Origin of the sequence: Paenibacillus sp. Dod16, assembly GCF_049893405.1 — a bacterium.
GTDB lineage: Bacteria > Bacillota > Bacilli > Paenibacillales > Paenibacillaceae > Paenibacillus_AQ.
In genome coordinates this window covers 1-57,671 of sequence record NZ_JBNDYG010000001.1, presented here as the reverse complement: position 1 = coordinate 57,671, position 57,671 = coordinate 1, and the positions used below count along the sequence as shown (strand labels likewise).

The 57,671-nt window shown below is 52.6% G+C and carries 50 protein-coding genes and 1 riboswitch (1 of these 51 running past the window's edge); of the genes, 16 read left to right on the top strand and 34 right to left on the bottom strand.

The features are described 5' to 3' along the window. The 11 genes from ACPV3A_RS00250 to ACPV3A_RS00200 all read right to left on the bottom strand — a co-directional run. A protein-coding gene (locus ACPV3A_RS00250; protein WP_426197842.1) for a DUF2332 domain-containing protein crosses the window boundary here: on the bottom strand, positions 1 to 938 show its 5' portion. 88 nt of this gene lie to the left of the window's left edge; 938 of the gene's 1,026 nt are visible here — the first part of the coding sequence; its start codon is at positions 936 to 938; its stop codon lies beyond the left edge, outside the window. 184 nt (positions 939 to 1,122) lie between these two features. Then, entirely contained in the window at positions 1,123 to 2,919 is a 1,797-nt protein-coding gene (gene cydC, locus ACPV3A_RS00245; protein ID WP_426197841.1) for a thiol reductant ABC exporter subunit CydC, read from the bottom strand. Next, the gene (locus tag ACPV3A_RS00240; RefSeq protein WP_426197840.1) at positions 2,916 to 4,796 is read right to left on the bottom strand and encodes an ABC transporter ATP-binding protein/permease; all 1,881 of its coding nucleotides are present in this window, start codon (positions 4,794 to 4,796) and stop codon (positions 2,916 to 2,918) included. The genes cydC and ACPV3A_RS00240 overlap by 4 nt, the downstream gene beginning before the upstream one ends. Beyond that, positions 4,796 to 5,812 (bottom strand): cytochrome d ubiquinol oxidase subunit II, encoded by a 1,017-nt coding sequence (gene cydB / locus ACPV3A_RS00235; protein WP_426197839.1) that lies wholly within the window; start codon positions 5,810 to 5,812, stop codon positions 4,796 to 4,798. The genes ACPV3A_RS00240 and cydB overlap by 1 nt, the downstream gene beginning before the upstream one ends. After that, positions 5,799 to 7,202, bottom strand: a complete 1,404-nt coding sequence (locus tag ACPV3A_RS00230; RefSeq protein ID WP_071218780.1) for a cytochrome ubiquinol oxidase subunit I — start codon at positions 7,200 to 7,202, stop codon at positions 5,799 to 5,801. The genes cydB and ACPV3A_RS00230 overlap by 14 nt, the downstream gene beginning before the upstream one ends. A gap of 287 nt (positions 7,203 to 7,489) precedes the next feature. Continuing rightward, on the bottom strand, positions 7,490 to 9,292 hold the full coding sequence (ade, locus tag ACPV3A_RS00225) for an adenine deaminase (RefSeq protein WP_426197838.1): 1,803 nt from the start codon (positions 9,290 to 9,292) through the stop codon (positions 7,490 to 7,492). Between the two features lie 259 nt (positions 9,293 to 9,551). After that, a riboswitch (purine riboswitch) is annotated at positions 9,552 to 9,653 on the bottom strand. Positions 9,654 to 9,759: 106 nt separating this feature from the next. Then, the gene (locus tag ACPV3A_RS00220) at positions 9,760 to 10,338 is read right to left on the bottom strand and encodes an NAD(P)H-dependent oxidoreductase (RefSeq protein WP_426197837.1); all 579 of its coding nucleotides are present in this window, start codon (positions 10,336 to 10,338) and stop codon (positions 9,760 to 9,762) included. Between the two features lie 59 nt (positions 10,339 to 10,397). Continuing rightward, positions 10,398 to 10,988, bottom strand: a complete 591-nt coding sequence (locus ACPV3A_RS00215) for a TetR/AcrR family transcriptional regulator (RefSeq protein WP_426197966.1) — start codon at positions 10,986 to 10,988, stop codon at positions 10,398 to 10,400. Between the two features lie 159 nt (positions 10,989 to 11,147). Then, positions 11,148 to 12,392 carry an MFS transporter gene (locus ACPV3A_RS00210; protein ID WP_426197836.1) on the bottom strand — a complete coding sequence of 415 codons (1,245 nt, stop codon included), beginning with the start codon at positions 12,390 to 12,392 and terminating at the stop codon, positions 11,148 to 11,150. 124 nt (positions 12,393 to 12,516) lie between these two features. Next, the gene (locus ACPV3A_RS00205) at positions 12,517 to 14,289 is read right to left on the bottom strand and encodes a sensor histidine kinase (protein WP_426197835.1); all 1,773 of its coding nucleotides are present in this window, start codon (positions 14,287 to 14,289) and stop codon (positions 12,517 to 12,519) included. Further along, a complete protein-coding gene (locus ACPV3A_RS00200) occupies positions 14,286 to 15,005 on the bottom strand; it encodes a response regulator transcription factor (RefSeq protein ID WP_194540020.1) in 720 nt (239 codons plus the stop codon). The genes ACPV3A_RS00205 and ACPV3A_RS00200 overlap by 4 nt, the downstream gene beginning before the upstream one ends. A 141-nt stretch (positions 15,006 to 15,146) precedes the next feature. Here ACPV3A_RS00200 and ACPV3A_RS00195 point away from each other — a divergent pair, with 141 nt between their 5' ends. Further along, the gene (locus tag ACPV3A_RS00195; protein ID WP_426197834.1) at positions 15,147 to 16,376 is read left to right on the top strand and encodes a DUF418 domain-containing protein; all 1,230 of its coding nucleotides are present in this window, start codon (positions 15,147 to 15,149) and stop codon (positions 16,374 to 16,376) included. A 189-nt stretch (positions 16,377 to 16,565) separates the two neighbouring features. Next, positions 16,566 to 16,871, top strand: a complete 306-nt coding sequence (locus tag ACPV3A_RS00190) for an antibiotic biosynthesis monooxygenase (RefSeq protein WP_009590367.1) — start codon at positions 16,566 to 16,568, stop codon at positions 16,869 to 16,871. 132 nt (positions 16,872 to 17,003) lie between these two features. On the opposite strand, the gene ACPV3A_RS00185 is transcribed toward ACPV3A_RS00190, so the two are convergent. After that, positions 17,004 to 17,474 (bottom strand): hypothetical protein, encoded by a 471-nt coding sequence (locus ACPV3A_RS00185; protein WP_426197833.1) that lies wholly within the window; start codon positions 17,472 to 17,474, stop codon positions 17,004 to 17,006. A 134-nt stretch (positions 17,475 to 17,608) separates the two neighbouring features. Between ACPV3A_RS00185 and ACPV3A_RS00180 the strand changes: the two genes are divergently transcribed. Then, positions 17,609 to 17,740 carry a DUF4023 domain-containing protein gene (locus ACPV3A_RS00180; RefSeq protein WP_009590359.1) on the top strand — a complete coding sequence of 44 codons (132 nt, stop codon included), beginning with the start codon at positions 17,609 to 17,611 and terminating at the stop codon, positions 17,738 to 17,740. Between the two features lie 88 nt (positions 17,741 to 17,828). Here ACPV3A_RS00180 and ACPV3A_RS00175 read toward each other — a convergent pair whose 3' ends face one another. The 4 genes from ACPV3A_RS00175 to ACPV3A_RS00160 all read right to left on the bottom strand — a co-directional run bounded on the left by ACPV3A_RS00175 (position 17,829) and on the right by ACPV3A_RS00160 (position 20,422). Further along, positions 17,829 to 18,170 (bottom strand): DUF1801 domain-containing protein, encoded by a 342-nt coding sequence (locus ACPV3A_RS00175; protein WP_194540024.1) that lies wholly within the window; start codon positions 18,168 to 18,170, stop codon positions 17,829 to 17,831. Positions 18,171 to 18,212: 42 nt separating this feature from the next. Beyond that, entirely contained in the window at positions 18,213 to 18,611 is a 399-nt protein-coding gene (locus ACPV3A_RS00170) for a VOC family protein (protein WP_194540025.1), read from the bottom strand. A gap of 117 nt (positions 18,612 to 18,728) precedes the next feature. Continuing rightward, positions 18,729 to 19,991, bottom strand: coding sequence for an RNA polymerase sigma factor (locus tag ACPV3A_RS00165; RefSeq protein WP_426197832.1), 1,263 nt, complete (start codon positions 19,989 to 19,991; stop codon positions 18,729 to 18,731). Then, a complete protein-coding gene (locus tag ACPV3A_RS00160; protein WP_220687237.1) occupies positions 19,991 to 20,422 on the bottom strand; it encodes a YciI family protein in 432 nt (143 codons plus the stop codon). The genes ACPV3A_RS00165 and ACPV3A_RS00160 overlap by 1 nt, the downstream gene beginning before the upstream one ends. Positions 20,423 to 20,590: 168 nt before the next feature. Between ACPV3A_RS00160 and ACPV3A_RS00155 the strand changes: the two genes are divergently transcribed. Beyond that, positions 20,591 to 20,851, top strand: a complete 261-nt coding sequence (locus tag ACPV3A_RS00155) for a hypothetical protein (protein WP_426197831.1) — start codon at positions 20,591 to 20,593, stop codon at positions 20,849 to 20,851. 18 nt (positions 20,852 to 20,869) lie between these two features. Further along, positions 20,870 to 21,424: a DNA topology modulation protein FlaR gene (locus tag ACPV3A_RS00150; protein ID WP_426197830.1), complete on the top strand. Its 555-nt coding sequence runs from the start codon at positions 20,870 to 20,872 to the stop codon at positions 21,422 to 21,424. 17 nt (positions 21,425 to 21,441) lie between these two features. Here ACPV3A_RS00150 and cysK read toward each other — a convergent pair whose 3' ends face one another. Beyond that, entirely contained in the window at positions 21,442 to 22,329 is an 888-nt protein-coding gene (gene cysK, locus ACPV3A_RS00145; RefSeq protein WP_426197965.1) for a cysteine synthase A, read from the bottom strand. Positions 22,330 to 23,202: 873 nt separating this feature from the next. Here cysK and ACPV3A_RS00140 point away from each other — a divergent pair. The 5 genes from ACPV3A_RS00140 to ACPV3A_RS00120 all read left to right on the top strand — a co-directional run bounded on the left by ACPV3A_RS00140 (position 23,203) and on the right by ACPV3A_RS00120 (position 30,476). Then, on the top strand, positions 23,203 to 24,054 hold the full coding sequence (locus ACPV3A_RS00140) for a lipoate--protein ligase family protein (protein WP_426197964.1): 852 nt from the start codon (positions 23,203 to 23,205) through the stop codon (positions 24,052 to 24,054). 752 nt (positions 24,055 to 24,806) lie between these two features. Continuing rightward, complete coding sequence (locus tag ACPV3A_RS00135; RefSeq protein WP_426197963.1) at positions 24,807 to 26,432, top strand: PhoX family protein; 1,626 nt, start codon at positions 24,807 to 24,809, stop codon at positions 26,430 to 26,432. Between the two features lie 24 nt (positions 26,433 to 26,456). Beyond that, on the top strand, positions 26,457 to 26,678 hold the full coding sequence (gene tatA, locus ACPV3A_RS00130; protein ID WP_426197829.1) for a twin-arginine translocase TatA/TatE family subunit: 222 nt from the start codon (positions 26,457 to 26,459) through the stop codon (positions 26,676 to 26,678). After that, positions 26,635 to 27,408 (top strand): twin-arginine translocase subunit TatC, encoded by a 774-nt coding sequence (gene tatC, locus ACPV3A_RS00125; protein WP_194544978.1) that lies wholly within the window; start codon positions 26,635 to 26,637, stop codon positions 27,406 to 27,408. The genes tatA and tatC overlap by 44 nt, the downstream gene beginning before the upstream one ends. Before the next feature lie 767 nt (positions 27,409 to 28,175). After that, complete coding sequence (locus ACPV3A_RS00120; RefSeq protein ID WP_194540032.1) at positions 28,176 to 30,476, top strand: helix-turn-helix domain-containing protein; 2,301 nt, start codon at positions 28,176 to 28,178, stop codon at positions 30,474 to 30,476. A gap of 191 nt (positions 30,477 to 30,667) precedes the next feature. On the opposite strand, the gene ACPV3A_RS00115 is transcribed toward ACPV3A_RS00120, so the two are convergent. The 8 genes from ACPV3A_RS00115 to ACPV3A_RS00080 form a co-directional block, all read right to left on the bottom strand. Continuing rightward, positions 30,668 to 31,714, bottom strand: a complete 1,047-nt coding sequence (locus ACPV3A_RS00115) for a glycoside hydrolase family 18 protein (RefSeq protein WP_426197828.1) — start codon at positions 31,712 to 31,714, stop codon at positions 30,668 to 30,670. Between the two features lie 21 nt (positions 31,715 to 31,735). Continuing rightward, entirely contained in the window at positions 31,736 to 34,354 is a 2,619-nt protein-coding gene (locus tag ACPV3A_RS00110) for a transglutaminase domain-containing protein (RefSeq protein WP_426197826.1), read from the bottom strand. Between the two features lie 8 nt (positions 34,355 to 34,362). Continuing rightward, a complete protein-coding gene (locus ACPV3A_RS00105) occupies positions 34,363 to 35,385 on the bottom strand; it encodes a carbohydrate-binding family 9-like protein (protein ID WP_426197824.1) in 1,023 nt (340 codons plus the stop codon). Between the two features lie 64 nt (positions 35,386 to 35,449). Further along, entirely contained in the window at positions 35,450 to 36,736 is a 1,287-nt protein-coding gene (locus ACPV3A_RS00100) for an alpha-L-fucosidase (protein WP_426197822.1), read from the bottom strand. Between the two features lie 361 nt (positions 36,737 to 37,097). After that, positions 37,098 to 38,483 carry an alpha-L-fucosidase gene (locus tag ACPV3A_RS00095; protein ID WP_426197820.1) on the bottom strand — a complete coding sequence of 462 codons (1,386 nt, stop codon included), beginning with the start codon at positions 38,481 to 38,483 and terminating at the stop codon, positions 37,098 to 37,100. A 147-nt stretch (positions 38,484 to 38,630) separates the two neighbouring features. Further along, positions 38,631 to 40,241, bottom strand: a complete 1,611-nt coding sequence (locus tag ACPV3A_RS00090; RefSeq protein WP_071218757.1) for an extracellular solute-binding protein — start codon at positions 40,239 to 40,241, stop codon at positions 38,631 to 38,633. 43 nt (positions 40,242 to 40,284) lie between these two features. Further along, positions 40,285 to 41,193 carry a carbohydrate ABC transporter permease gene (locus tag ACPV3A_RS00085; protein ID WP_071218756.1) on the bottom strand — a complete coding sequence of 303 codons (909 nt, stop codon included), beginning with the start codon at positions 41,191 to 41,193 and terminating at the stop codon, positions 40,285 to 40,287. A gap of 15 nt (positions 41,194 to 41,208) precedes the next feature. Beyond that, on the bottom strand, positions 41,209 to 42,180 hold the full coding sequence (locus ACPV3A_RS00080) for an ABC transporter permease (RefSeq protein WP_113057797.1): 972 nt from the start codon (positions 42,178 to 42,180) through the stop codon (positions 41,209 to 41,211). A gap of 422 nt (positions 42,181 to 42,602) precedes the next feature. On the opposite strand from ACPV3A_RS00080, the gene ACPV3A_RS00075 reads away from it, so the two are divergent. Then, the gene (locus ACPV3A_RS00075; protein WP_220687230.1) at positions 42,603 to 43,637 is read left to right on the top strand and encodes a glycoside hydrolase family 18 protein; all 1,035 of its coding nucleotides are present in this window, start codon (positions 42,603 to 42,605) and stop codon (positions 43,635 to 43,637) included. A 460-nt stretch (positions 43,638 to 44,097) separates the two neighbouring features. Here the strand turns inward: ACPV3A_RS00075 and ACPV3A_RS00070 are convergent, their stop codons facing one another. Both ACPV3A_RS00070 and ACPV3A_RS00065 read right to left on the bottom strand, forming a co-directional pair. Continuing rightward, positions 44,098 to 44,316, bottom strand: coding sequence for a DUF378 domain-containing protein (locus tag ACPV3A_RS00070; protein WP_071218753.1), 219 nt, complete (start codon positions 44,314 to 44,316; stop codon positions 44,098 to 44,100). Positions 44,317 to 44,478: 162 nt separating this feature from the next. Beyond that, entirely contained in the window at positions 44,479 to 45,375 is an 897-nt protein-coding gene (locus ACPV3A_RS00065) for a LysR family transcriptional regulator (RefSeq protein ID WP_426197817.1), read from the bottom strand. Positions 45,376 to 45,534: 159 nt separating this feature from the next. Here ACPV3A_RS00065 and ACPV3A_RS00060 point away from each other — a divergent pair, with 159 nt between their 5' ends. Together ACPV3A_RS00060 and ACPV3A_RS00055 are read left to right on the top strand one after the other, a co-directional pair. After that, positions 45,535 to 46,578 (top strand): YeiH family protein, encoded by a 1,044-nt coding sequence (locus ACPV3A_RS00060; protein WP_194540041.1) that lies wholly within the window; start codon positions 45,535 to 45,537, stop codon positions 46,576 to 46,578. Between the two features lie 278 nt (positions 46,579 to 46,856). Beyond that, the gene (locus ACPV3A_RS00055) at positions 46,857 to 48,326 is read left to right on the top strand and encodes an alpha-amylase (protein ID WP_194540042.1); all 1,470 of its coding nucleotides are present in this window, start codon (positions 46,857 to 46,859) and stop codon (positions 48,324 to 48,326) included. A gap of 133 nt (positions 48,327 to 48,459) precedes the next feature. Here the strand turns inward: ACPV3A_RS00055 and ACPV3A_RS00050 are convergent, their stop codons facing one another. Further along, entirely contained in the window at positions 48,460 to 49,359 is a 900-nt protein-coding gene (locus ACPV3A_RS00050) for an ABC transporter permease subunit (RefSeq protein ID WP_194540043.1), read from the bottom strand. Positions 49,360 to 49,365: 6 nt separating this feature from the next. After that, a complete protein-coding gene (locus ACPV3A_RS00045) occupies positions 49,366 to 50,286 on the bottom strand; it encodes an ABC transporter permease subunit (RefSeq protein ID WP_426197816.1) in 921 nt (306 codons plus the stop codon). Between the two features lie 265 nt (positions 50,287 to 50,551). On the opposite strand from ACPV3A_RS00045, the gene ACPV3A_RS00040 reads away from it, so the two are divergent. Further along, positions 50,552 to 51,028, top strand: a complete 477-nt coding sequence (locus tag ACPV3A_RS00040; RefSeq protein WP_194540045.1) for a glutathione peroxidase — start codon at positions 50,552 to 50,554, stop codon at positions 51,026 to 51,028. Between the two features lie 160 nt (positions 51,029 to 51,188). On the opposite strand, the gene ACPV3A_RS00035 is transcribed toward ACPV3A_RS00040, so the two are convergent. After that, positions 51,189 to 53,162 carry a glycoside hydrolase family 127 protein gene (locus ACPV3A_RS00035; protein WP_426197814.1) on the bottom strand — a complete coding sequence of 658 codons (1,974 nt, stop codon included), beginning with the start codon at positions 53,160 to 53,162 and terminating at the stop codon, positions 51,189 to 51,191. A gap of 136 nt (positions 53,163 to 53,298) precedes the next feature. Between ACPV3A_RS00035 and ACPV3A_RS00030 the strand changes: the two genes are divergently transcribed. After that, positions 53,299 to 54,123, top strand: coding sequence for a helix-turn-helix domain-containing protein (locus ACPV3A_RS00030; RefSeq protein ID WP_426197812.1), 825 nt, complete (start codon positions 53,299 to 53,301; stop codon positions 54,121 to 54,123). A 167-nt stretch (positions 54,124 to 54,290) separates the two neighbouring features. Here ACPV3A_RS00030 and ACPV3A_RS00025 read toward each other — a convergent pair whose 3' ends face one another. The 4 genes from ACPV3A_RS00025 to ACPV3A_RS00010 form a co-directional block, all read right to left on the bottom strand. Further along, complete coding sequence (locus ACPV3A_RS00025; protein WP_426197811.1) at positions 54,291 to 54,692, bottom strand: VOC family protein; 402 nt, start codon at positions 54,690 to 54,692, stop codon at positions 54,291 to 54,293. 29 nt (positions 54,693 to 54,721) lie between these two features. Next, the gene (locus ACPV3A_RS00020; RefSeq protein ID WP_426197810.1) at positions 54,722 to 55,219 is read right to left on the bottom strand and encodes an SRPBCC family protein; all 498 of its coding nucleotides are present in this window, start codon (positions 55,217 to 55,219) and stop codon (positions 54,722 to 54,724) included. 144 nt (positions 55,220 to 55,363) lie between these two features. Next, the gene (locus ACPV3A_RS00015; RefSeq protein ID WP_426197809.1) at positions 55,364 to 55,657 is read right to left on the bottom strand and encodes an ArsR/SmtB family transcription factor; all 294 of its coding nucleotides are present in this window, start codon (positions 55,655 to 55,657) and stop codon (positions 55,364 to 55,366) included. Between the two features lie 160 nt (positions 55,658 to 55,817). Then, positions 55,818 to 56,558 (bottom strand): HAD family hydrolase, encoded by a 741-nt coding sequence (locus ACPV3A_RS00010; protein WP_220687221.1) that lies wholly within the window; start codon positions 56,556 to 56,558, stop codon positions 55,818 to 55,820. 203 nt (positions 56,559 to 56,761) lie between these two features. Here ACPV3A_RS00010 and ACPV3A_RS00005 point away from each other — a divergent pair, with 203 nt between their 5' ends. Beyond that, positions 56,762 to 57,646 (top strand): class I SAM-dependent methyltransferase, encoded by an 885-nt coding sequence (locus ACPV3A_RS00005; protein WP_339296735.1) that lies wholly within the window; start codon positions 56,762 to 56,764, stop codon positions 57,644 to 57,646. The last annotated feature ends 25 nt before the right edge of the window (positions 57,647 to 57,671 follow it).

Here is a 57,671-nt window from a genome sequence, read left to right as displayed (position 1 = left end):
TGAAGATCGCCATCCTGCATATTGTTGTAGACATGCACGATATCGCGAACCCTTCCGATTTCATTTAAGTGATGCAGCAGCTTTTGCTTGGATGCCTCCGGGATCTGATTAGCCACATGCGTATGAAATACGCAAATGACGGCCTCCTCAGGGATGCCCTTCACGATATCGGGAAGCAGTTCGGTGCCGTCCCCTTCCCGGAACTGTATCCCGGACTGCTGCTTCAATACCTCCGCCGCATGCTCCAGCATGGATACCCTGTCGTGATTACCCGGCCAGATTAAAGACCGCAGCCACAAAAAGTGCTCCGGGTTCCGCACGTCATTCACATGCAGATCGATCCCCATCCGATAGACCACCGGGGGAATGGAAGCTGGCAGGAACGGCATCCGACCTCCCCTGATCTCCGATGTAATATGAACCTTCGACCCCGCTAGGCCGTAACGAATCGCGTCTCCATAGGAGTAGCTGTACTGATCCCACAGCAGCTGCAATCCGGCACTGGTTCCAAGCTCCACCAAGGCAAGCGGCTTACGGACCTTATCATAGATCGAGCAGAACACCGGGTACAAATACGCACAGCGGCGGACTTCGTTCGTCTGTACCCATTTACTCTCCAGGATCCTGATAATGGCTGCCTGATGCTTCAGCACAAATGAACGAAAATAGGGAAAACAGGAGCTCATTTCCTTCGGATGCTCTACTAGACCCGGGTAATAAGCCCTCAGATCCGGCCCCTCACCCTGCAGCAGCAAATATTGGACGGCGCCAAACAGCATATTGGGGACAGGCTGGCCTGCAGGAACATACGCAGCGACTTGCAGCAGCTCTTCATCATCGGCTATATGGCCAGCCAAGTACTCATAGAACACACTGGATCCCGGACATTCCCGTTCAGCAAAATGACGAAACACGTTCACCAACTGTTTCGAATCCACCCTACACCACACCCCTAACGTTGTAATTAACCCTTTATCCTGCTTAAGACTAATGTTACATCTTTCCAGAAGGCGCGTGGATTCTGATCTTTTATCGGGCTTATAAGAAAAAAAGAAGGCAACAAAAAGAAGAACCGCCCTCCTGAAAAGGCCGGTTCTTCTGCTGGCAAATCGCTATCGCTGTCTATATCGCCGGACGATCCAAACGGTACAGGTTCCGATACCGCGGATATCGCTGCATCAGCTCATCATGGGTACCCCGCATGACGATTTGACCGTCTTCCATGAAGAGGATCTCATCCATGCGCTCCACGCCGACCAGATGATGCGTCACCCAGATCAAGGTCCGGTCCTGCAGGCTGGCGAATATGGTGGACAGCAGTTCCCGCTCGGTTTTGGGATCCAGCCCGACCGTAGGCTCATCCAGAATGACAACGGGTGTTTTCTGCAGCAGGATTCGGGCCAAAGCCACGCGCTGGCGCTCTCCTCCGGAGAAACGCTGTCCGGCTTCCTGCATTCGGGTGCGAAGACCTTCCGGAAGGGAAGCCACCAACGGTTCTAGCCGTGCCAAAGCAACCGCGTCCCGTATTTCCGCTTCCGTGGCATCCGGCTGTCCAAGCCGGATGTTGTTTGCTAGCGTCGTATCGAACAAATGCGGACTCTGGTTCAACACCGAAATAACGGAAGATATCTCATCGCCAAACCGCACGGAATCCACTCCGCCTAAAGTCAGGCTGCCCCCTGAGGGTGCCAGCACACCCTGAATCAGCTGCAGCAGGGTGGATTTGCCAGCACCTGAACGCCCTATAATGGCTACCTTGGCCCCAGGAGGAATATCCAGGGATACATCCGTTAACGTAGCCCCTTCCCCATTCATACCGGATCGTTCCAGCCCGGATTTGCCGCCTGCCGCCTGATCATAACGGAAGCTGACGCCATCCGCCTTCACATGGACACCGCTGCTTATGACAGATTCGATCTCTCCCTTATTGAGCTGTTGACCCCGATTCCGTTTCCCTTCAGATGTTTCGGCGCTTTCTATCGCCTGAAGCCTTGCGACCGATTGGCCGTACTGCGGAATCCGCTCCACGGCTTCGGATACCGGCAGGAATGCGTCCATTAACGGGAACACAACCAGAACGCAAGCCGCGATCAGCGTAACATCGATCGAGCCGTCCGCATACTGCCTTCCTGACCAATACACCATCGATACCACCGTCACGGCAACCACGCATTGGCCGATAAAAGCCCGAAGACGCGACCAGCGCTTGAGAGAGCGATCGGTCCGGTCGACCTCCGCTTCATCCGCCTCATATCCGGTCAGGAATTCCGTCTGCCGGCCGCTGACATACCATTCATGAATGCCCAGTACCGCGTCGGTCAGCTTCTGGTAGAGGTTGCTTCGTGCCTGCTTCATTTCCCGGTTCTTCCGCTTGGTGAGCAGCAGGGAAACGAGCGGCAGTACCAGAATCAGCACGGCTACATACAGCGCGAGTAGAAGAGCAAATGCCGGATCAAACAGGCCGACGGCCAGAATGACCCCGGCGTATAACACAAGCGCAACAATCGATGGAAAGACCGTACGAATATAGACGTCCTGCAAATACTCGATATCATCGGAGAGCACGCCCAGCAGATCCCCGGTGCGGTACCGGGAGGATAAACGGAGGGCTTGCGGTTCCAGAATGCGGTACAGCCGCAGGCGCATCTGGGACAGGATGCGGAGAATCGTGTCATGCCCCACCAGGCGCTCCACGTAATGGATGACCGCGCGTCCGATGCCGAAGGTCCGAACCGCTACGGTCGGCACGTATACCATCAGGATATTTTCCGGCCTTAGGGCAGACTTGGAGATCAAATACCCGGATGTGAACATCAGCATCCCGGCGAACAGGATCGTGAGCACGCCAAGCATCACAATCAGCAGAAAGCGCCAGAAGTTTGCCGTTACGTAAGGCCGAAACCACGATTCCTGCTTCATTGTACTCCCTCCATCTGCGATGTAATCAACCCATAATAGACGCCTTGCCGAGCAATAAGCTCCTCATGGGTTCCCGTTTCCGCCACCCGACCCTGATGCAGAACGATGATGTAATCCATATCCTGCATCCAGTGCAGTCTGTGCGTCGCGAGGAATACCCACTTATCCTGAAAAAGGGAAAGCATCGTCTCCTTCAGCTCGTATTCCGTCTCGATATCCAAATGGGCCGTCGGCTCATCCAGCAGCAGAACCCGCCGGTCGCCGAGCAGCGCTCTGGCCAAGGCCACGCGCTGTGCCTGACCGCCGCTTAAAGTGCGTCCGCCGCCGCCGATCATCTCTGCGAGTCCGCCAGGCAAGCTCTTCACCAGATCCGACAGACCCGCCGCTTCTACCGCTGCTTCGACTTGCGCTGTTGATGCCTTCGGTGCATAGAAGCGCACATTATCCGCCAAGGTAGCACCGAATAAGTACGGCTGCTGTGGCATATAGGTGACCTCAGTCCGCCATGCCTGCCGGTTTCTGTCCTCCAGCTTCATGCCATTTAGCTCCATCACGCCGGAAGTAGGCGCCATGAATCCACCCAATAGCTCGATGAGCGTGGATTTGCCGGCCCCACTCTCCCCGACGATGCCGATTTTGCATTGACCCGGTATCTGGAAGCTGACATCCTCCAAGGAAGCCGGCCCCAACTCCTCGTGCCTGAGGCCGATTCCGGACAGCTCCAGCACGCTGTGGTGATCCCATTGGAATGGCGGCTGCGGTCTGAGGCTGGAATTAGAGAAATTATTTTGAATTTTAAATGTTAAGCCCGTTGAGGTCCGTTCCATCGTTCCTACCGCCGGGGTTTCAAGCGCTCCAGTTGGCTCGAATGGACCTGCTCCATTGACCGAACCCCCCGCAGCAACAGAACCCGAGATTCCACCCAAATGCCCTTTCCGGGCCTCTCGAATCATGGATTGCATCGCTTCTCCAGCCTGCTTGCCGTCCAGCGTGGCATGAAAGTCCGCCCCGACCATGCGCACCGGCAGGAAATACTCCGGTGCCAGGATCAGGATGAGCAGCGCGGGCAGCAGCTCCAGGCTGCCATTAATGAGGCGCAAGCCCAGGTTTACCGCAACAGATGCCACGGACAGCATCGTAAAGAAATCCAGTGCGAAGGACGACAGAAACGCCACGCGCAGCGTCCGCATGGTAGCTGCACGATATCCCTCGCTGACCTGCTGTATGCTCTCGCTGTGCTTACGGCTCTGTCCCAGAAACTTCAGGGTAGTGAGCCCTCTAAGTGAATCTACAAAATGATTGGACAGCATTCGGTAGGAATCCAGCTGCCGCTCGGTCTGCTTTCTCGCGGCAAGCCCCACGAGGATGAGAAATACGATCAGGATCGGCATGGTCACCAGCAGAATAATGCCCGATATCCGGTCCGTCATGAACACGTACAGCCATACCAGCGCCGGGGTAATGCCCGCCCCCATCATGCGCGGTATGGTCAGCTCCGCATATTTGCGGAACTTGCCGATGCCCTCCAGCACAAGCGTAACCACATTGCCCGTTCCTTCCGACCGGACAAAGGACGGCCCATTCCGAAACAGCTCATCCAGCAGCTGCTTCCTCAGGCTCGTGCCCGTCTCCTCGGCAAAGCGCTGCGCGATTCCTTGCTGCACGGCCGAGATGCCGTGGCGTGCCAGAAAGGCAAGGAGGAACAAGGCAATGGTCTCCCCCTGCTCCTGCAGCGTTGATCCCGCAAACAGGGCGGATACGGCTTCCGCCAGCCACTTGGCTTGCAGGAGGATGGCCATGCTCTGTGCCAGGGTACATACGGCGACAAGGAAGAATACCGTCTTGGCGCCTTTGTATCCCAGCAGATCTTTTCCCATCAGTACTCCAAATGCTCCTTCTCATGTACCCGTTTGTGGAAAACGAAGTAACTCCAAATTTGATAGCCCAATACGAAAGGCAGCAGCGTGACCGCCACAATCGTCATAACCTTGAGAGAATACGGTCCGGAGGCCGCATTATAAATAGTCAGGTCAAATGCGGAATTGATGGAGCTGACCATCACGCGCGGGAACAAGCCCACGAACACGGACGTTACCAGCAGGGCGATAACCGCCCCGGTCATCCCGAAAGCCCAGCCGTCCCGTTTGATGTTCATGAAATATCCGCCCAGCAGGAATGCGAGCAAAGCCAGCACCAGCAGCACGGTTAACGCCACTCCACGCTTCTCGAAGATATCGGTCATGAAATATGTCATTACCCCGAATGCAACGAACAGGGCCGCTACGGGAAGCAGGAGTCTCCGGGCCATACGGCGCGCCCGTTCCTGAAGATCCCCCATCGTGCGCAGTGTTGTGAACATCAAGCCATGCAGCAGGCAGAGCATCACCATCGTCAGTCCGCCAACCACAGTATAGCCATTCACAACATCAAACAATCCGGCATGCAGCTGCATCTCCTCGTTAATGGGGAGCCCCTGAATCAGGCAGGCAAAAACAACGCCGAACAGGAATGGCGGAAGCACGCTGCCGGTGAAGATCGCACCGTCCCACACCCGTTTCCAGCGAACATCACCCACCTTGCCGCGGAATTCAAAGGCCACCCCGCGTCCGATCAAGGCCAGCAGAAGAAAGACAAGTGGAATGTAGAAGCCGCTGAACAGCGTCGCATACCAGTTCGGGAAGGCGGCGAACATGGCGCCGCCCGCCGTCAGCAGCCAGACCTCGTTGGCGTCCCAGAACGGGCCGATCGAGTTGATCAGCACCCGGCGCTGGGTATCATTTTTGGCCAGCAGCTGCGTGGACATCCCGACCCCGAAGTCGAAGCCCTCCAAGAAGAAGAACCCTATAAACAAGACGGCAACGAGCACAAACCACAGTTCGTTAAGAGACAGCATTGTAGCCCTCCTTATTAAACGGATCGCTTGCGTGGTGGTCCTCTTCCTCCGCCGCATACGGTCCTTTCTTAATGACTTTGATAAATAGATACGCCATAACGGCTGCCAGCACCGCATAAATGGCAGTAAACATGATCAGCGAGAACAGGATCGAGCCTGCGCTGACGTTCGGTGAAACACTGTTCTCCGTGGTGATCAGTCCGAATACCGTCCAAGGCTGGCGTCCGATCTCCGTCATGATCCATCCCGACGTATTGGCGATGAACGGCAGCGAAATGCCCAGCAGCATCAATCTGAGGAACCATTTGCCGGCCTTCTCGACCTTTTTGCGCAGCATCAGCCACGCTCCGTACAATCCCAGCAGAATCATGACGCTGCCAGCGGCCACCATAATCCGGAAGCTCCAGAATGTTGTGCGCACGGGAGGGATATAATCTCCGGGACCATATTGCTGTTCGTACTGCGCCTGCAGCTCCTTCATCCCGATGACTTCACCGGAAAACTTGCTGTAGGACAAAAAGCTGAGCAAATACGGGATTTTAAACTCCATCGTGTTCTCCTGCTTATCCGGATCGATGGCCGCAATGACCGTCCAAGGCGCAGGATCATCGCTCGTTTCCCACAGGCTCTCCGCAGCGGCCATCTTCATCGGCTGCGTATCCACCAGATACTGCGCCTGCTGGTGACCGAATACCGCAACCAGAATGGAGGTGATGAGGCCAATCACGATGGCGATGTGAAATGATTTCTTAAAGAAATCCAAATCCTGCTTCTTCATCAGCTTGTAGGCACTCACACCTGCAACGAGGAACGCCCCGGTTGCCAGTGCCCCGAAGATCGTGTGCGGGAACTCCACCAACAGCTGACCGTTCGTAATCAGTGCAAAGAAATCATTCATCTCCGCCCGCCCATTATTCATCTCGAATCCGACGGGACGCTGCATGAACGAATTCGCTGCCAGAATCCAGAATGCGGACATCAGGGTCCCAAACGATACCAGCCAGATACTGAGCAGATGGACCTTCTTTGATAAACGGTCCCAACCGAATATCCACAGTCCGATAAACGTCGACTCTAGGAAAAACGCCAGCAATGCTTCAATGGCAAGCGGTGCGCCAAATACGTCCCCGACAAACCTTGAGTAATCCGACCAGTTCATGCCGAACTGGAATTCCTGCAGAATCCCTGTCACAACCCCGACCGCAAAGTTAATCAGGAACAGCTTTCCCCAGAACTTCGCCATTTTCTTGTAGACTTCCTGGCCTTTAACAACATACATCGTCTCCATGATGGCAATCAGAAACGCCAACCCGATGGACAACGGTACGAAAATAAAGTGAAAAATGGTTGTCGATGCGAATTGAATTCGCGCCAGCATAACCGGATCCATATCAGATACCCCTTCCTTTAGCTCACGTGATCACTTCAAATTTGATTCTTTTTGTATTGTCGCAGACCACGCCCTAAAGGATTGTGATAAACATCACAATATCAGGACTGAAACTGGAGCAAAAAGTTATAAATTTGTGACGAAAATCACTAAGTGAATTGCGATTTTGTGCACATCGAGGAAAATGGAAAGGACTCGCTGCCTCTGCTCGCGATTTAAAAGCCTGTATTTACAATATAAAAAGCAAGCTGACATGAAGGCCAGCCTGCTTCGGTGTATCTGCGCCCTTATTGAACCGCGCCAATCTCGGTCTCGATGAGCTTGAATTCCGTTACGTCCGCGATCCCGCGGTTGGTTATGCGGATTTCCGGAATCACCGGCAGCGCAATGAGCGAGAAGGTCATGAACGGGGCATGAATGTAGCATCCGAGCTCCTTCCAAGCTTCCTCCAAGGCAGCGACCTCCTCCGCTACGATCTCAACCGGACGGTCCGCCAGCAAACCGGCAATCGGCATCGCCACCTTCGCCAGCACCTTGCCGTCCCGTACTACGATCATGCCGCCACCGCACGCCGCCAGCTCATTCGCCGCGAGTGCCATATCTTCGGCATTCGTGCCCATCACCAGCAGATTGTGGCTGTCATGCGCTACCGTGGATGCAACTGCGCCGGACTTCAGTCCGAAGCCGCTCGCAAAACCGAGTGAGATTTGCCCCGTCGTGCCGTGGCGCTCAATGCATGCCAGCTGAACCACGTCCTGATCCAGGTCTGGCTGGATGACGCCCTGCTCCACGGAGAGCACCGCTGTCATTTTAGCGGTACGGGCGCTGTTCTCGATGACGCGCACCACGTTCACTTCCGTGCGAGTTGCATCGAATTTGTTGCGCAGCAGAAAGTCATCCGCAGTAAGCGAACGCTGCAGTTTGACCGAGTTAAAGGCTTTTTCCGGGTATTGATATACAGGGAACGCCTTCACGAGTCGGCCGTTCTCTGCAACCACTTCGCCATCCGTGATCACAACGGAAGGGACCATGCTCAACAGATCATCAATCAGCAATATATCCGCCGTTTTGCCAGGTGAAATGCTGCCAAGCTCCATGTCCATCCCGAAATAACGAGCCACGTTGATCGTTCCCAGCTGGATCGCCGTAACCGGGTCCACGCCCTCTTCCATAGCGCGGCGGACCACATGGTTCATATGTCCGAGTCTCAACAGCGTCTGCGGATACACATCATCCGTAACCAGAGAAATATTGTCTGTGCGCACCTTATCTTCCGTTATGACCTTAACAACTTCCTTCACATCCTGCCAAGCCGAACCCTCGCGGATCATCAGGTGCATGCCGAGGCGAACCTTCTCCAAAGCCTGCTCCCGGGTTACCGTCTCATGGTCGGAGCTTACGCCGGTTGCCATATATGCCTGCAGCATCCGGTCGTCCTCTGCCGGAAAATGCCCGGTCACCGTCTTGCCTGCACGCAGCGTGGCTTCGATCTCCCCGCTCATGGTCGGATCGCCATACACGACGCCCGGGAAATTCATCACTTCGCCAAGCCCGGCAACACCGGGCCATGTCAGCCCTTCCTCAATGTCGGCTACGCCCAGCTGCGCCCCGGCATCCTCCAGATCGAAGGTTGACGGCACACACGAAGGTATGGTGGTGAACACCTTCATCGGCAGCTGCTGCCCTTCTTCGTGCATCCAGCGCACGCCCTCCATGCCGAATACGTTGGCAATCTCATGGGGATCCATATATACCCCTGTCGTTCCGCTAACGATAGCCGCCTTGGCAAACTCGGTCACGGTGAGCATCGTGCTCTCCACATGCATATGGCCGTCGAGCAGGCCCGGCGAGATATATCGGCCATTCGCTTCGATGACCCGAGTCCCCTCCCCGATCGTGTGATCCGCGTTGCCGATATAAGCAATGCGCCCGGAGGCCATGGCCACGTCCACTCGCTCCTGAAGCTCGCCTGTAAACACATTTACCAGCGTACCGCTCTTGATGACCAGATCGGCTGGCTCCTGTCCTAAGGCAACCTTCCCCAGCTGCCGGCTGACCTCGTATCGTTTCTGTCTCTGGATTGAACTCATGATGATTGCACGCTCCCCTTTTTTAAAATGAACGGTAAGAATACAAAATCGATCCGCTGTATAACACGCCAAACACCCCGGGCAGCGTATCTGCCCGGGGTGCCTGTACTTATATCCATAGAGGAAGAGAAGTCCCGTGCATCAGCAATTGGTATGCTATCTAGTCTGCACATCACCTCATCCGTTAAAACCTGCCGGATTCCAATCCAGATGATTTTCCAGCCCGGCTTCCATAATTGCGGAGCTTTAGCTGGGGTGGTGGGATTCTCAACCTTCATGTAGTCAAGTCATTTACGGTAACCTGGTAGAAACGCCTGGGCCCTATTCCCCGGCATATACATCAAGATTTGATTTTGAAAAAACGTACCTTTCCATTCTTTTCGTTTCATTTGTTGTATGAATTATAATCCTCCTGCCCGAGAAGTCAAGCCATTGGAAGGAACTGTACATCACACAATCTGCCAGCTTTAGGCCAATTTCCGTCCCATTCTGTGTACACGCTCAAGCCATTGCTTTCTTGCCACTTCAGGCATTTTGCGAAGCTGCGTAATGTTCGTGGCACGCACACTGCCTACGCCGCAAAACTTCAGAATGGAATGTTTCATCATTTGATGCCCCGGCTGGCCGAGATAGAAACGGTAGTAGACGTACGGCGAATCCATCGTGACGATCAGACGGGCCGTTTTCCCTTTGAGCAGCTGCTCCGGCAAGGGCGAGTTCTTGCGGTATTTAAAGGCAAAGCCCGGCAGAAACACCCGGTCGATGAACCCTTTGAGCAGCGCCGGCATGCCTCCCCACCAATTCGGGTACACAAATACCAGGTGATCCGCCCAAGAGATCAGTTCCTGCGCTTTTTGCAGATCCGGCTCCAGCGGTTGTTTACCCTTATAGCCGCCGGAGAGATTCAGGTCAAACTCCAGCTCCGCAAGCACCAGCTCCCGCACCTCCGCCCCGGATTCGGCCGCCCCCCTCGCATAGACCTCGGCCAGCTGGCTGCCATAGCAGTTCGCAATGGGATTGCCTTGAATAATTAAAACCTTTTTCATATGTTTCTTCCCCCTCATTATTTGGTTAACAAACACTAACCTAATGGTAAAAGAAAAGGTCACGCCGGACCTTTCCCCAAACCTGTTAATGCCAATAAATGCGCCGTCACTTCAGATGCCAGCGGCGACAAAGGTTCCTCCAGCTCCCCTTGCATCGTTGCGATCGCCAGCTGGTTGAATGCACCGATGATCAACACGGCGGTTAACCGCGTATTCTGCGGCGGAATATCCCGCTGCAAGACCGCTTGCTCAAGCAGATCATGCAAGGCGTCCAGCGGCTGGCGTCCTCTGCTCTTGAGCACCTCCGTAAACAGCTCGTGATGCTGGGACAAGAGCAGCAAGCCGTATTTATCCTCGTCATACGAAGCCAGCACCCGGGTGACGAGCGCCGACAGCCGCTCTGTAAACAAGCCGGGGCGGGACGCATAATCATCCACCAGATGCGTATAGCTGCTGCAGTATTCCTCGAACGCTTCCGCAGCCACGGCATCCTTATTCGTAAAATGCTTATAGATCGCCGCATCCGTTACACCCGCCGCCGCGCCGATCTCCTTCACCGATACGCCGTCCACGCCCTTCTCGGCGAAGAGCTTCATGGCAGCCTGCAAAATATCCTTCTTCTTGCTATCGAAATGTGGTTTCTTTTTCATGCTCATATCATAAGTGAACACTAACCAAATTGCAATAATCAACACAAAAAAGAGGCTCCTCCTTGCCCGGAGTGCCTCTCCATTCATATTTCTTCGCTTCCCGCCGCTTAAAACGCACGCTCAACCTTTTTTAACCATGAGCTCAATCTCATGCCTATGCTAAACTCCGGCTTCGACAGGCGCCGCCTTTACCTTTTTGCCGTACAGCAGCATAAGCGGGATGCTGATCACAAATGCCCCGGCAACTAGCAGGAAGGGAATTCTCGGATCAATGCCATACGCCCAGCCGCCAATGATGCCGGATGGCGAAATGACAATAAGGATGAGCACCTGGAGCAGCGCAAATATTTTGGCGCGGTTCTCATCGTCTATGGCGTTGGCCACCGCAGTCTCCAAGTATGGGTACGTCATCATGGTGCCGATTGCGGCAATGACGGTGCTCAAGCTCAGCACCAGAAGATCCCCTTGCGGCGCAAACACCAGTATGACATTGGACAATACCGATATAACAAACCCCCATACCATCGTCCGGTGCACATGCTGCTCCCCGATCCGGGGCATGATCCACCGCATGAATATCAGCATAATAACGGAGGAGAATGCCGGAAAGACCGAGATCAGGCCGCTGCCCAAATGCAAATATTCCACCATGAAAATGGAGACATAGGTCGTCTTCACCGTCATCTGAAAATTAAATAATATATACACGCCGAAGATCATCAGCAGCAGCGGATTTCCGAGCATGCTCTTCATCACTGAAGCATAGTCGGACATCCCTTCCCGCAGGCTCATTGCCTTCGTTTCTTTCATCTTGCGGTAACCGATATCCGTCTCCCTTGTCGCATAGTGGCGCCCGATGAACTGGATCGTCATCAGGATACAAGCCAGCACGAACATGATGCGCACCCCGGGCACAAGCGTAAAATGATACACCAGCAGCCCGCCGATCGGTGCAAACAAGCCGCCGACGACGCTAATCAGCTGCAGCAGCGTAAAGACATAGGTCCGCTCCTTCGGCGCGGTGTCCTCCACCAGCAGACAGTAAAAGGCGGTATGCGGCACCTTCTGAAAGCCGTTGATGACCGCCGCGATCACAAAAAACCAGAAGTTCTGCGAGACCGCCCAGAGCAGTGTAGCCACGGTCCAGCTTAGTACGTCGAAGTACAGCAAAGCCTTTTTTCTGCCTAAACGGTCCGTTAAATACCCGCTGAGAAACGAAGAAAGCACCTGCACAAGCAAACCGATGGAGGTAATCCAGCCGATTCCCGTCTCGGTTACCCCAAGTTGGTACATGTAGATCGAGGTGTACGTCGTGAACATGCTGTAAGGAATAAGAAACAGCGGCTCGTAGACGAGACAGCCCCGCGCATTGCCAGTCAATTGCCGAAACGAAGTAGAACCCATAATATCCTCCGGACCTGAAATGTAGTCGTTGCTTAGCCATTATAGCGCAACCGGGCCTGCAGCAGGATAGGAATGTTGAAGGATTTTTGAGGCGATTCGGGAAATGCCGATCCAATCAGCAAGGTTACTCCTTGCCGCGCTCAGCAGCCCCCTCACCTTCTTGTAAGGCAGCCTCAGGCAATAGCACGGTGATGGTGGTTCCTCGACCTACTTCAGACCACACATTTACCCGGCCCCGATGTGCTTCGACAATCGCCTTGGCGATGCTCATCCCGAGTCCCGAGCCGTCCATGCTCTCTTCGGTATTCGTTCCCCTGTAGTAACGCTCGAACAGATTGCAGCGGGTCTCTTCGTCCATCCCCACGCCTTGATCCGCAACCACGATCGCCGCACCGCCCGGACGTCTCTCCACCCGGACCTCAACGTTTACCCCATCCGGATTATGCTTCACGGCATTCGTGATCAGGTTATCCATCAACCGCTGCAGCCACTTGGCATTGCCGTCGACGAGCAGCGCCTCTTCGCCGCCGATATAGTTGAAATTCGCATCCAGCGTAGCATCATTGACGTATTTCAGCACGCAGCGGCGCACCAGCTCATTCAGGTCAAGCCGGGTCAGCTCCTGCGGGCGGATCTCGCTTCTCAGACGGAAGACGAGCGAGAAATCATTGATCAGCTCCAGCATGTAGTCCCCTTTTTCCCGAATCACCGTTCCCATCTCCCGCAGTTCCTCCTGACTCCAATCCTGCGGTGCATTCTCAAGCATATAGCCGTAACCCTGGATGGAGGACAACGGAGTACGCAAATCATGCGATATCCCGGACATCCATTCTTCCCGGTTACGATCGAGCCGCTCCCGTTCCCTCTCGGTCTCGGCAAGCTGCTCCGCCATCTTGTAAAACGAATGAATCACTTCCTTGTACAGCTTGAAGCGCGTGCGCAGCTTTCCGTTCTTACGGAATACCCGCTTCCGGTCCTTCGGCGTCAGCACTTCCTCGTAAGCTCCGCTCCCCATCCGCTCAAACCACCCGGTAAACAGCAGCAGCGGCCGGCTGTACCGATATCCATGCCATATGGCGACCCCTAGCGACAGCACAAGCACGCAGACCATCGTCCATAACGCCACGCGGATCAGCTCGTTCATCATCGGTCTTTTTTCCAGCGCCCCATCCTGCGGCGTATGATATACCCAGGTGTTGCCGCTGTCCGTATCGCGATAAACCGCGATATGCGTGGAATACGTGCCCGGCTGCTCCTGCATCGTAATGATCTCCAGCGGGTGGTAGCTTACCTTATTGTCTGAATCTGTTCCAATCGCTTGGACAACGCGGCCCTCCCGGTCAATGACATGCAAATAACCGCCTAGACCGGCTAATTCGCGTTCGAGCTTCGCTTCATCCTCCGGCCTCACCTTGCCGCCGTTCTGATATTGGGCATACCATTCCCGAAGACGGTCCGAACCCTCATCGATACGTCCGATCAGATACAGCAGCGGTTCTTCATAGGTCAGATCCATCTGCCAATCCATCGTGTACTCGCCGAGACGGCGCTCCTCCTTGATCTCGAGCAAGGTGCTTACCGAGTACTCCGACGGAACATCCGGAGCCGTATTGGTGGAAAGAATCACGTTTCCGTCCATATCCACCACTTGCAGCCACATATCCTTCTCTTGAAGCAGGAGCTTCCACTGTTCCTGCAGCAGGACCTCCCCATTCTCCGTCACCGTCTCGGTCACGATGCTGTTCAGGACACCTGTCGGAAAGTTCCGTTTGATCTCATCCTCGCTGATATGTTTGATCAGGAAGAATAAGAGCACGATCAGGAAGCAAAACATAAACGCCGAGAACGCAATCAATTGGTACGTAAAATGAAAGGCCAGCCTTCTGCGCAGTCTCATCGGGCTTTCTCCTTAACCAGCTTGTAGCCGAGCCCCCGGACCGTCAACAAATATTGCGGGTTGCTCGGATCCTCCTCGATGCGTTCACGGATGCGGCGGATATGTACCATGACGGTGTTGTCCTCGCCCATGCCGTCGATGCCCCACACGGCTTCGTACAGCTGAGACTTGGAGAATACGACCCCCGGATGCTTGCAAAAATAAAGCAGCAGCTGAAAGACCTGCGCCGGACAAGGCACAGGCTCTCCCAGCACCGTAAGCTCCCCGGCGGATTCATCGACCTTAAACCGGCCGAAATCCCATGCACGCTGGATCACCGGCTGCTCGGCCGACACGGTGGCCCCGATGCCGCCACGGCGCAGACGCGCCTTGATCCTTGCGGCAATCTCCAGCGGATTAAAGGGCTTGGTGACATAATCGTCCCCGCCCATCGCAAAACCGGTCAGCACATCCAGATCCGACGCTTTGGCCGTCAGAAACAGAATGTGCGGACTGCCATAGGAGCGGATCTGCGGACAGAGATCAAATCCCGTGCCGTCCGGCAGCATGACATCGAGCAGCACGATATCCGCTCCATGTGCAGCGATTTCGCTAAGCGCTTCCTTACAGCTGGAAGCCGTATATATGCGGTTAAAGCCTTCCTTGCGCAGCACCATCTGCAGCATTTTCACAATGGAAGGTTCGTCATCTACAATTAAAATTCGTGTTTGATCCATTTTATCCTCACCCGACATTTATGCTAGCACAACAACCTTAACAGGAGTTAAACAAATGCGGGAAGAGTTAAGAAAAAGTTAGGTTGCCGTTTCCGAGTTATTTCATTTCGAGCTTTATACTTGGTGTCAGAGGTGATTGACATGAATTCAAATAAACGTTCCACGGCCGTGGATGCGATTCGCGGCTTGAGCTTGCTCGGCATCCTGATGGCCAATATGCTTATTTTTCAATACGGCATGTTCGGCAAAGACGAGCTGCATTTCTTCCAGCCATCCACGCTGGATCTGATCAGCCATGACATGCTGAAAGTATTCGTAGAGGGCAGCTTCATGCCGATCTTCACGTTCCTGTTCGGTTACAGCATGATCAAGATGCGGGAAAGCCTGATCGGCAAAGGGCTCAAATACGGACGCAGCTTTTTCCGCAGGTCCGTGCTGCTGATCGTTCTCGGTTTGCTCCATTCGACCTTCATCTGGGAAGGCGATATTCTGCTGTTTTACGGAGCGATCGGACTCTTCCTGGTGCTGTTTGTGAAACGGAAGGCCAAAACAATCCTGATCTGGGGGATCCTCTTACTGGCGCTGATGTCCCTCCTCGGATATGGCTCCATGGAGCCTACGGCAGGTGAAGCCGAGCGTATGGAGAATTATGTGAAGCAGTCTATTGAGGTGTACGGCAATGGCACGTACCGAGAGATTCTGAACTTTCGTTCAACTGAGGAAATGCCCATCGACCTTCCGGATTGGTTGATGCTGCTGGTCATTCTGATTGCTCCGCTGATGAGCGCGCCAATGTTCCTGTTTGGTATGGTCGCCGCCAAACGCGGGCGCTTCCTTCATCCCTCCATGGAGATCAAGCTGTATCTAAGATGGTCTCTGCTCATACCGGTCGGGCTTGGACTAAAGACAGCAGGGGTTATGCTCGGATCCACCCACGGCTGGAGCGGCGTACTTACGATGCTTGGCGGACCTCTGCTCGCGCTGGGTTATATACATCTGTTCGCTTCCCTATATGCCTTCTCTTCTAAACAATCGGTCATCATCCGGGCGTTTGAAGCGGTTGGACGGATGTCGCTAACCAACTATCTAACGCAAAGCGTTGTGTGCGTACTGATATTCTACGGATTCGGATTGGGCCTGTTCGGCAAGCTCGGCGTTCTGCAAGGAGCGCTGCTAGCGATCCTCGTCTATGCCGTACTAGCAACGGCCAGCCTGCTCTGGTTGAAGCGGTTCCGCAGCGGACCCGTTGAACGGCTGCTGCGCATCGGCACCTATTGGTCATGGAGCGGCAGGGCGAAACCCAAAGTCATGACGCCGGCTGCAGCCGTACCTGCGGCAGAGTTTCCGGCAGAAGGTCCTCCGGTGACTTAATTAATTAAGCCGCAGCTTTGGCTTAAAGCCGGGGAGCCCCAGCTACGAGGCTCTTGTGGCTCTTGTGGCTCTTGTGGCTCCCTAGCTCCCAAGATGAAATCGGCCCTTCCGTTCAGGTATAATGGACATACAGGCAAGGGCTAGACATTTTTGGAATTTATCCGGTCATCATCGAAGGAGGAATCTTGCATGCTGGTTGTTACAAACTCGATTAAGGTTAAACCGGGCTTCGGACAAGAAATTGCGCAGCGATTCGCTGAAGCGAAGGGTGTCCAGGAGATTGAGGGATTCGTGCGGATGGAAGTATGGCACGAAGCCAAAGAAGGCGCAGAGGCAGAGGAACTGAAGGTCTCTACGGTATGGGAAGACGAGGAAGCGTTCAAACGCTGGACTTCCAGTGAATCGTTCAGGCAATCCCACGGTCAGGGCCGCAACGAGAATATTTTGGGCGCTTCCTTAAACAAATATGAGCTGTTGATCAGTCATAAGAAGTAATATGGAACGGGTTTTCACCCTAAATACCCCGCCCGGGCGTTTGCCTGTGGCAGGGTATTTTTTTGCCGTGGTATGATAATGCCTTCTCCCTTCATTCCGTTCACGATCCCTGTGAAACCAATAGGACATGCCTCAAGGCCCCTGATCGTTTATCGTGTATCCCGGCAGCAATTCAGGGTTGTGGGATCGACCCAGCTCGACCATGTACTTGTTCAGATCGTTCAACTCGGGACCCGCCAGCACATACGATTGTCCATCCACCTCGAACTCGTTCGCCACGCGGACCTCCTGCTCGCCCTGCACAACGTCCATAAAGAACAGAAATCCCGGTTTCTCGTTATCCGTGATCCGCTTGGCTTGAAGATTGTCCACTCGCTCCATAACCGGTTCTATGTCCTGCTTCTGATCCAGCACCATCCGTGTGCCATCCCCATAAACCACATGAATGGCCTTCACCTTCGCTGCATCCAGCTTCATCAGTTTCTTGACGGAGTACAAGCTCATGTCTGCAGACCCCGCATCCTCGTCAAATCCGCTGCAGCCGACCATGCCCAGAACAACGATAATTCCAACCATCATGATGAACGCGAGCTTACTGGACAACCCTTCATCCCCCCAAACGAAAATCTCACCATCTGTATCCATTCCAAAGTGACCAAATATGATCAGGGCGAAATGGTTATATTAAGCACGATCAGGCAAAGCCATACATTCTGAGCAAAAGGAGCTTACGTCATATGGAAAGCACGCACGATTTTGTGGAAAAAATGAACGAGAATGCGGAGAAGGCCCGTCGCAACAAGGAAAATCACGGCAAAGGAACGCCAAGCGATAAGCTGCCGACCAAGCAGCACGGCACCAAGAAGTAATGACGCATACCGCGATCCTCACAGGATCGCGGTATGATATCAGCAACGGTTCGAACACCGGTTATCCGTGCTTCCTATTACATATGATTTACAGTCCGTCGGATGCCTGCTTCAACAAGGATCCGAGCGCATCATAATCGACATGCTGCCCGGACGAAATTTTGATGGTCTTTCGCTCAGGCGGTCCTTCAAACGACGCTTCAGGCCAATCCAGGCCATCCGCATTGAAAATCGTAAAGCTTACGGCGCTCTTCGCGACGCTGATCACGGCTGCATATTTTCCGTTTTTCAGAAAATGGGGCTTTTTGTATTGAAGCCGTTCCGAAACGTCCGGGATCGTGCCGTGCACAAGCTCCCGAAGCCGCTCGCTGACCTCCACCTTCCAGGTATCACTAATGGCTGCAATGTAATCAGTAACTTCTTGATTCATATTATTGGCTCCCTCTGTATCGTAGTATGGTATTTTTTCAACTCAGCCCTGATGAACCATCTGCCAAGTCATGCCGAACCGGTCCACCACTTCACCGTAGTAGGCTCCCCAAGGCTGCAGAGCAAAAGGATACTTCTCAGTACCCCCATCGCTGAGATGGCGATAGGCAGCCCGGGCGTCTTCCTCGTTATCGAACGTGATGGCCAGACCCATGCTCGTGCTCTTGCCAGTTTCCTGAAACGCATCGGTGAGGATCAGCTTGTTGCCGCAGGCCAGCGTTAACGACATGTGCATCACCTTATCCTGATGGACTTCCGGTATGCCCGGCATGTCCTTGAAGGTAGTCAGCAAATCGATCTCTCCACCCAGCGCTTGCATGTAAAAATTCGCCTGACCTCTTGCATCCTCCGAAATAATAAAAGGTACCATTTGTGCTTGCATGTTCATCTTCCTCTCGGTTTTTTTGTTTTATATCTAAATGACGAACGAGGTTTTATGTAATCGACACATCTTCATATTTTTTTAAAAAGTTTTTTTAAAAAGTTTCTTTAGTTTGTCTTAGGACTCCGCTGACAGGCATTCTGCCGCACGGTCAAGCAGCAAAGCACGTTCCCTCAGGTTATCCGTTAGCGATGCGGCCAGCTTGAACTCCGCGCAGGCTTCGTCCAGGCGTCCCAGCTTGAAGAGCAGGTCTCCCCTTACGCTCGGGAGGAGATGGTATCCCTTCAAGGCCGGCTCGCCACGTAAAACATCCACGATCTCAAGCCCGATCTCCGGACCGAAAGCCATGGAGAGGGCCACGGCCCGGTTCAATTCCACGATGGGCGAAGGAGAAACCTGGGCCAAGGCCTCATATAACGCGGAGATGCGAATCCAATCGGTCTCTGCTGCAGTGGGCGCTCCGGCATGACAAGCGGAGATGGCAGCTTGTATGGCGTAAGGTCCCGTCATTCCGCCCAACCGCTCGATCCGTTCCAGAGCGGCAAAACCGCGCCGAATCAATAAATAATCCCACAACGCCCGATTCTGATCCATGAGAAGGACAGGCTCCCCCTCCGCATTGACCCGGGACTTGAACCTAGAGGATTGAAATTCCATTAACGCAACCAACCCATGCACCTCGGCCTCCGTCGGCGCGATCTCTGCCAGCACCCGCCCGATCCGAAGCGCTTCCTGGCACAGCAGCGGACGAATCCACTGGCTGCCCGAGGACGCTGCGTACCCCTCGTTAAACATGAGGTAGATGACCTCAAGAACCGATGACAACCGCGGTTTAAGCTCTGCTCCTTGAGGAATCTCGAATGCCACCCGGGTCGCCGACAGCGTCCGTTTGGCACGAACGATTCGCTGCGCGATCGTTGGTTCAGGCACAAGATAGGCGTGAGCAATCTCCGCTGTCGTTAATCCGCCGAGCAAACGCAGCGTCAGAGCTACGCGCGCCTCAGGGGAAAGAACCGGATGGCAGGTCATGAAGATCAGCCGCAGAAGATCATCGTTCACTTCCCCCGCCTCCGGTACCTCCATATCCGAATCCATCCGGGAATCTATTTCGCGTCCGAGCAGCTCATACTTCTGATCGCGCACCTTATTCCGGCGCAGCAGATCCAGCGCTTTGCGCTTCGCAGCGGTCATGAGCCATCCACCGGGATTATCCGGTATTCCGTTTATCGGCCAGTGTTCCAGCGCAGCGATTAGCGCATCCTGAGCAAGATCCTCGGCGATCCCGACGTCACGAACCATTCGAGTCAGGTAGGCAATGATTTTGGAGGATTCGATTCTCCAGATGGCATCGATCGTACGATGGGTATCTGCAGCTGACATTATGGATTCTGCCTTTGAATGTGTTCACGCATTTCGTATTGTTTAGCCTGCGCCTCCGGATCCTGCGTCAGCTCTGTCGGTTCAAAGACCTGGCGGAGCTCGATCTGGCCCCCACCGAAGCCGTGCGGATCCGGCATGCGTTTAGCCCATTCGATCGCCTCTTCCCTCGTCTTTACTTCGATCAAGGTATACCCCGCGATCAGTTCCTTCGCTTCCGTAAAGGGACCATCGGTAATTTTCGGCTTCCCCCCCGGCTCTGGATAAGATATCCGAATGGCGCCCGAGCTTGGATGGAGCCCGTCGGCAGCAAGGAGCACGCCCGCTCTGGCCAGCTCCATGTTGTACCTCATCATGGCATCCAATTGCTCTGCGCTTGGCAGCACGCCTGCCTCGGAATCCTCGGTTGCCTTAACAATCATCATAAATCTCATTCTTATTCCCTCCTGGTTATCAAGATTAAACTTAAAATTTTCGTTCTATGCTAAACCAACGAATAGAGAATCCCCTAATCGACAAAGGCGTCAACATTTTTAAAAAAATAATAGGTTACAACCCATTTCGTTACTGGGCCGTGTATTCCTGTTAAAAAATTCGGCTCCATGAAAAAAAAGACCAATCAAGGCAAAACGCTTGATTGGTCCATGGAGAAGGCGATGATCCTGATCCAAACCAGTTCCTATGGCAGACTGTTTATCCCATGGACTTGGCTCGCTCTCGATATGTTTTATTCTTCGCCCGATTGCCGCAGGCTTTCGATCGAGCACCATTTTCCCGTTCCCGGCCGCGAGCGGTATAATTTTATGAATATTATGACAGGAGATCGCCGCATCGGCACCGAATTGATTAGCTACCATTTTTAAGGAATGCGGTGATCTTTTATGGATACTAACATTCCGAACCGGATCCATATTATCGGCTCCGTCGGAAGCGGTAAAACGACACTCGCCAGGACCCTGTCCACCCTGTTCCACATTCCTTATTACGAGCTCGACAATGTGGTGTGGGAGCGAGCCGAGCCGAACGATATTCGGAGGAGTGAAGCAGACAGGGATGCGATGTTACTAAGTATCGTCAACAAGAAATGCTGGATCATCGAAGGCGCTCACCTCAAATGGGTCAGCCCCAGCTTCTGCCGTGCAGAGCTTATCGTATTCCTGAACCCCTCCTACTCAACAATAACCTACCGAATCATCACAAGGTTCATCAAGCAGCGACTGCGACTTGAACAGGCCCACTACACCCCCACCTGGGACATGTTCAAAAAAATGTTCGAATGGAGCGCAGCTTATCAGCGGGAAGGCAAATATCAGATTCAGGATACGCTCGAAGATTATCCCGGCAATGTCGTCGTCGTAAAAGATCTCAAACAGCTTGAACAACGGCTCGAACAGTGGAGGTCGCCCATAGAACAGCAAGAAAGGACCTCTGGTTAACCAAAGGTCCTTCTCACTTAGAAAATATCCATGCTCAAATACCGCTCTCCCGTATCCGGGGCAATGCAGACAACCCGCTTCCCTTCCCCCAGCCCCTTCGCTACGCGAAGAGCAGCGAATACCGATGCACCGGAGGACGGTCCTACCAGAATGCCTTCCCTGCGAGCCAAGTCCCGCACCGTTTGCAACGCATCCTCGTCGGCGATCTGGATGATCTCATCATATACGCCCGTATTCAGAATCTTCGGTACAAAGCCCGGGCTCGTGCCCACCAGCTTGTGCGGTCCAGGCTGTCCGCCGGAGAGCACGGGGGAGCCCTTCGGCTCGACTACCGCAATGTGCAGGTTCGGCAATGACTTCCTCAACTCTTCCCCGGTTCCGGTTACGGTACCACCCGTTCCCGCCGTCGCCACGAAGGCGTCAAGCCGACCTTCCATCTGCTCCAATATTTCCGGCGCCGTAGTCACCCGGTGAATGTCCGGGTTGGCCGCATTCTCGAACTGCTGCGGAATGAAGCTTCCGGGAATCTGCTCCTTGAGCTCCAGCGCCTTGGCAATCGAACCCGGCATGCGTTCGCTGCTCGGTGTCAGCACGACTTCCGCGCCGTACGCCTTCAATATATTGATCCGTTCCTTGGACATATTGTCCGGCATAATCAGGATAGCCCGGTAACCCTTGGCGGCCGCAATCATCGCCAGGCCAATGCCGGTATTCCCGCTTGTTGGCTCAATAATGGTACCGCCCGGCTGGAGGAGTCCTTGTTCCTCGGCGGTATGAATCAGGTTGTACGCCGCGCGGTCCTTCACGCTGCCGGAAGGATTGAATCTCTCAAGCTTTACATAGACATCGGCAGCGCTTGGAGGCACTAGGCGCTGAAGTTTCACCATGGGCGTCTGACCGATCATATCCACCACACTGTTATAAATCTTCACGATGTTGAAACTCTCCTTTATATATGAAGTGAAATCATTCTCCACCAAACCGAATTTCTATAAAGACAATAAGCTTACTCGGATTATAACAAAAACGTCATTCGACGTACATTCTCAGATGACAGACCGCTCTTAGAGGAAGTTTTTCTTGCGATATCAGGAAGTTACATGCTTCGAAGTTTATACTTTCTGGTATCTTAACAAAAACGTCGATCGACGTACATGCCCAGATGACAGACCGCGTTTAGAGGAAGTTTTTCTTGCGATATCAGGAAGCTACAAGCTTCGAAGTTTATGCTTTCTGATATCTTAACAAAAACGTCATTCGACGTACATTCTCAGACGACGGACCGCGTTTAGAGGAAGTTTTTCTTGCGATATCAGGAAGCTACAAGCTTGAAAGTTTATGCTTTCTGGTATCTTAACAAAAACGTCATTCGACGTACATTCCCGGATGACGGACCGCGTTTAGAGGAAGTTTTTCTTGCGATATCAGGAAGCTACAAGCTTGAAAGTTTATACTTTCTGGTATCTTAACAAAAACGTCATTCGACGTACATTCCTAGATGACAGACCGCGTTTAGAGGAAGTTTTTCTTGCGATATCAGGAAGCTACAAGCTTCGAAGTTATACTTTCTGGTATCTTAACAAAAACGTCGATCGACGTACATTCTCAGATGACAGACCGCGTTTAGTTGATGTATTTCGCGCGGGCCAGGCTCGCCGCTTCCGTATGAATTTATGGTATGCTATCCAAAGAAAATAACGATCGGGCTCCCTCTCGGAAGACAAATTTCTTCCATGGTCTTGTGCACGATCCGCATGTTAGAGGAGGCGCAAGAAAGCGTGAATATTCCGCTGTCACTACCTGAAGATCAACCCGTTCTGCTGCTCGACCGGACCCATGATTTAGCGCACCAGGACGTACTGTACCATTTTGCGCTGGACGAGCTCCTGTGCAGGCTGACCGGAGATGGCGGGCCTGCCATCTGTCATCTGTGGCGGCATCCGCGCGCCTTTGTGATGGGCGTGCGCGACAGCCGCCTCCCTTATGCGCCGCAAGGGGAAGCCATGCTTCACTCTCTCGGCTATGACACCGCCGTCCGCCATTCGGGCGGTGCTGCCGTACCCTTGGACGCTGGCGTGGTGAACCTGTCCCTCATCCTCCCCTTTTCCTCTGCGGGACCGGCACCTGACTTTCATCAGGACTTTGAAATCATGGTGGAGCTGATCCGGGAAGCCCTCCGCGGCACCGGACAGAACGTAGATACCGGCGAAATTGCCGGTGCCTTCTGTCCGGGAACGTTCGATTTAAGCATAGACGGCCTTAAATTCTGCGGTATTGCCCAGCGGCGGCAACGTAAAGCGTTCATTATCCAAGCTTTTATCATCGCCGAAGGGTCAGGCAGCGAGCGCGCCCGGCTGGTTCGTTCCTTCTATGATATTGCCGCTGCGGGAGCAGACCCCAAGCAGTATCCTCTGGTAGAAGCCAACAGCACCGCCAGTCTTGAAGAGCTTACGAGCATCGGCACCGGCCAGAACGCCGTGCACGCGTTTATAGCCGCGGTAAAAGAGGTCATTCGCAGCTGGCAGTCAGGCAAGGAGCTGACAGAGGCCGCTTCCAGGTTTACGATGCCAGGCTCTGAGGAGATTCGTAATATGGCTGAGCAAATGCGGCAGCGGTATAACCTTAATTAAACATAATAAAGAACCATATAGGCTGATTAATCAGTCTGTATGGTTCTTTATATTCTTTCATTTTGTAGTACTGACGGGAGCATGCAACAGTTCTTGCAGTGCTGTTCTTGCAGATATCCAAGAGACGAATAAACAAACTAATGGACACTAGATCCGTTATTTCAAAAAAACAGCAACTTTCCCCCGTACTTCCGGACTCAGAATCCGCTATCTACTATAAATACCACGAATAACAGCCATATTCTATGTAATAACGGATCTGGTGTCCTCATGTAACCCCCAACTCACCAATCGTGGCGTAATAGCGGAACCTCTGTCCTCAAATCATCGCAACTGTTGACACACTCATGCAGGGTCTGGTATTCCGCGGACCAATAAACCGCGCACTATCGATACCATCCGTTCATCGATACAATCCGTCCATCAATCCATTCGCGTCCTTCGATTCATTCTATCCCTTCGACACAGCAGGTTGATCGTAACGAATCGATCGGCCGTTCAGTCGATCCACACAATCCATCCATCAATTCAATCCAATCAATTCACCCTAGGGACCCAAATAACTGAATTGTTCATCTTGGCACCATCACCTGGCGGTTAGGCCAAGTTATTAATTAGAACCGTGAAACATACCTGGATTACTTTATTTTTACAATTCCACCATTCACCGATGATATTCCCTTAACACTTCCCCTATAAACTTGTCCTGATGGCAATTTATACATTAGGGGTGGATAAGCTTGAATAAAACGATGGACCGCAAAACGTTTCTGTCTTATCTGGGTACGGGCGCAACCGCATTGGCAGCCGCTTCCGCAGGCTTAGGCGTACTGGAAGGAAAGGCCTCCGCCATGTCCGGAACCGCAAATCATCTGTTCGGATTCAAAACGAATCGGGTCAGCGGCTACTTCGAGCCAATCGAACCAACCAAAGCAGACCAGCTCGTCCTGCCTAAAAACTTTAAATATGATGTCATTGCGGCTTTCGATGACGTGATCAATCCGGCTGGCGAAAAATTCGGCTCCGGCTGCGATTACAACGCATTTTTCCCGATTAAGGGCTCCAATGTCCGCGGCCTCCTGGTCAACAATCACGAGTACTCCACCATCTTCTCGATCGGCCCTGTGAAGGATGGGAAGATGACGGCAGATCAAATCCATAAAAACCTGTATTACCAAGGCATGTCGGTCATTGAAGTATACCGTGACGAGAAGGGTGTATGGAAAATGGACACCACCTCCACCCATGCCCGCCGCATCAACGGCTTCAGCAAATTCGATATCACCGGCCCGGCCAAAGGCATCCCTGCCCTGAAAGGCGCCACGACGGCTACCGGTACGTTCGCCAACTGCTCCGGCGGCGTCACGCTGTGGAACACGGTCTTGTCCTGCGAAGAGAATTTCGAGGACACCGCGGCGGTTTCGAACCTGCCGGATACGCATTACGGCTGGGTCGTCGAAGTCGATCCATTCGATAAATCCTTCCTGAAGAAGCACACCGCCCTCGGTAGATTCAATCATGAGAATACCGCCATGGGACTTGCCGCAGACGGCCGGGTCGTTGTCTATATGGGCGACGACAAGAAGGATGCCTGCGTCTATAAATTCATCAGCAACAACAAGTATGACAAAAGCAAAGGCCGTGCCAATTCCGCGCTTCTGGAAGACGGAACCCTGTACGTTGCCAACCTGAAGTCAGGCAAATGGATGCCGGTCACCTTGGAAGCTGTAAACAAGGCCGCCGCAGAAGATAAAGAGGCCCAAGCTAAGTTCAAATCCCAAGGCGATGTAGTCACTTACTGTCAGGAAGCTGCGCGTCTTGTCGGCGGAACACCGACGGACCGTCCGGAGGACATCGAAATCTCGCCGTTTGATAACACGGTGTTTGTCTGCCATACGAACAACGACAATCATGGCAACATTCATGGCCATATTACACGCATTTTTGAAGCGGGCAACGATCTGGCCGCGATGGAGTTCGACTTTGAAATCTTTGCGGCCGGCGGACGCCAATCCGGCTTCAGCTCGCCGGACAACCTGGCGTTCGATTCAAACGGCGATCTGTGGGTCGTAACGGACATCTCCAGCAGCAGCCAGAACAAAGGTGTTCACAAATCCTTTATGAACAACGGACTGTTTGTAATTCCAACAAGCGGGCCGGATCAAGGAGTCGCGCTTCAATTCGCCTCCGGTCCGGTAGAGTCCGAGCTTACCGGCCCATTCTTCACCCCCGACGAGCAGACGCTCTTCCTGTCCGTTCAGCACCCGGGCGAGAATACGGAGGACCTCAGCAAACCAACCAGCACATGGCCTCACCGCTCCGGCGAAAACATGGCGCACTGCGCTGTCGTGGCAATTAGCGGCTTCAAACTGGAATAATACCAATCGAAAGGAGCGAGGATCATGCCGTTTGGCAATATCGGAATTGGCGGTTTAATTCTTATCTTGGTTATCGCACTCATCATATTCGGTCCATCCAAGCTTCCTGAGCTCGGTCGCGCATTCGGGCGGACCTTAAGCGAATTCAAGGGCGCAACCCGTGGCTTGATGAACGGAGACGACGAGAATGGAAAAAAAGACGATGCTCCGCAACCTGCTGCAGCGGTCAATAAGCAGAACAGCTAATCCGAACGACCAGAGCGCGATCGAGCATCTGGAAGAAATGCGGAAGCGCCTGATCCGCACGCTGATTGCGTTTCTCGTCGCAATGGTGGCTGCCTTCATCTACGTCGAGAAGATCTATCACTGGCTGGTACGAGGTATGGACAAGCAGCTCGTTCTGCTCGGTCCCTCCGAAGTCATGTGGGTGTATATGATCATTGCGGGCGTTGTGGCCGTCACCGTCACACTTCCCATTGCCGCTTATCAAATATGGCGGTTCGTGCAGCCGGCGCTGCCCGATGGGACTCACCGCTCGGCCGTACTGCTCATTCCCGTGATCAGCGTGTTATTCATTGCCGGCATCTGCTTTGGATACTTCGTGCTGTTCCCGATGGTGCTGGAGTTCATGCAGCGTATGGCCGAAGGGGCATTCCAAACGATGTACACCGCGCAAAAATACTTCACGTTCATGATTCATATGACCGTTCCATTCGGATTCCTGTTCGAAATGCCCGCCATCGTCGTTTTTCTGACGAAGCTCGGCATCGTGAATCCGCATCGGCTGGCCAAGATGCGCAAATCAGCCTACTTCCTGCTCTGCATCGTGGCCGTCACTATTACGCCGCCGGATATCATGTCCGATTTGATCGTGATCGTCCCGCTGTTCCTGCTGTACGAAATCAGCGTTTCGATCTCCAGATTCATCTATCGCAAGCAGCTGCAGCTCTCTCAAGCAGAGGGCAGCGCAACCTAATACACGTCCGTTTCCCCCGATGCAGGACGGAACCTTGAAGAACCCGTGACTGACAACCTAAGCAAGCAGGTTGTCAGTCACGGGTTCTCTTTTATATTCGTCACGTTAGATAATGTGACGCCAATTATGAGGTATCTAGTAAAAATGGATTGACACCTTGGATACATTGCTATAGTTTTACTTTATAGTAAAGAATTCATCTTATATATCACGACGATTATGTATTATATCCTAGGATATCTTCCATATTGAGTATAATTTGTCATATATATGTCATGAATAATTACATTCGAATCATCTACCGAAATCCCTTGGCTCCATCCTTTGCCTCTCCTATTCATCTGCATCCATGGGCTCGTTACATCAATCCCTGAGCTGAGACTTTTGGCATGATTCCACTTATTTTTAGAAATGATCCATTGATTTATTAGTCGAGTTCTCCTAGTATTTTTAGTAGAACATCTAACGGTTTGGCATTTGGGCCATCACTTCGCCGTCATTTATGATAGCGCTACCAGTTTCTACAAGAAAAAACGACTATCGACTTTCATTCTAGAGAAGACAGACCGCGTTTAGATGTTGTTTTTCTTGTGATATCAGGCAGGCCATGCTCTAAGTTTAAGACTTCTGATATCTTAAAGAAACACGTCTATTAACGGACTTTACACAATACAGACTGCGATTAGAGGAAGTTTTTCTTGCGATTATAGAATTTGTTCAGTTTCAAATCTTATCATTCTATAATCTAAAAACGGGAGGTTGCAGATATGAAATGGAATCACTTCAAGTCCAAGCTTCTGCTTAAATACACACTGTCCTACATCTCCATTTTTCTGATACCTCTTGTTATATTAACTATTATTATTTATCACAATGCCGTGAATACGCTCCGTTCCGAGATCGAGCAGACCAACGTCAATCAATTGACCCAGGCTAAAACGGTCATCGATGAGCGCATGAAAGAACTGCAGGACATTGCCTTTCGAATCGCCTACGATGAGCAGTTGACCCGTTATTGGACTCACCATCCTTATTACAGCCGCGAATCTATCGGGGCCTTGGTCAAATACAAAGCCACCAGCTCCATCATTGATGAGCTGTTCCTGTTCTTCCGCGGGGATAACAGCATTTATTCGTCACAGGGCTTTGAGAATCTGAACGTCTTCACCGACCGCTACAAATTCAACAGCTGGAACGAAACGGAGATGGTCCGCGATTTAAACTCCGTCCCGATTCCGACCATGCGTCCGGCGGAGCAAGTGGTTCAGGGAACCAAAATCCAAAATTCCATGCTGGCCTACCTTGTGCCGATCGCACCTAACAATACGCCCGCCCATGGAACCGTCATGTACCTGATTCATGAATCCAATCTGACCGGATTGATCGACTCCATCCTCAGCGACTACCATGGGATGACTTATATATTCGATAACTACGGGCAAGTGCTGGCCGCCAACTACCAAGGCGAAACCATTACCGAGCAGGAAGTCAGCGCACTGTTCGCGCTTGAGCCCGGAACGCACAGCCTTTCCTTAAACCAAGAGCCGCATTCGGTTGTATCCGTCAAATCCGATGCGGGCTGGACTTATGTCACCGCGATGCCAAGCAACCAATTTTTCAGCCGCATCGTTCATATTCGTACCTTTGTAATTCTGGTATTCTCCTTCGTGGTGGTGATGGGCACCATTCTTGCTATTATGCTGGCCCGCAGACAATACCATCCGATTTCAGACTTAATGGAGTTCATCCGGTTGAAGAATGACCCGGAACCGTCCACATCCAGCAACGAACTGGAATGGATCAAGAAAACGCTGCACGACTACAGCCAGCGCGTCGATCTCCAAGAGCCCTATGCGCGGAATCATATTCTGCTCATGCTGCTGAAGCATGGCCATACCGGTGAATTCCCCTTCGAATTCACCGAGAAGCTGGGCATTCGCTTCAGCCGGTCCCATTATTTTGTCGTGACCATGGGGTGGGAGTCGCACGCCCTTCCCATTGGCGACAATCCGGAGCGGCGGCCCGTGATGCAGTTAATGAACGATGTGGACCTGCCGGCCTTCTCCGCCTATGCCTTTGGAGTGGAGCTTCCACAGCCCGATCAGCTGGCCCTCATTGTCGGATTCGATGCGGAAACCGGGCATGAAGCGAGCCTTAACGCCCGTATGGAGCCGATCGCCCTTGCCCTGCAATCGATGGCGGCAGAGCACACAGGCGTCTCTCCTGCGATCGGGGTAGGCAACCGCTACAGTTATCCGGAGCAGCTGAATCAATCCTTCATTGAAGCCTCAACCGCTTTGGAGGCATCCATGCTGCACGGACAGGGCAGCAGCACCTTCTTTAACGCGCTTTCCGGTTCCGGCGCACAGGATTCATCCTTCTGGGTCCCTAAGGATGTGCTGCTGAAGCTGGTTCAGAGCTTGAAACAGGGCAGTTACGATGTGGCGGTTCAGATGGTATCCACCGCATTGAATAACCTGAAGACGGAAATGCCGTCCGTACCGCTGCTGCGCTGCATCTGCTTCGATATTCTGAATACGATGCTGAAAACGGCCTCGGAGCTGGGCATCCATCATGTGGTCAATCAGCTGCCGCGTGTCACTTCCTATGACTCGCTGGAGGATTTGGAGAAGAAGCTGGCAGGCCTTGCCGCTGAAATCTGCGCCCATGTCGAGGCGAAGAGCGAGACGGAAGAAAGCTCCCTGATGGACGAAATCGTCGCTTATATCGACGCCAATTTTACGGATTATGACCTCAGTCTGGGTACGATCTCGTCTAAATTCTCCATCTCTTCATCGTATTTCAGCCGTTCCTTCAAGGAGAAGATCGGCATGAACTTCACCCAGTACATCTGGCAGAAACGGATGGACGAGGTGATCCGACTGCTGCTGCACACCACCGATCCATTAAAAGATATCATCACCCGGGTCGGTTACCTGGACACGCCGAACTTCATCCGCAAATTCAAGAAAGAGACGGGATACACGCCCGGTCAATACCGCAAAATGCATAGCCCCGACAGCGCCGCCGTTTCCACGGATGACGACGACGAGGAGTATATCGGGTAAACCGATTTGGACGATTGGCCTGAAGGAGTATATCGGATAACGGTTTCGGACAATGGCTAAGAAGTGTGCATCCGGTAGCGGTTCCGCCGCATAAATAGAAACCTCCCCTGAGCGGCACTGTTCAGGGGAGGTTTTCGTATGTTTTAAACTCATATCCGAGTCATCAGATCCACAGGGACCCGTCACTATTCCTATTTACCGGCTAAATTGTCTTGAAGTCCTTGATGCATAGCACCCAACAGGCGATGGGTCGAATCACACCCGTATTCCCAGAACATGATCCCAGCCAAGCCTTGTTCCTTCACATAATCGCATTTGCACTGAATCGATTCCTCATCGTCATATGAAATCAGGCTGGAGCCATTAAAGAGGTACGGTGCACAGGCTTCCTCATCCCAATAACGAATGTAGCCGTTCTTGTTGATGTAATCCGCAGCCAGCTCGGCGAAGGCCGGCCCATAACCGCCCGTGCTGCCGGCCATTTGGTGAAGGCCGTGGTTTCGGTCCGGAACCTCGTTCCATACACGGGAATAGAATGCGGCACCAATGACGATCTTCTCCTTCGGAACACCGGCGCGAACGAACAGGTTCACAGAAGCATCCGTGCTAATTCGGAACAGATCACCGGTTGGCGTGTACAGATTCGTATGATGTCCGGTCAGAACCTGAAACCCGCCGCGCATATCATAGGTCATCAGCTGAACGAAATCGAGGTACTGCTGCACCTCAGCCATCTCCGTACCGTCTACATAGTACTGGTCAGCCCCTGCCGCTATCGTGAGCAGATAATGACGGCCATCCCGGGAGCCCTTGGCATCCAGCGCCTCCCGGATCGTCTTCAGCAGCAGGGTGAAATTCCGTTTATCATCAGGACTCGACCCTATGCCAGCCTCACCGTAACAAGGATACTCCCAGTCCAGATCGATCCCGTCAAAAGGGTATTCCTCCAGCACCCGTACGGCGGAGGCAGCCATGCGCGCCCTTCCGCCTTCGGTTGAGGCGGCTTCTGAGAAACCACCGGCGCTCCAGCCGCCAACAGACAGAAGCACCGTAAGATTCGGGTGATCCCTTTTGATGTTCCGGACAACTTCGCCATTCTTCAAATGCTCGGTGGTGATCTCATCATTCTTGACATGACCGAAGGCTACGTTCAGATGCGTTAACTTCAGCAGATCCTCGTGCGTCATGTCCGGAAGAACCGAATCGACGGCGTAACCCGCCACAATATACTTCGTCATTACTCTTCACTCCGATCCCTTCTAGGGTTGTAATATCGCGGTCGCAATCTGCAGGGCTTCCTTCCCGGTGCCGATCTTATATCCGGAAGCCGAATAACGGATTTGATCCTGACTATCCAGGACGAACAGATGAGGATAACCAGCTTCATGGGCTGCTGGATTCGGGATGAAGCCCGACAAGGAAGCATAACTGGAATCCCGTACAAAAACAGTGCGTGCCGGCAGCTTCGGATAGCTTGCCGGATCAAAGGAAGCCGTCCACTCCGCATTCCCGATTATCAGCACAATCGGCAAGCCCAGCTTATCCAGCGGCTCGGCCAGCTCGCTGAGCTCGCGGAGAAGATGCTTGGTCGGCTCCCGCTCCGGTTCGATCCAGGCAGCAAGAGCACCCGCGGATCCCAGAAGATCCTTAAGATTGGCTCCCGTTCCGTCCAATCGGGTAAGCGTACTGCCCGGAGACAGTGTGCCCAGCACCGGAATGTCGACCGCCGTCTCCCGATAGGTCAGCGCCACGCGCGCGGTGTCTCCGGCACGCACGGTAAAGTACGTGAAGCGCACTCTTACCGTTCCGTCCTTCAGCCGGATGCCCGACGTTAGGCGGTACGAACCCGGTTCAACCTCATATGGCTCATCGTAAACATCGGTGCTGCCATAAGGATACACGAGCGTTTTGTACACGCCGTCTTCCATGCGGGCGAAGGTAAAGTTCTCGGCATAGGATGCAACCGGCGTGTCCTGCGAGCCTTTCGGATCCCTGAGGAGCTGCAGCATCCCCCAGCTTGAGCTCTCCTGATTCCGCGGCGAGTTCAGATGGAAGATTGCATCTTCCCAGCCGCCAGCACATAAGTACTGCGGCTTCTGCTCGCTCGGATGCAGTCGGGCAGGAATCCCCAGACTGCGGCATACCGCCACAAACAGGATGTCCAGCGACTGCTCGTCTCCCTTCATGAGACTGTATGTGCCTGCCGGATTCCCCTTACCTTTCAAGTTAGGAAGATCGTCGGCATATGCATACCCCTTCTCCAAACGCCCGGCAAGCGCAGAAGGATCCTTCCTGAATGCCGCTGCCTCCGCAGCCGTAAAGGCATCACCGAATACGCGTCGATACGGAACCAGCATTTCATAAGAAACCCGCGGACACAGAATGTACTTCACGAAGGTATCCTCATCCCACTCTCCACGCTGAGCGAGCGCACCCATCAGATGATCATCCAGCGTCTGCCGGAAGGTATCAATCAAATCCTTTTCGTTCAGCGACTCCAGCAGTCGCAGCGGCCACTCGCCATAATCGCCGGTACGCTCCTCCAGGAACGCGGCGATTTCCCTGCTGTTGCCCCTGGCTTTTTGAAGAACGTCCCATACCCGCTCCGGAGGCAGTCCTAGTGACTGGGCCAGCGTGAATGCCTCTTCTTCGCTCAGGAATGTACCCTCATATTCGGTCCGGACCTTCGTCCCTTCCTCCAGACGACGGTTATGAGCCCGGATCTTCTCTTCCGGCAGCGACGACGCGGCATCTCCTTCTCCCTCCGGCGGAGGAACCATATCGAAATCCACGATCCCTGACGGCTGTTCGGATGAATCAAGCACAAATTCGATATGTTCGCCGTCCTGGGCCTTGAACAGGATTTCACTCCATTTGCCGCCGCTGACCGCGCGAACCAAGAGGTCGCCATAACCGGTTTTAAAGGAAGCCTTCCCTTCCTCATCGGTCTTGATTTCGGCAATCGGGTAAAATTCAGCCATATTATACAGCTCAAATCGAACGCTTGCGCCGGATACGGGCTCTCCCTGCTTATCCTTCACGCTGACGTAAAGGGTGCGGGCCGGTGCATAGTTCTCCAGCAAATTAATCTCTGTAAATCCCTTTTCATTGAGGGTAATATCCTCCGGTCCGGGATAATCGGCAAAAATTCGCGTATTAATCAGCATCGCCCTGCGAGCCGGCGGACTGAACCAGCCTTGATTCAGGCGGGCCTCCGGTTCGCATGCCCCGATGTAATACCACTGGCCGTCGGCCCATGCTTCCACCCAGGCATGGTTGCTGTCGCAATGCGCCCAGCGCGGCGTATAGACCTGACGCGCGGGGATCCCGATGCTTCGAAGAGCGGCCACCGCCAGCGTGGACTCCTCGCCGCAGCGTCCGCGTGCGTTCCGGATCATCGTCAGCGGCGAAATCGTCCTCAGATCGCTGCCGATGTAGTTCGCCTTCTCATGACACCAATAATTGGTTTCCAGAATGGCATCCGCCATCGATAACTTCGCTGTCCGTTCGGCCAGTTCGTTGTAGAGAATACCGCGGAAATCTTCAATATTCTCCGTATTGACCCGGTAAGGAAGCACAAAATGCAGGAACAAATGATCCGGCACACGCTCGCCCCAAGGCACGCGCTTACGGATGTCCAATGCTTGACGTACATGACTCAAGAACAATTCCCCATCATAGTCGGCCATGTCGTTCACCGGCATGTAGGCAAACAAATATTTCAGGGCCCAAGTTTCTTCTTCAGTCAGCTCCTGCTCAAAAACATGAAACAGCTGATCTTTGCGGGCTTCCGCAAAGACTACCTTCTCCTGGAACCTTTGCTCGATCCGCTCTATTGTCTGCGAATCCAGCGAGAACACCGCGGTTTGGCTGGTCACCCTTAAGCTCACTCCTTCCATAGCTTTCCGTCTTCCCGAATGCAGATTAAAGCCGTGCCGTCCGACGAAGGGGCGCTAATCTGGAACAGGCTGCGGGTCGTTTCAATCACAGGCTGAATGTTCCATGAATCCTCGCCCATGAGCTGCTGTGCATCCTTCGTAAATTCACCATGGGCTTCATAATAATTTCGCTGCCGGTAATAGAGTCTCCGCAGCTCCCACTTGATCCGTTCGTCTTCCGGAAGCGCGAACGGCTGGCGTTCCTCGCCATCGGCGAATACGACGTAACCCCACAGCTCCGGGTAATGCATATTAATGATGCCCATAGGCGACCATACCCAATTGTCCTCCGGATAAGGCTTGCCTGTCTCCGGATTCAGCACCTTGCGATATTCGCCGTCTTGTACCTCGGTCTGCCATTCCACGCGCGAGAAGTTGACGCGCCAGAACTCACCCGGCGCAGGACGGCGGCCACCTTCGGCACATTCCTTGAGACTAGCCCAAGGAATTGCCACCTCCACGCTCCATTTCCGGTTATCCGCTCCCGGTCGGTTCAGCTCCCCGTCGATAAACACTGCCGTCTTAAGACCGCTGATGTCCCAGCCGTTGACCGGAGGTCCACCATCCCGGTACGGTTTCACGAGCAGCAAGTCCCACACCGTGTTCAACGCATTGATCTCGAATTCATAATATTGATGGCTGTCTCCGTCCGGATCAATGAATATTTCAAAATCATTATCATAGAAAATAACCGAATCGCGTTCCGTCAGCGTCGCCCATATCTGATCCTCGATCAGCTCCGCGGCAAAATAGAAATACTCGTCGTCCCACAGCATTTTGACCCGGGTCCGTTTCCCCGGCTTCGGCCTTAGATCCCCCTCGATATCAACGAAATCGTCGGTCCACTCCGCCGCATCCCAGAACGCCTTATCCACGCGGCCGTCCAGCACGAGCGGCTGCCCCGCACGCTTGCATATATAATGCTTGGGAGCATACTCTATCCTTGGCTCCGGCACACCACTTCTGTTCATGTCATTCTCTCCGCTTCATGAGGGAGGCTTAGCACCTATTTAAGTGCGTCCCTTCCCGTGATGGTTAGTTATGCGTGACAACGGCTCCCGAGCCGCCGTACATCTCCAGCTCTTCGTCAAATTCCAGCTTAAGAACCGTCACCTGCTCATGCGCGTCTTCAGGAGTCATTTTAATCCACGTCGTCCCCGGAATGTTGAACCAAGGCACGCCCCCATGGATCTCGTGGGCAAGCTCCTTGCCCGAATGCAGCACGGTAATTTTCTTGATCGGGTTGCACAGCCCCTTGATGCACACATTCTCTTTTGGATCGTCATAGACAAACAGGTACAATGTCTTTCTATCCTCGGAAATTGTGCTTCCCCCCAGATAATAGCGGGTCATAATGCCTTCGCCCGTTCCGAATACGGCCTCCTCGTGGGTCCGGATCCACGCGCCCAGCCCAAGCAGAATGTCCTCCTGCCTTGGATCGATGGTGCCGTCCTCGCGCGGACCGATATCCAGCAGCATATTGCCGCCCATCGAGATGCAGTCGCAGAACATCCGAATGATCTGGTTCAATGATTTGTATTTATGATCGGTCGGCACGTAGCCCCACGAACTGTTGATCGTTGTGCAGAATTCCCAAGGCCCCTCCGGTCTCGTGATCGGAATGCCCTGCTCCGGCGTTTTGTAATCACCGTGGCCCTGAAGCCGCGAGTTGATGATGATATCCGGATTGAAGGACTGCAGGTAATGCTTGAACTCCGGCAGATTCCACTGCTCGGCACTCCGTTCCCAGTCGCCATCGAACCACAGCAGATCCACCTTCCCGTAATTCGTCAGGATCTCCCGCAGCTGGTTGTTATTAAACTCCAGGAATTTCTGCCACTTCTCCTGATCCTGAACACCGTCCACGGGACTGGAGTGCAGGTTGACACTGCTGAGATCCTCCGGTACCCGGCCTCCTTCAAACACGCTTGGATAATCCGGATACGACCAATCGATTAGAGAAAAGTACATGCCCAGGTGAATGCCCTTCTCCCTGATCGCTTCGGCATACTCCCGCACGATATCCCGATTGGCCGGGGTCCGCTTAACCACATTGAGGTCGCTGTACTGCGTATCCCACAGCGCAACGCCATCATGGTGCTTCGTTGTCAGCACGGCATACCGGGCGCCGGATTTCTCGATCAAATCCGCCCATTTCTCCGCATTGAATTTCGATGCCGTAAAACCGTCCAGCTGCTTCATGTACTCGTCGTACGTGATCCTTCCGTTATAGAAGGACCAAGATTCCGAGACTCCGTCCACGGCATAAATGCCATAGTGAATGAAGATGCCCAGCTTGGCTTCTTCGAACCATTTCTGCATATCTGTCCACACCTCTTCTTGAAGTCCTTTTAAGTGAAAAACACGTTTATGAGGTTGTTCAAAAAGTCCGCTTTTGATAAGAAAACCTCTATCGAGGCCACTTCAAGGATGAGCGACCGCGATGCATAGGTAGGTTTTCTTGCGATATAGAATTTCATCAGTTTCACTGATAACTCATAAATTCTATATCTAACACGAAGCGAATCAGGAAGCAACTCGGCATCGAATCTTGAATTCAGCCGGGCCTTCCGGTGCTCACGTACCCAAAACGTACGCTCCGCTCCTCACCCCCTAGCTTCATCCAACCTTCTCGGTGCTGAAAATCGACCTTTTTGAACACACACTTTATATAACCCGCCTCTTAACGAAACCGCAATACATGCGCGATCGGCGCCAGCCCCTGACGCTCCTGATCCGGAAGTCGGACCGCGACGCCATCGTCCGTGCGGCGATAATCCAGCGCCTCCTGACCCCCGACCAAATCTATGCGGCTGAACGCCGTCTGAATCGGAATGTGCAGCTCCTCAGGAACGGCTTCTTGCTCATTTCGATACAGATAGATGGCGTAGGTGGTATCGCCTTTCTGGGTAAACTGGACCGCGCCGGAGGAATACGGCTCACAGACACGGGTCCCATAGATGGCCTCCCCATAGACTTTCAGCCACTCTCCCATGCCCTTCATTCGTGAAATGGCCGTCTCGGGCAGCCTTCCGTCCGGCTGCGGGCCCACATTGAGCGCTAGATTTCCGCCTTTGGCCACGATCTCGGCCAGCAGGTGAATGAGCTGACGCACCGTTTTGTAACGATCCTCGTAGCGGAAGGAGAAGGAGGTTCCCATCGTGATGCAGCTCTCCCACGGCACATGAAGGGCACGCTCAGGAAGGGTCTGCTCCGGCGTGATCAGATTCTCGTAAGGCCCGCCGACCGTGCGGTCCGCCGAGAGAAGCCAAGGCTGAATCTCACGCGCCTTCTCTACCACTTCGCCCAATCGGATATTCTGGTCCCGGTAATCGTTCACCCAGCCTGCATCCAGCCACAGCACATCGATACGGCCGTAACGGGTCATCAGCTCCATGATCTGCTCATGGGTAAACTGGACAAACTGTTCCCACAGCCAAGGATATTTCTTCGGATCGTAGCTAGGGCCGCGAGAAGTAAAGCTCCCCGCTTCCATTCCCGGCGCCCAGTAGTACGGGGTATGCCAATCAGCCTTGGAGAAATAGGCGGAGATGCCGAGCCCCTTGGCACGGAATGCATCGAACAGCTCCTTCGTAATATCGGCGTGTTTATGCCTATGGAACGGACATTCCGGTCCCGTAACACGGTACTCGGTCGTATGCGTATCCCACATGCAGAATCCGTCATGGTGCTTGGTAGTAAAGTTCAAATATTTGAAGCCGTTATCGGCTGCCAGGTCAGCCCACAGATCAGGCTGAAAGCGAAGCGGGTTGAAGGTCTTGTTCAGATCAAAATACTGCCGCTTAAGCTCCTCCGCATCGATGTCCCAGTCAATGCCGTCTCGCGACCAGTCCGCGTCTTTATCGCTCAGCGCCCAAGATTCAACAAGGCCCAGCTGGGAATACGGCCCCCAGTGCATCATCAAGCCCAGCTTCTGGTCCTTGAACCATTCCAAGCGTTCCAGAAGCAGCGGATCCTCCGGCTTGACCCATTTGTCCTCACTGCTGAAATTGTGCACGCCCTGCTCCACTACCGCTTGCTCTTCCTCAACCAGCTTGTTCTCCGACATGGTGTACCTCCAATAGTCATTTGTTGATAACGATATTTTTGAAGATCATTGGAACGGGCTTCGCCTGCCCCTTAAAAACAATAGCCAACCCCCGGTCATGAAGCGACCGGGATACGTTGGCTCTTTGTTTTTCATATATGCATCTGATTATTGCTCGGCGTTCCAGCGATCATACGCGCCTTGGTAAAGCTCGACGAGACGGTCGCTGCCCATTTTCTTGACTTGTGCGACGTATTTATCCCAATTCTCAAGCGGCTCTTGGCCTGTTACGAATTTGGCTTCCATCTGTTTCACGTACGTTTCCAAATCGGACAACAGCGCAGTTGCCTCGCTCTGCTCTTCATTCGTCAAATAAACGTTAGGGAATGGCGATTTGCCGATCGGCACCAGCTTCTCTTGGTTCTGCTGATCGATCCACTCATCGAATTCGGTGCGAAGACCTTTCGCAACATCCGGATCATTGACGCCAGGTGTCAAAATACCGTAGTTCGGCGTGATTTTGCCGCGATACTCCTCACGATCACCGCCGCCTGGCACTGGGAGCCATTCTTTCACGCGGTTAGCCTCATCCTTGAATTTCCATAGGGTGCCTTCCGGTCCTTGGTTAAACAGCGTAGCGCCTTCATAGCTGTACAGGTAATCGATCCAGCGCATGGTCGCTTCCGGAGCCGGGTTGCTGCTCGAAATGGCGAATGTGCCTCTTGCCGACATACCAGGATGCATGCCGTATACCGGAGAGTCGGCGATTTCACTCTTCACCGGCGTCATGAGCGGATGCTCGCTGCTAGGCTCGCCGCCAAGCGTGAAGTACGCATGGTAGTCGTTAAACAGAGCCAGCTGATTGTTTTCTCCCTTGGCTTTTTTCTGATCGCCTGTTTGCGAGAAGGTTTCATGATCCAGCAGTTCTTCCTTCCACAGACGGTTCATGAACGTCAGATAGCCTTTGTAGCCCTCTTCCTGGTAAGGGTAGTGTACTTTCCCATCCTTGTCGGAATAGATGCCTTCGTTGTACATGCCCCAGAAGCCGAAGAAGTACATGCGCAGGTCATCCAGCTTGACGGAAGTCAGCGGAATCTCGTCTTTCTTTCCGTTTCCGTTAGGATCTTCTTCCTTGACGCGTTTCAAGAATGTATATAATTCCTCAGTAGTCTTAGGCTCGGACACGTTGAGCGCTTTTAAGAATTTGCCGTTATACCACATCGGTCCTCTGTACCATACAGCAGCCTTGTCGACGAACGGCAGGGCATACATATGTCCGTCCGGGGTCGTGAAGGATTTGCGGACATCCGGGTTCTCATCCAATATCTTTTTGATGTTCGGTGCATAACCTTCGTCAATGTACTTCTCCAGCGGAATGAGGATGCCTTGGCTGCCGTAAGTTACCTGCTCAGCCGGCTTCAGATCCGCCGCATAGAACATATCGGGCAAATCGCCGCTCGCAAACACCAGATTTTTCTTTGTTTCAAAGCTGTCAATCGGAGAAAGCTGATATTCCAGCTTGATGCCTGACAATTTCTCCATCTCTTGTAGTACGGGCATCGTATTCCAATCGGCTACACCGGCATCCTGTGACATGACCGTCAGCGTGATCGGCTCATCCACAATCGGGAAACCTTCCTTCTTTACCCCTTCCGTGCTGGCTGTCCCGGACGGTGCTGTAGCAGCGCCATCTCCTTTAGGTGAACCACAGGCTGCAAGCATTGTTGCTGAGAGGGTGAGGCAGAGTAAAATAGATGATGCCTTGCGAAGCTTTTTCATGACAACAACTCCCCTTTTTTGGTGTGGATTGTATGGTTTAAGATCAGCCCTTAACGGAACCAATCATAACACCCTGCACAAAATAACGTTGAAGGAACGGGTAAACAGCAATAACCGGAAGTGTCGCAACGATAATGACCGCATATTTGACCAGTGCGGCAATTTCCGCTTTGGAATTCATCGCTGCTGCGGATGAGGCGTCAATCGCCCCGCCGCCCTGTGCCGCCATCTCCTGAAGTACCAGGATTTGACGCAGGAAGAGCTGAAGCGGGTACTTCGCGGCATCATTCAGATAAATCATGGCACTGAAGTAACTGTTCCAATGTCCGACGCCGTAGAAAAGTGCCATGACGGCAATAATCGGCATCGAGAGCGGCAATACGATTTTGATGAATAACCGGAAGTTCGTACAGCCGTCGATATGGGCCGCTTCCTGAAGCTCCTTCGGAATGGTCGATTGGAAGAACGTCCGGGACACAATTATATTCCATATGGACGCAGCTCCCGGCAGAATAAGAGCCCACATGCTGTTGACCATGCCAAGATCTTTCACGAGCAGGTAACTCGGAATCAGTCCCCCGCCGAAAAACATCGTAACCAGGAACACCGCCATAAAAAATCCTCTGCCCACAAAATCTGAGCGGCTTAGCGCATAGGCTGCAGGCAGCGTGACAATCAGATTCACGATCGTACCTATCACTGTATAAATAATCGTGTTCTTGTAGCCAATCCAAATGTTGGCATTCTCAAACACCCGGGCATATCCATCAAAAGTTATCCCTTTCGGAATCAGCCACATTTCACCTGAACTTACGTACTTCGGATCACTGATAGAGGCGCTGACAATGTACAGCAGCGGGTACAGCACGATGATCAGTGCAATCGTCAGATAGATGTAGTTGCATAGCAGGAATAATTTATCCCCTTTGCTTTCCCTTACCGTGGATGACATATGTTATTCCCCCTTCTACCACAGGCTGTTTTCGCTGGTGCGACGAGCGATTTGGTTCACCGCAATCAGCAGAATCGCATTAATGACCGAATTGAACAATCCGACGGCGGTAGAGAAGCTGTACTGTGCGTCAACCAGACCGGAGCGATAAACAAAAGTCGAGATGACATCGGAAGAGCTCATATTCAGCGGGTTCTGCAAGAGCAGGATTTTCTCGAATCCGACGCCCAAAATGCTGCCCATGTTCAGGATCAACAGAATGGTGATCGTTGGTACAATCGCCGGAATGTTAATATGCAGGATGCGTTTGAATCGGCTCGCACCGTCCACGACGGCAGCCTCATGCAGCTGCGGATCGACACCCGACAAAGCGGCCAGATAGATAATGGTACCCCAGCCCGCGCTCTGCCAGACGCCCGACAGCACGTACACAGTCTTAAACCAAGCGGGATCTGTCAGGAACTGCGGCGGCTGAAAGCCCAGCATTTCCACAAAATTTACGATCATGCCGGACGAAGGCGACAAGAACGTAATGATCATACCGGACATAACAACGACTGAAATAAAATGTGGCGCATACGTGACGGTCTGTACCGTACGCTTAAAGAATGAATCCTTCACTTCATTGAAGGCCAATGCCAGAATGATGGGCAGCGGAAACCCGATGGCCAGCTCATACAAGCTGATGCTCAAGGTATTCCAGAGCAAGTCCCAGAAGTAATAAGAGTTAAAGAAGCGTTCGAAGTGGTCGAATCCGACCCACGGGCTTCCCGTTATTCCCAACGTCGGGATGAAGTTTTTGAAGGCGATTTGGATCCCGTACATCGGCCCATAATGGAAAATGACAAAATACAGAAATGCCGGAGCGATAAACAAATACAGCTCCCAGTTTCGAATCATCCTCCTCCATAATGTATTTTTCTTACGATTCGGCATCGTGTTAACCGATACGCTTTGTGTCAGGGCGGATTGACCATCTTGCTGCATAGGTTGCCCCCTCCTTTTCTAATGAAAATCCGGCCATGTTTTTTCGGAAAAGCACCCCTGTTCAATGTAAAAGAAAGAGCCTTCCTGACCACACATCCTTAGCGTGCGGCTTGCCCGCTTCAGAATTGTTAACGCTTACATCCCAAGTGTATGGACTGCCGCATGATCCGTAAATATGTCATTTCTATTGTCTGTTCAAAATAGCCTAATGTGCTGGTATGACGGGCTTTTCACGTCCCACCCACTTCTGTCATTGTCGTTTTCAAGCAGGAAAACATGTGGTTTTTGCCCCCTTCCCCTCCGATAAATTGTCATTCAGGCCAATGGGATGAGCCTTGACAGATGTCATATCTGACCGTAAGTTGGAAAAATAAACCGCAAAAGCAAAACTGACATATTCTAAAAGAAATGAGGGATTACGCATGCAGCCATCCTCCTGGATTTTAGCCGGCTACGCAGGGCGCAAGGTCTTATCCGAGATCACGACCGAAGATGCCAAGCGGCTCACTCACTTGAATATCGCTTTCGCCCATATCCGAGAAGACAAGATTACGTATACCGATACGAACACCATCCACGAGATCCATCGCCTGAAAGCCGTCAATCCCGAATTAATCGTCCTGCTGTCCGTTGGCGGCTGGGGCTCCGACGGATTCTCGAGAGCGGCAGCAACGTCCGCAGGGAGACAAAGCGTGTGCGAATCGGCAATCAAGCTGCTGCAAGAGTTTCCGTTCGACGGCATTGATCTGGACTGGGAGTATCCATGCTACTCGATCGCAGGAACGACCGCATCGCCAAATGACAAGAAGAACTTCACGATGCTGCTGAAGGAGCTCCGGGAAACATTGGATCAATACGGGCGGGACGAGACACACTATCTGCTCACGATCGCAGCCGGGGCCGATCAATATTATATAGATGGCACCGATATCCGTGACATTCACCCCTATCTCGACTTCATTCAGCTGATGACGTACGACATGCGCGGCGGATTCCAGACGCTGACGGGCCATCACGCCAACCTGTACACCTCAACTGGCGATCTGTTCCGAATCAGCGTCGATGCCTCCGTCCGCCTGTTCACGCTTGCCGGCGTGCCGCGTGAGAAAATCGTGATCGGGGCCGCATTTTACTCCAGAAAGTGGAAGGATGTGCCGGATGTGAACAACGGCTACCTCCAAATCGCTCCATCCTCCGGTGGTTATGGTCCGACCTATACCCAGCTCGCAGCCGAATATTTTAATAACCCTTCCTATAAAAGGTACTGGGACGACGAAGCCAAAGCGCCTTATTTATTCGATGGCAGCAGCTTCATTACTTACGATGATGCTGAATCTCTGACTCATAAATGCAAATACGTACAGGATCAAGGCTTGGCTGGTATTATGTTCTGGGAATACAGCTGTGATGCGACACACAGCCTGCTGGATGCCATGTATAAGGCATTCCACTCATAAAACAGAGTGGGGACCGCCTAGTTGTAACAGTTTCACTCCCCTCCAGGTGTCTTTATGTCGCTATTCGTTCGGACTCTTTCCTAATGGTGAAGGAGTCCTTTTCATTTCATTGTTTACGCAACACGGAGGATGCCGACAGATATCACGTTATGTTTCCTATCATGCCATTAACTTCCGATTGCTGCGCTGCAATGGCTTGGCTTTATTCTATGAGTTCCTTCCAAATCCCGTAAATATGTCGTTTTTATCTTTAACTATAGAGCATGCAAAGCCTCATAAACACTGGAAATTTCATACTGTATATGTTGATCTTGCACCTGACATGAGGATTACAATTCACTGACAATCTTGGATTTCGGACAGAAAAAAAGCCATTCCTGAACACGGAAAGGCTTTTTTTATCTATGAGGATATGGATATTTCTCGAAAACTATGTCATTTTTATGTTATTAAATGTAACCTATCTGGCTGTATTTCGGTCGTCATTCGTAACATCACCAAAGAAGCGGATCGAGTACAATGCACACAGACCGACAATCGTATAGATGATGCGGGAGCCGATGGAGCTCTGTCCACCAAACAATGCAGCTACCAGGTCGTATTGAAACAGGCCGACCAGAAGCCAGTTAATGCCTCCAACAATCAATAACAGCAAAGCTATTGTATTAAATGTTCTCATCGTTTAACCCTCCTTACGTCCGATTTTCACATCATTCGTTACATGTTTGTTCATCTATGATTTTAGTATCTATTTTTAACCAATTATTGCGTATGTAATCATGTCCGAACAAAAAAACATCCCCTTAACGGGGATGCTCTTGCACCGGGTCATTCTCTTCCTTTAGACCCCCTTGGGGAAACCGCGTTTATGATGCAAAAGCTCGAGAAACACCTCTACGGCCTTGGTATGATAAGGTGTTTTTTGTGTAATCCATGAGAACTGCCGTGCCACCGGTCTGCCATTCGGTACCAGCATATGCAGCGTTCCGAGTTGCACCTCCTTGCGCACCGCCCATCGCGACAGCAGCGTGACGCCAAGGCCTGCCTCCACGGATTCCTTGATCAGCTGGGTGCTACCGAACTCCACGATATGCTGAGGGCGAATATGATACCGTGAGAACATCCGCTCCGTTGCCTCGCGGGTGCCCGATCCGGCTTCCCTGACAATCCAGGTCTCATCCGCAAGCTCGGAGAGCGATAGCTCCTGCAGATGATCATACCGCCCGTCCCGGGGAACCATCACCAGCATCTCATCCTCGGCAAAAGCCTCGATATGCAGCTTATCATCCTGATAATCCCCCTCCACGATGCCGATATCCGCCTCATGGCGCAGTATCATCTCCGCCACCTCCGTGGTGTTCCCGATCATAATCGATGGGCGGATCAAGGGATAATGTTCCCTCATATAAGCGATCAAATGCGGCAGCATATATTCCCCGAAGGTATAGCTGGAGCCAATGGACAGAATGCCGCTCGCCCGATGCATCAAATCGTCCACAAGCGTGTTCATGCGGGTGTACAGGCCCAGAATGTCCTTCGCATGATGGTATACGATCTCTCCGGCTTTGGTTAGCCGGACATATTTATTGGTTCGCTCCAGCAGCTTGGTGCCCACAGACCGCTCGAGCGCTTGGATATATTGGCTTACCGCGGGCTGTGTCATCAGCAGCTCCTCCGCCGCACGGGTGAAATTCCCCTTCTCTACCACCGTAACGAATACCTCCAATGGTTGATCCACGCTTTTTGCCTCCTTCTTCGCAATGTCCACGAATGGTTATGAGTTATATTTACCATAACATATTACTTATGATGATCATTATAATGATTTATTTTTCTTATCCATTGGAATGGGATACGATGGGTTCAGACCAACCGAACGAATCGGAGGTTACATCTAATGACAGAGCCAGCCTATTCCAAATCACAAGAACACGTCCATCGTCTGGTTCGATGGACACAGCATACGCTGCCCGCCACAGCAGGCGGCATTGCCTTTACCTTTGTCATCGCTCTCATCGGTTACGTATTAGCAAGCATGCCGGGCCTTGGCTACCTTGGCCAGCTCGCCTGGGCGATTCTCATCGCCGCAGTATATCGACAGCTGCGAGGTTACCCGGAGAGACTGCGCATAGGAATCCAATTCACGGCCAAGCGGCTGCTGCGTCTAGCAATTATTCTATATGGCCTTAAGCTGAATATCGGCATCGTGTTCCAGCAAGGCCTGGGTTTAATGATGAGGGATGTGATCAGCGTCATATTTGCCATCGCGCTCACTCTGCTGATTGCCAAATGGCTGAAAGCCGATATGTCCTTGTCCCTTCTGCTTGGCATTGGAACCGGTGTATGCGGTGCGGCGGCCATCGCCGCCGTGTCCCCGATCCTCAAGGCGAAGGAGAAGGACACTGCGCTAGGTGCGGGGCTGATTGCCTTTCTTGGAACCATTGTTGCTATCGGTTATACCCTCGTCCAGCCGCTGCTTCCCTTAACAGACACCCAATACGGCGTGTGGTCGGGTGTCAGTCTTCATGAAATCGCCCATGTAGCATTGGCAGCTGCTCCAGCAGGTGAGGATGCACTTGCGATTAGCCTGCTCGCGAAGCTGGGACGCGTATTCTTGCTCGTACCGCTCAGTATCGCGCTTATGGTCTGGATGAAGCGCACCGGACGTATGCAGAGTCATACACGGATGGAGTTTCCCTGGTTTCTGCTGGGCTTCATGGCAGCGAGTGTACTGGGAAGCTGGGAATTTACCGGACAACCGATCATTCCCCTGCCGATCAAAGATTCGATTTCTCAGGCAGCCTCCTTCATTCTTGCCATGGCGATGGTCGGACTTGGCCTGAATGTCCACTTGAAGGATGTGCGCGGCGCCTGGCGGCCGCTGCTGGCCATGTCCATCACCACCGTGCTGCTGATTCTGCTTACTTATGCCATGGCATAAGTAAGCGAAAGGCAGCCAAAGTGTACAAAACGGAAAACCATCCCCTGCGATAGATTCTCGGCAGGGGATGGTTTTTTTGTGGTGAATAGCTGGATCCAAGCCATATTAGGATGGCCGCAATACGACAACCCCCGTCTTTTTCTTTCCATTTTAGGGTAAAACTAAATGGAGACGGTCCGCCCATTTCGGGTGGAAGGTTTAGCTCCCCTGCTTTCTTGGGTATTTGAGCTTAGTATGCAGTAAACATGCAGAGCTATCATGATAGAGGAGATGGAAGTATGCAGCGAAATCATACGATTATGCAATTCTTCGAATGGCATGTTGCAGCCGATGGCTCGCACTGGAACCGACTCAAGAACGCAGCCCCGGAGCTGAGCAAGGCGGGAATCGATGCGGTATGGATTCCTCCGGTGACAAAAGCTACGTCCGCAGAGGACAATGGCTACGGCATATACGATCTCTATGATCTGGGAGAGTTCGATCAGAAAGGAACGGTTCGCACGAAATATGGAACCAAGCAGGAATTGATTGATGCCATCGCGGCCTGCCACAAGCACGGAATTGCCGTCTATGTCGATCTGGTCATGAACCATAAGGCGGGCGCAGATGAAACCGAGCGGTTTCGGGTGGTACAGGTCGACGAGATGGATCGGACCAAGGATATATCAAAGCCATTCGAGATTGAGGGTTGGACCAAATTCACTTTCCCCGGCCGAGGGGATCAATACTCCTCGTTCCAGTGGAATTTCACTCATTTTAACGGTACCGATTACGACGAAATCAGCAAACGTTCCGGCATTTACCGGATCGTCGGCGAGAACAAATCATGGAGCGATAACGTTGACAATGAATTCGGCAATTACGACTACCTGATGTTTGCCAACCTTGATTACAGCCATCCGGATGTACGCAAGGAAATGCTCGCATGGGGCAAGTGGCTGGTGGATACGCTGCAGTGCAGCGGATTCCGGCTGGATGCGATCAAGCATATTAACCATGACTTCATTAAAGAATTTGCCACTGCCATGAAGAAAAAGCGCGGAGATGATTTTTACATCGTGGGCGAGTTTTGGAATCCCGAGCTTCAGGATTGCCGAGACTTTCTGGATACGGTGGATTACAGGATCGATCTGTTTGACGTGTCTCTTCATTATAAACTCCAAGCGGCTTCCAAAGCCGGCCGTTCCTTCGACCTGCGGACGATCTTTGACGATACGCTTGTCCAATCGCACCCGATGAATGCTGTCACGTTTGTGGACAATCACGACTCGCAGCCGCAGGAATCGCTGGAATCCTGGGTGGAGGATTGGTTCAAGCAGAGCGCTTATGCGTTGATCCTGCTGCGAAAGGACGGTTATCCTTCCGTCTTCTATGGCGATTATTACGGAATCGGCGGCGAGAAACCCATTCCCGGCAAAAAGGAAGCGATTGACCCGCTGCTGTATGCCAGAGCGAATCGGGCGTATGGCCAGCAGGACGATTATTTTGACCACCCGAATACGATCGGCTGGGTCCGCCGCGGCATCCCGGAAATCGAGTTTTCCGGCTGCGCGGTGGTCATCGCCAATGGCGAAGCCGGGGATAAGCGGATGTTTGTCGGCGAGCATCGAGCCGGGGAGATATGGATGGATCTGACCCGTACACGGCAGGATCGGATTACGATCGGCAAGGATGGGTTCGCTCTTTTTCCGGTGAACGGCGGCAGCGTGTCCGTCTGGGCTCACCCGGATATTCCTGTAGAAGCGTAAACAGCAGCATTTTACACAATCAAAAAAACCGGAAGGATCGGTTTCACCAGACACTGGCAGTCCTAATAAATAGGAAAGCACCTGGCGCAAACTCTCATCCTTCCGGTTATTCGCGTTAGCGGCCACGTACCGATCAGCCTTTAACCTGAAAACGACGGCGCAGGCCTTCGCCTAACAGGTTGAACGTGATGATTAACAGCATCATGGCAAATGCGGGATACACAACGAATTGAAACTTCCCTAACCATATGTCCGCTCGATGCTTGGACAGAATGGTCGCCCAGTTATACCCGGTCTCCACGAATTCCATGACATAATAATTAACTTCCTTCCATTCATGACCGAGGAAGATGTTCACGATGGCAAGCTGGCCGAGCAGGAGCATGACCTTCCCCATATCCAAGCAGAAGTTGACGATCACCTCGGGGAACAAGACCGGAATATAATAATTCTTTGTCAACGTTCTCGTCCGAAGTCCTAACGCGGTTCCGGCCTCCATGTAAGGCTCACTTGCCATTTTGTGGGCCTGCTGCTGTATCGTAATCGCAACCCGCCCGGCCTCAACGCCGGCCAGAATCAGAATGGCCCAGCCCATCCGCTGCTGGGAGAAGAGAAAGAATGGCAGCGCAAGCAGCAGAGCCGAAGCGAAGACCGGCGGCAAATAGGAGCACAGCTGGTTCCAGAAGGTAATGAACCGGTGGACGAAGCCTTTTTTCTTACGGGCGATCAATCCCAGGGGCACGCCTATCGCATATCGAACAGCCGTAATCCCCAGCACAAGCAGGATCGTATCCTTGGCGGTCACAACCAGCTTGCTCAGATTATCGACCCCCTTCTTATCCGATCCCAGCCAGTTCTTCGAAGAAGGCTTATAGGGCGGAAGCGTCAGCTTCTGCTTCCCGTCCTTCATCACCCATCTGGAGGTTTCCTGTTTCAAATCCTTGTCGATAAAGGGCATATACGGCCCCGCCAGCATAACAAAAACAAAGAAGGCAAGCAGTGTGCCGCCAATCCATAAAGGGATATTCTTCAAGTCGACTCACCTCATTTCTGATCGGGGATCAAAGTACTTGCGTGCCGATTGACTGATCCATTGGACGATCATGAACAGCACCATGAAAGAAAACGCAATATAGATAATGACACCCGGCTCATAATTGGACCCGGTTCCACTGAACGTGTTGAAGTCCAGCGCCTGAAACAGTCTCCATGCCGCCCCCGGATAATTGCGGTAATATTCCACCACGAGCAGATTGGACAAGATGAAGACGAGCAGGCCCGGAAGATGGGTCAGGATGGTCGCGATACCGTTGCGCAGCATATGTTTGTATACGACTTTTCGGTCACTCAGCCCTTTGGCTTTAGCCAGCAGTATGTATAACTTGCCCTCCTGCGCAAGCAGAGAAGCCGAAGTGATTCGGGCAATGAAGAAAATCGGGTAAATCGACACGAGCAGCGATGGCAGCACAAAGGCCTCCCAGCCGTCAACCGCAAAATAGCGGATAGCCGGAACATGCTTAATAAGCACCCACTGGGCGATCAGCATCAGGAAAAAATCCGGAACGGATTGGAACAGCCATGTGGTCCAGTGCCCCAGCACACTGAATTTGGTCTTGGACAATTTATAGTCGAGGACTCCCTTCAGAATGCCAAACACAAATCCAAGGATTAAAGCGGATACAATAACCAGCAGGCTTTTGCCGACGGCTCCGAAAGCAGCCGCTTCCGAGGTCTGGCCGATATACCGTGTTTCTCCCAGTGTCCCGTTCTGAATGGCATTTGCAAAAAAATCGCGAATATACGTAACATACTCACCCATGTCAAAGGAATAGTTTGCCACCACTAAATAGCCGTCCACCGACAGATTCAAATCCCTCGGCACCAGGACGATGAGGACGATGAACATAAAAGCCAGCAGGCTAGTCACCGTCGTTTTGAGCATTTGCGTTTTTAATCTCATACCGTCCTCCCACACATGATTTCAGCAGTACCCCTATTGGTTCATTCGATTAAGCACTTATTCTACTACTATCATACATCTCCTAAATAAGTCCAGATGAAAATACAAAATTTTACTTTTGATATTTCCGCATCATGTATTGCATTCCATCTTTTGTCATACAAATAGCATATAATTGCCGCTGCCGTTTCTAGCAAATTGCAATCTACAGCGAAAGAATATACTCTGATTGTATATACATCTCATTGGAGGAGGTTCTACGGCGATGTCCATCTATGAATATGAAGTAAAAACGATACGCGGCGAGTCCCAAACGCTGGAGTCTTATAAAGGCGACGTCATGCTCATTGTCAATACAGCAACCAAATGCGGCTTTGCTCCTCAATTCGACGGCCTGGAGAAGCTGCACCAAGCCTACCGCGATCAAGGATTGGCCGTTCTCGGTTTCCCAAGCAGTCAGTTCATGAATCAAGAGCTGGAGGAGGACTCCGCGATCGAGGAGGCCTGCAAGCTCAATCATGGCGTCACCTTCCCCCTATTCTCCAAAATTGATGTGAATGGCACAAGCGCTCATCCGCTCTACAGGCATCTGACGAGGGAAGCGCCCGGCGCACTCGGCATTAAAGCGATTAAATGGAACTTCACCAAGTTTCTTGTGGACCGCAGCGGCAAAGTGGTCAAGCGCTTTGCGCCAACGGATACTCCGGAAAAAATAGAAGAGGATATCAAGAAGCTGTTATAAATGCAGGCCGCCGATTCGGATAAAAAAGGGCTTGCCCAAGGTCCATCGACCTTGGGCAAGCCCTTTATGTTATGTGGTTCGGAATCGTCCATGCTTTGCCATTGCATCCTTTGTATGCTGGCTCCTCGGTCAACTCCCTAAAGAGCCGGGCTGTACGATCTTATAACGTGTGCGGCAGCTCGCGTACCCAGACGGCCATTTCATTCTCGCCGCGGTTGCCCCATAAATAGTACGGAATGGCCTTTAATGATGCGGGAAGCCTCTTTTTCGGAGAGGAACGATACAGTTCATCGCCCCAATCATCAGACTCTTCAAGCCATCCCTCCCCTTCAATGACAACGGCTCCGCCAAGAAGATCCGGATCGAATCGGGAATGAAGCTTCGGATCGCCTGCGAGCGACAGCGAGGATACCGGCGCTCCATGATCGACGCTCTCCAAGCAATATACCAGCGGCCCGCGCTGAATCGCGGCCTTGCCGGCATTCCCCCGTATGTTGGGATTGGCTCTTACTTGATGGATCTCCATGGAGAATGCCAATTCCACGGTGTCCCCCGGTGCCCACACTCTCTTGATGTAGGCATAGCCGTCTTGGGTAATATCCTCCACGGTCACCTCTTGCCCGTTCACCCGCATAACGGCTTTGCCGCGCGACCAGTCCGGAATGCGAAGAGCGATGGTCCACTCGGCTGCCTGCTCAGGCTGAATCGTAAGCGTAACATTCCCATCCCATGGCAGCGCGCTGGTCTGGGTTACCTTCACTGGCACGTTCCCGAGATTGACCTCGGCTTCGCCGCCGATGTATAGATGGGTATACAGCGTATCGTCATTCATCGTATACACGTATTCACCCAGCGACGACAGCAGTCTCGCCACGTTCGGCGGACAGCATGCGCAGGCGAACCAGCCCGGCCGAACCGGCTTCACATGGAACTTGCCCGGATTATGACGGCAGGCCGTAGGCCATACCTCAAGCGGATTCACATAGAAGAAATGACGCCCGTCCTGAGCCATGCTGCCAATGACCGTATTGAACAGCGCGCGCTCCATCACGTCCGCATACTCCGATTTAGGTGACAGCTGCAGCATGCGCTGGGCAAAAAAGATCAGCCCGATGGATGCGCAGGTCTCCGAGTATACGGTATCGTTCGGCAGGTCATAATCCGTGGTAAACGCCTCGCCATGATGGGTGGAGCCGATCCCCCCGGTAATGTACATCTGTTTACGGACCATGTTATGCCACAGATTAACGCAAGCCTCAAGCAGAGCAGGGTCTTTCGTTCTGGCAGCTAAATCGGCCATCGCCGTATACATGTAAACCGCGCGGACCGAATGCCCGACCGCCTCCTTCTGTTCCCTAACCGGCAGGTGGCTCTGATGATAAGCCAAATGCGGCGGATGCAGTACAGAGCGGTAGAATGACTTCTTCCCTCGCTGTTCCCACTCCTGAAGGAAGAAGTGGGGTTCCGTCCCGCGCTCATCTATAAAATACTGACTCAGACTCAAATATCTCGGCTCCTGGGTTACCTCATACAATTTGACCAGTGCCAGCTCAATCTCCTGATGGCCGTCGAACCCATGGATTTTGCCATCCTCGGGTCCAAAGACGGTATCGATGTAATCCGCCAAGCGGCATACCACGTCCAGCAGTTTCCGCTTGCCCGTCGCCCGGTAATGCGCAACTCCGGCTTCGATCATATGGCCGGCGCAGTACAGCTCATGGCAATCCGTCAGATTGGTCCAGCGCTTCTCCGGCTCCTTCACCGTAAAATATGTATTCAGATAGCCATCCGGCTGCTGGGCAGCGGCCACAAGATCGATCAGCTCATCCACCTGCTCCTCCAGCTTCGGATCCGGATGAATGGCAAGCGAATAAGCCGCAGCCTCAAGCCATTTGGCGACATCGCTGTCCTGAAACACCATACCGCCAAATTCCCCCTCCTCCCTGCCGGCAGCAATTCGAAAATTGGACACGCCATAACTCGGTTCCACGCCCGGAATTCGATCATGGAGGGCTTCATATTGGTATGGGATCACCACTTCCCTTACCAGCTCTATGTAACGGGACCAGAAAGGGTCCGTCAGTTTCACTTGCTTAAGGGGGACGGCAGCTGAACGCGAAGTAAGAGTTATCATCTTGGATATACACTCCTTTAGGATTCGAATGATAAAGCCTCGACACTTCCCATTCTACGTTCTATGATAGGATGAAAACGATAACAGAAATGACCTAAATTCTTATACGATTTCACACTTCCCTGGAGGGGATACCATGACAGAACGGAGCGTACTTTCCATTCCTTCACCGCCGCTCCCCTACTTCCTTGAATCCGGAAAAACGCATTATATACCGGGCGAGTCGCATCCCAACCGGAGAAACCTTGGCGTCTACGATCTCATCCTGGTTCAATGCGGCTGCTTGTTCCTGGGCGAGGAGGATATGCAGTGGGCGCTTGGCGCAGGGGATTGCATTGTATTATTACCGGATGCATACCATTACGCCGTGCAGGGGTGCCAGGAGGAAACCTCCTTTTATTGGCTGCATTTTCAGACCGCAGCATCAGACGCAGCCCACGATGATTCGATCTCACACAACATAAAGCTGCCGAGGCATGGCCCTATCCCTTATCCGGAGCAAGCCTATCAGCTGTTCGATTCTCTTCACCTGCTGGCAACGGAACCGAGGTCCACGGCATTTTGGCGCGAACAAACGCTGTTTATCGAGCTGCTGGAGCTGCTGGACCCGTCGAGATCGGATCAGGAACAATCGCGGGTACGCAAAGTCGCGGAGCAGGTGGAGTCCTATATCAAAATGCATTATCGTGAGCCCATCAGCAACGCACGTTTATCGTCCGACTTGCATTTCCACTACAACTACCTGACGCGCTGCATGAAGGAATCTCACGGCGTAACGCCTACGGAATACCTGCTTCAATACCGCCTGGACCAGGCGAAGCGGCTGCTGCTGACCACCAAGTGGTCCATGGCTCGAATCGCGGAGCATGTGGGATTTCAATATCCGCCCTATTTCTCTCGCCGCTTCTCCGCACGTTTCGGCCTATCGCCGCTGCAATTCCGAAAGCAGTACACGGAGTAAGAAGTAATATGGAGCCTCAGGATGCGCATTGCCATATTCCGCGGTTCAGATTAGCTGTTGGGATCGGCGGGTCCTTGTTCGCGGAGCATCGAGCTAAACGATGCGTTGTCCGCGCAAAAAAAGACGGACCCCTCGCGGCCCGTCTCTAATGAATCGATTGCGTGATGTTACGCTTCATTCGGCAGATTAAGCTGCCATGATACGCCGAACTTGTCCGCGATCCAGCCGAATTTTTGGCTAAACCCATAGTTGTCCAGCGGCATCATCGCACCTCCGCCATCAATTAATGCCCCATACACCTTCTCGATCTCCGCTTCCGATTCGCAAGTCAGGTAGATGGAGAAGGAAGGCGTGAACGTGAAGTCATGCTTCACATTGCTGTCGATACACATGAACGTTTGCCCCTTCAACGAAAAGGTGGCATGCATGACGCTTCCCTCGGCTCCCGGCTGATTGGGGCCATAACGGGTGATGCTGGTTATTTCGGAATCCTCAATAATGGAAATGTAATGGTTCATGGCTTCTTCGGCATTACCTTGGAACATTAAAAACGGGGTTGCACTCTTCATGGACAAAACACTCTCCCTTGTTCATCTGATTAGGACGGATCGTTCATCTTTCCTGTCTCAAGCAGCTGCTTCAATCCCTCAAACATATAACCCCATCCATGTTCGGTTTGGGTATGATATTCCGTGAGCGCCTTCTCGATATCCTCCGCGGTCCATTCCTCCTCGTGAGGAACAACGATCTCTTGCGTGAATGTCATTTCGCATCCCGCATCCACGGGTTTGAACTCGACCGTTATTTGGTCCACGGTTTCGCTGAACTGGGGCATCCTGAAGGTAAGCACCAGCTTGTGAGGCCGGTCTATTACAAGGTACTCCCCAATGGCCCGGTACTCCTTGCCTTCCCGAACGTCAACAATCTCCCAGGTTCCGCCCACGCAAGGATCATTACGGGCGATCTTATTCGTCGTTTCCAGCGTAAACAACCATTTGCGCATCATGTCGGGGTTTAACCAGGCATCAAATACTCGTTCCGGCGCTACCTCAAACAAGCGTTTCATGACCAGCGTGGTTGTAGAGGCATTCTCCAATGTAAATCATCCTTCTCATATTGAAATTGGTATTAGGTTCGATCTGTTTCCCTACGTTCTCATCGTTGTCCAGTATGTTCAGCCGTATTCCTGTTAATGCTCCTCCTTCTTCGCTTTGTTCAGCTCGCGTTCCAATGCATCAAATTACCGGGTCCAGAATCGCTCGTAGAATTGCAGCCATTCCAGCGCCTTACTCATGACGCCCGGATTGAGACGACAGGTATGTGTCCGTCCCTGAATGGATCGATCGAGAAGGCCAGAACGCTCCAGCACCTTGATATGCTTGGAAGCTGCCGCAAGCGACATGTCAAACGGCTCGGCCAGCTCGGATACGGTCATCTCTTGCGCCGCGATCATGCGCACCATCTCTCTTCGGGTCGGATCAGCCAATGCGTGGAAGATGTGATCCAGTTGTTCTTCGTTATTTTGTTCAACCATATGGTTAACTATAATGGAACCATTTTATAAAGTCAACCAATCGGTTGAATATAGTGCAAAAAAAAATCAGGCCCTTCGTTTAAAGAGCCTGGCAATAGATTTTTCGAATAATGCGGCAGCATCCCGCTTCGGCAGCGGATCAGAGGGAACGCCCACCTTTTTATCCGATAACCTCATCCAGCAGCCGCTCGAGCTCTTCGTAACTCGCCACGGTATGCTGCGGTTGATGCTCCGATTCCGGCCCAACGCTCCGGTGATTGAACCAAATCACATGCCAGCCTGCAGCCAATGCGCCAACCACATCATTGCGCCACGAATCGCCGATGTAATAGGAGCTCTTCGGCTCCGTGCCGGTCAGCCGGTTCACATGGTGGAATATCCGTGGATCAGGCTTGTCCCAGCCCACCGCACCGGATACGAACAACCGCTCCTCCGGTATGAGGTCACCCAGCTGCATAGCCGCGATTTTGTTCATCTGGTGTTCCGCCGGACCATTGGTGATCAAGCCAACGACATGCCCGGCATCCGTCAATTTCTTAAGAAGCTCCCGGGCGCCTTCAAACATCGTGATGTTATACTGCCGCTCCAGGTAGGCTTGCTGTACGGTTTCCGCCTCCTCAAGGGTCAGCCCTACGCCGAATTCAGCCAGCGCTAACTGGAACCGACGTCTGCGCATATCCTCAACCGCTTCCCCGTATGCCGCCGTGCCAGCCCCTCCGAGCTCTACAGACAGCTTGTCGCTGTAATAACGCATCCGGTGATAAGCGGCTTCATATGGAAACGTGCCATCAGGGCGGGCAACCTTCTGAACGGCATCGCGAAAAGGCGCCAGATGGTCATACAATGTATCATCCACATCGAAGAAGATTCCCTTCGGTGATATTGGTGTCTTCATACGCATCCCTCTTCCTCATTCGATCTCTCTATTGTACCCGCATCGGCACCACCCGGGTCAAGCCTATCTGTTAATAAGTTCCTTTCCTATGATATGATGGAATTAGAGCGGCAGGACACATCAACTGGAGCATGAATCCTGACTCGCAGCAGCCAAGACCTCCAATTGCAAGGCCCGATTTATGTACCCGGATAAGGAGATGAATAATGATGACCAAGGATATGACCGAAGTGTGGAGTAAGGATTTCGTTCCCGATGGCAACCGTGCCAGCAACGTGGATCGTTTCACCGGCTTTGAGGATACCTATGACCAGCATCGCCCCGAAGCTCCCCAGGAGGTTGTCGCCCTGCTGACAGGCTATTTGGAGCGCAAGCCCTCTCTCGTTGTCGACTTGGGATGCGGAACGGGACTATCCTCGTTTGCATGGAAAGACGCAGCGGACCAGATCATCGGCGTTGAACCGAATGACGATATGCGGGGCAAGGCCATGGCCAAACTGCAGTCGCTGCAGGAAGAGGCTGACGGCAGCCACGGTGTGCAGCTTGCCGACATCAGGTTTGTCTCCGGCTATTCGAACCAATTGGCGCTCCCGGATCAGTCCGCGGACATCATCACCTGTTCCCAATCCTTCCACTGGATGGACCCGGCCAGCACGTTGAAGGAGGTTTCCCGCGTTCTGCGTGAGGAAGGGATATTCGCGGTATATGATTGTGATTGGCCGCCGAGCCTGACCTGGAAGGTCGAGCAATCCTACCATGAGCTGATCGAATGGGCAGAGGCCACCATCGACCGCCATGTGGAGGCACAGGAAAAGGCCTATAAAGGGAATAAGAACGAGCATCTGAAGCATATCCGGGAGAGCGGAGTGTTCCGGTTTTCCAAGGAGATCGTATTTCATCATATAGAGCCGTTCACCGCCGAACGATATACCGGCCTTGCCGTCAGTCAAGGCGGTATCCAGACCGTGTTCAAGCTGAAACAAACCGAATTGAACGATAAAATCGCACAGTTCCATGCGCTGGTCGAGGAGCACTTCCAAGGGCGGACACTTCCCGTTATGCTCAGCTACCGCATGCGGCTTGGCATTAAATAAAGCAAGAAGCATCGAAAGGGATAAT

What these genes read in the sequence shown, in the direction of transcription:
- ACPV3A_RS00100 (WP_426197822.1), bottom strand. Translation starts at nt 36,736, where the DNA reads ATGCAGAAATGGTTCGAAGAAGCCAAGCTGGGCATCTTCATTCACTAT.
- cydC (WP_426197841.1), bottom strand. Translation starts at nt 2,919, where the DNA reads ATGAAGCAGGAATCGTGGTTTCGGCCTTACGTAACGGCAAACTTCTGG.
- ACPV3A_RS00085 (WP_071218756.1), bottom strand. Translation starts at nt 41,193, where the DNA reads ATGTCATCCACGGTAAGGGAAAGCAAAGGGGATAAATTATTCCTGCTA.
- ACPV3A_RS00135 (WP_426197963.1), top strand. Translation starts at nt 24,807, where the DNA reads ATGGACCGCAAAACGTTTCTGTCTTATCTGGGTACGGGCGCAACCGCA.
- ACPV3A_RS00095 (WP_426197820.1), bottom strand. Translation starts at nt 38,483, where the DNA reads ATGTCGGAGAACAAGCTGGTTGAGGAAGAGCAAGCGGTAGTGGAGCAG.
- ACPV3A_RS00150 (WP_426197830.1), top strand. Translation starts at nt 20,870, where the DNA reads ATGGATACTAACATTCCGAACCGGATCCATATTATCGGCTCCGTCGGA.
- ACPV3A_RS00045 (WP_426197816.1), bottom strand. Translation starts at nt 50,286, where the DNA reads ATGAGATTAAAAACGCAAATGCTCAAAACGACGGTGACTAGCCTGCTG.
- ACPV3A_RS00005 (WP_339296735.1), top strand. Translation starts at nt 56,762, where the DNA reads ATGACCAAGGATATGACCGAAGTGTGGAGTAAGGATTTCGTTCCCGAT.
- ACPV3A_RS00165 (WP_426197832.1), bottom strand. Translation starts at nt 19,991, where the DNA reads ATGTCAGCTGCAGATACCCATCGTACGATCGATGCCATCTGGAGAATC.
- ACPV3A_RS00055 (WP_194540042.1), top strand. Translation starts at nt 46,857, where the DNA reads ATGCAGCGAAATCATACGATTATGCAATTCTTCGAATGGCATGTTGCA.
- ACPV3A_RS00060 (WP_194540041.1), top strand. Translation starts at nt 45,535, where the DNA reads ATGACAGAGCCAGCCTATTCCAAATCACAAGAACACGTCCATCGTCTG.
- ACPV3A_RS00210 (WP_426197836.1), bottom strand. Translation starts at nt 12,392, where the DNA reads ATGGGTTCTACTTCGTTTCGGCAATTGACTGGCAATGCGCGGGGCTGT.
- ACPV3A_RS00240 (WP_426197840.1), bottom strand. Translation starts at nt 4,796, where the DNA reads ATGGGAAAAGATCTGCTGGGATACAAAGGCGCCAAGACGGTATTCTTC.
- ACPV3A_RS00025 (WP_426197811.1), bottom strand. Translation starts at nt 54,692, where the DNA reads ATGAAGAGTGCAACCCCGTTTTTAATGTTCCAAGGTAATGCCGAAGAA.
- ACPV3A_RS00115 (WP_426197828.1), bottom strand. Translation starts at nt 31,714, where the DNA reads ATGACGAAGTATATTGTGGCGGGTTACGCCGTCGATTCGGTTCTTCCG.
- ACPV3A_RS00075 (WP_220687230.1), top strand. Translation starts at nt 42,603, where the DNA reads ATGCAGCCATCCTCCTGGATTTTAGCCGGCTACGCAGGGCGCAAGGTC.
- ACPV3A_RS00120 (WP_194540032.1), top strand. Translation starts at nt 28,176, where the DNA reads ATGAAATGGAATCACTTCAAGTCCAAGCTTCTGCTTAAATACACACTG.
- ACPV3A_RS00105 (WP_426197824.1), bottom strand. Translation starts at nt 35,385, where the DNA reads ATGAACAGAAGTGGTGTGCCGGAGCCAAGGATAGAGTATGCTCCCAAG.
- ACPV3A_RS00070 (WP_071218753.1), bottom strand. Translation starts at nt 44,316, where the DNA reads ATGAGAACATTTAATACAATAGCTTTGCTGTTATTGATTGTTGGAGGC.
- tatA (WP_426197829.1), top strand. Translation starts at nt 26,457, where the DNA reads ATGCCGTTTGGCAATATCGGAATTGGCGGTTTAATTCTTATCTTGGTT.
- ACPV3A_RS00215 (WP_426197966.1), bottom strand. Translation starts at nt 10,988, where the DNA reads ATGAAAAAGAAACCACATTTCGATAGCAAGAAGAAGGATATTTTGCAG.
- ACPV3A_RS00010 (WP_220687221.1), bottom strand. Translation starts at nt 56,558, where the DNA reads ATGCGTATGAAGACACCAATATCACCGAAGGGAATCTTCTTCGATGTG.
- ACPV3A_RS00200 (WP_194540020.1), bottom strand. Translation starts at nt 15,005, where the DNA reads ATGGATCAAACACGAATTTTAATTGTAGATGACGAACCTTCCATTGTG.
- ACPV3A_RS00180 (WP_009590359.1), top strand. Translation starts at nt 17,609, where the DNA reads ATGGAAAGCACGCACGATTTTGTGGAAAAAATGAACGAGAATGCGGAG.
- tatC (WP_194544978.1), top strand. Translation starts at nt 26,635, where the DNA reads ATGCTCCGCAACCTGCTGCAGCGGTCAATAAGCAGAACAGCTAATCCG.
- ade (WP_426197838.1), bottom strand. Translation starts at nt 9,292, where the DNA reads ATGAGTTCAATCCAGAGACAGAAACGATACGAGGTCAGCCGGCAGCTG.
- cydB (WP_426197839.1), bottom strand. Translation starts at nt 5,812, where the DNA reads ATGCTGTCTCTTAACGAACTGTGGTTTGTGCTCGTTGCCGTCTTGTTT.
- ACPV3A_RS00080 (WP_113057797.1), bottom strand. Translation starts at nt 42,180, where the DNA reads ATGCAGCAAGATGGTCAATCCGCCCTGACACAAAGCGTATCGGTTAAC.
- ACPV3A_RS00190 (WP_009590367.1), top strand. Translation starts at nt 16,566, where the DNA reads ATGCTGGTTGTTACAAACTCGATTAAGGTTAAACCGGGCTTCGGACAA.
- ACPV3A_RS00175 (WP_194540024.1), bottom strand. Translation starts at nt 18,170, where the DNA reads ATGAATCAAGAAGTTACTGATTACATTGCAGCCATTAGTGATACCTGG.
- ACPV3A_RS00230 (WP_071218780.1), bottom strand. Translation starts at nt 7,202, where the DNA reads ATGGATCCGGTTATGCTGGCGCGAATTCAATTCGCATCGACAACCATT.
- ACPV3A_RS00195 (WP_426197834.1), top strand. Translation starts at nt 15,147, where the DNA reads ATGAATTCAAATAAACGTTCCACGGCCGTGGATGCGATTCGCGGCTTG.
- ACPV3A_RS00205 (WP_426197835.1), bottom strand. Translation starts at nt 14,289, where the DNA reads ATGAGACTGCGCAGAAGGCTGGCCTTTCATTTTACGTACCAATTGATT.
- ACPV3A_RS00170 (WP_194540025.1), bottom strand. Translation starts at nt 18,611, where the DNA reads ATGCAAGCACAAATGGTACCTTTTATTATTTCGGAGGATGCAAGAGGT.
- ACPV3A_RS00040 (WP_194540045.1), top strand. Translation starts at nt 50,552, where the DNA reads ATGTCCATCTATGAATATGAAGTAAAAACGATACGCGGCGAGTCCCAA.
- ACPV3A_RS00160 (WP_220687237.1), bottom strand. Translation starts at nt 20,422, where the DNA reads ATGAGATTTATGATGATTGTTAAGGCAACCGAGGATTCCGAGGCAGGC.
- cysK (WP_426197965.1), bottom strand. Translation starts at nt 22,329, where the DNA reads ATGATCGGTCAGACGCCCATGGTGAAACTTCAGCGCCTAGTGCCTCCA.
- ACPV3A_RS00090 (WP_071218757.1), bottom strand. Translation starts at nt 40,241, where the DNA reads ATGAAAAAGCTTCGCAAGGCATCATCTATTTTACTCTGCCTCACCCTC.
- ACPV3A_RS00030 (WP_426197812.1), top strand. Translation starts at nt 53,299, where the DNA reads ATGACAGAACGGAGCGTACTTTCCATTCCTTCACCGCCGCTCCCCTAC.
- ACPV3A_RS00155 (WP_426197831.1), top strand. Translation starts at nt 20,591, where the DNA reads ATGAAAAAAAAGACCAATCAAGGCAAAACGCTTGATTGGTCCATGGAG.
- ACPV3A_RS00035 (WP_426197814.1), bottom strand. Translation starts at nt 53,162, where the DNA reads ATGATAACTCTTACTTCGCGTTCAGCTGCCGTCCCCCTTAAGCAAGTG.
- ACPV3A_RS00220 (WP_426197837.1), bottom strand. Translation starts at nt 10,338, where the DNA reads ATGAAAAAGGTTTTAATTATTCAAGGCAATCCCATTGCGAACTGCTAT.
- ACPV3A_RS00015 (WP_426197809.1), bottom strand. Translation starts at nt 55,657, where the DNA reads ATGGTTGAACAAAATAACGAAGAACAACTGGATCACATCTTCCACGCA.